Below are 57,671 nucleotides of genomic sequence, written 5' to 3' on the forward strand. Positions count from 1 at the left end.
CGTCCAGCTGCCCAATGGGTAGGAGGTTAAGGGCGGTGAAGAAGAGCGCCAGAAACCCCGCAAACAGGTAGGGGTAATGGATGATCTCGTAGCGGTTGGGCAACAGGGCCGGGTCGGCGACTAATTGCTCAAAGATCCAGAAGAGCAGGTTGCGGCCCAAGGAAAGGTCCCCGTTCCCCTGGTACACAAACTCCGCGTAGCGGCTGCCCAGCAATTGGTATTCGGGGTGAATCTGGTAAATGTACTCCGGGGGCGGCAAATGGGTGAAGCCGTACCACAGCAGCGGCAACGCCACAGCAAACCCGGCAAAGGGCCCGGCTATACCTATATCAAAGAACTCCTTGCGGGAGAAGATGCGCTCCTTGATCCTGATAAACGCGCCCATGGTACCTATGCTGGACGTAAACCCCAGCCACATGGGTATGTAGTACGGCAGCGTGACCCTTACCTTGTAATAGCGGGCCGTGAAATAATGCCCGAACTCATGCACCGTGAGCACCCCCAGAAAAGCCAGCGAGAAAGGCAGCCCCTGCAGAATCTCTTCCCAGGAAAGCGAGCCTGCCCATGTGAACCCATGCTGGTCAAAGAAGTACGATTTCCCCAGGCGCCACTCTGCCCCGGCCAGCGTGGTAGTGACCAGCGTGACCAGAAAAAGCAGCGCGTGCAACAAGTGCCTAGGCTTCATTGGCCGGCAGCGCCTCTTTGAGCGCCTGGTTGATAGTAAGCGGCGGCGCCAGGTGCAGGGTCTGCAAGCCTACCTCCCTGGCCCCCACAATGTGCTGGATGCTGTCATCAATGAACAAAGTCTCTTCGCGGTTCAGGCCGTTCTCTTCCAGAATATGTTCAAACACGGCACTGTCTGGCTTGCGCTTGCCCACCAAATGGGAATAATAGGCTTTCTCAAAGAGGCTGTCTAGGCTGGGGATATGGAAACTGGTGGCCACAATCTCATTAAAGGCCAGCATGTGAATGGCATTGGTGTTACTGAGCAAAAACAACCGGTAGTGCTTGCTCAAAGCCCGCAGCAATTCAATCCGCTCTGCGGGAATATCCAGAAGCATGGCATTCCAGGCCTCGTCAATCTGAGCGTCGGTGGCGGTGATGCCGAAGTCTTTCCGGAGCCCTTCGCGGAAGTCCTCTGAGGAGATATCGCCGCGCTCATAGAGGTCAAACAGTTCTGACTGAGCTTTTTGGCTGAAATCAACGGACGTGTCTACCGGTGCGAAGGTGCGGAGGGCGTCTGTACTTTTGGCGTAGTCTATGTTGATGATCACGCCGCCTAAATCAAAGATGATATTCTTAATGGAAGAAAAATTCACAGATAGATGGGGTTTTGTTTTGTGTTTTGCGCTGCAAATTTGTAAAATTGCACTCCCAAATCAAAGATTTGGCCGGGCCTATAGCTCATTCGGTTAGAGCAACTGACTCATAATCAGTAGGTGCTTGGTTCGATTCCAAGTGGGCCCACGTTGACGCTGAAGCACTTATCTCCAAAAGAGGTAAGTGCTTTTTTGTTTTCCGCCCCGGTGCCTCCCTCCTTCTCCTAGAAAGTAATATACCCTCCTGACCAATTCCAGTAAAGCAAAGCGTTTTTAGACGGGTTACCTTACCCAAAAGCCGCTCCCCCAATGACCTCGTTGTGTCTGAAAGACCTGCAAGCGTCTGCGCAAATGGCCATTGCCCCCGCCATATCTTTTTGTACAAGTTACGCCTCAGAACCACGTTGTGTAGGGACAGGGCTTGACCTGTCCGCGGCGGCTCAATTGGTAGCGCAGTTTTTCTTTTGATTACTCGTTTCAAGCCGCAGGCGTTTTGAGGGCGTTTTGGAGGAGCGCGGCAAAACGGTTTAATGGCCTAATAGCACGTGCTCCAAAGACCTCGTAGTGTCTATAAGACCTACGAGTGTCTGTGCTCAGGACACATCAAATTTAATATTACCCTTTTGATGAAGGTTAGGGAGTGTTTCAACTGCAGAAGAGGGCAATACGTGCGGACAGGTCGCGACCTGTCCCTACCCTCTTACTTGGGTTGTATTTCCTTCCCAGTACCTATCTCAGACTAAAATAAAGAAACTAACCAGCGGAGCGAGGCACAGGAAAATGTGCGGGAGCCTAGAATACATAACAGCACGATAGACCGCACCCTAGGTTCATACTTACGCTGTAACAGCAGCAGGCTCCGCTTTAAAGTGGATAGTGAACGTGCTACCCTGTTCTAATTCGCTATCTACCATCATATTTCCACCCGTAGCATCTACTATCTTTTTTGCCAGGAACAAACCAATCCCTTGGCCTTCGGCGTCCTTGTTAATGCGGCCATATTTTTTGAATATCTGCTCCTGGTCCCGTTTCGTCATTCCTATACCGTTATCCTGCACTGAAAGAATGATGGTATCGCCTTCCTGCCTGGTTTGAACATGAATGACCGGGGCTTGAGGGCTTTTGAATTTAATCGCGTTAGAAATAAGGTTATAGACAATACTCCGCAGGTTTCTTTTAGAGAACAGGATATGGTTTACGCCCAAATCACGGTGTATTAACGCCCCAGAGGCCTTAATCTTATCTTCTAAACTCCATTCAATGTTATCTATGATTTCTGAAATATCAACGTTCTCCAGGATGACCATATCGCTTTCCAGTTTGGCAACGGTAGCAATATCGGTGATCAGGGTCTTAAATTTCCGGATAGATAAATTGATTATTTCCAGAAACTCATTCAGTTGGGGATCAGCGATGGAGAGCATGTTCATTAACCCGATGCTCCCTTCAATGTGGTTCAGGGGGGCTAACATATCATGGGAGGCGGTATAGACAAAGTTGTCCAGGTCAGCATTAATGCGTAACAGGCTTTTGTTCTTTTTGTCCAGCTCCAGTTGGGTGCTTTTTAATTCAGTGATATCACTGAACGTTATGATAGCGCCGCTGATTTTATTGTCTGGATGCTGTAAGTAAGGCATGGTCATGGCCTGGTACCAATGCCCATTATTTGATTCTATCTCCTTGGTAATAAGGCTGCCTTTCTCCAACACCTGCTTAATATCCTCTATAAAGGTTTCAAATTTTATATTGGTAGAGATGTTACTTAAAGGCCGACCAATATCGGTGGCCACAAGATTAATGTGCTTGACCGTGCCCGGCGAAAACTTCATTAACAGAAAATCATTGTTGACAAATAACTGCCCGTTGACATTGCTCCTGAAGTAGTTGTTCAGGTCATCATTCAACTCCAGCAATTCTCTATTCTTCAGCTGATAATCTGCGTTAATGGTATGCAGTTCCTCGTTCACCGACTGCATCTCTTCATTGGTGCTCTGCATTTCCTCATTAGCCGAGAGCAGCTCTTCATTAAAGGATTGCATATTCTCATTAGACGCGTCTAGTTGCAGATAGATAGACCGCAGCTTGTCTTTGAGCTCCTTTACTTCGGTTTCCAGGTTTAAGGTATACCGGTCATGGTATATTTTTTCATCAAAAACCAGGGCCTCCGGGCTGGCCGGTGCTTCCAGATTATCTTCTTTAAAGGTTACCAGGAATAGTTTTTGCGAATCTTTCTTTATATCTAAACGGCTCACCGACATACGGACACTAACTGCCGTATCCTGTTGCTTTATTTTGACACCCGTGATGGAAACTTTTGGGTCACCCTTCAAAATATTGGCAAACAAGGTATTAAAAGCTATGGCCAACGGGGGCGGCAAAAGCTCAGTTAAAGTAGAGTTGAAGTTTTTCTGCAGTAAAAATTTAGAGGTGTCACCGTAGGCTTTAATGACCTGGTGTTTTTCATCAATGCAAATGGCCAGGTACTCTAAATCGCTTACCAGGGCAGCGTTTACGGCTTCAGGTAAGTGGTGCAGTAGGCTTTGTGAACTATCCTCTGGCAAGGCAATGTGAGCTTTCTGTTTCTGGCCCGGCAATGAAAAGGCATCAAAGCGCACGGCCCGGTTATTTTTCAGGTTCCTGTAAATCTTAGATTTTTTATCAATGACTTCCAGGTCCTCTATAATGGGTAAAGGGCTTTCGCTGGAACCTAAAAACAAGTAGCCATCTTTTTTAAGCCCGAACAGCAGCATGGCGTATATCTTTTTCTGTAGGGCGGGAGTCAGGTAAATTAAAAGGTTGCGGCAACTGATCAAATGCATGTTGCAGTACGGTGGGTTCTTGACCAGGTCATGGTGAGCAAAAATTACCATTTTCCTGATATCAGGTTTTACCCGGTACTGGTTCTCCTCTTTTATAAAATGTTTTTCTAATCGTTCCTTTGATATATCCTTAGAAATATCAGCTGGATAAATGCCCACGCCCGCCTCTTTTAAAGCGCTGGCATCAATATCAGTGGCAAAGATCTTTACAACAATGTCTTTGTAGGCATCGGTTAGCTGTTCGCAAACAAGAATGGCCAGACTGTAGGCTTCCTCGCCGGTAGCGCAACCGGCTACCCACATTCTTAACTCCTCACCGGGAGCCAGCTTTGCCAATAAATCTGGAATGATTTTCCTTTGGATAAAATCAAAAGCCTCTTTATCCCGGAAAAAGGCGGTGACACTGATGAGGAAATCCTGGGCCAGGTTCTCTATTTCGGGGTGGTTTGTTTTAAGGAACTCTAGGTAATTGCCCAGGTTAGTAAAATTATTATAGGCTGCCCGGCGTTGCGTTCTTCTTAGTAAGGTGGTTTGCTTGTAATCTGAAAAATCCATGGGCGAGTTGGCCTTGATCAAAGCCACAATGGAGTTCAGATTTTTCATATTATCTGTATTATCGGCTAGAATTCCTGCCTCTTGTTGGGTATAGTCTTCTATAATTCCGGGCATTTGGGCAGGCTCCAGAATAAAGTCTACCATACCGCTGGCAATGGCGTTGGCAGGCATGCTGCTAAACTCACTGTTCTCCGGGTCACGCACAATGATCAGCCCACCGGCATGCTTAATCGCTTTTATGCCTTCAGTGCCATCTGCCCCCCAAACCCGATAGAATAACCCCAATGGCTTTTTGTCCGCAATCGGCGGCCAATGAATTAAAAAAGGCGTTAATGGTAAGGTGGGGACCGGGAACATTCTTTTTATTTGACAGATATAGTTTATTCCCCCTAATGGTCATGAATTTGTCATGCGGAATCAGGTAGACTTCGTTGCTTTTCACCCACATCCCGTTTTCTGCTTCCTGCACCACCAGCTTGCTGTGCCGCGCCAGCAACTTTACCATATGGCTTTTAAAATCTGGCGACAGGTGCTGGATGATGATGTAAGCCACCCCGTCTAAAGGAGTATGGTCAAAAAAGGAATTTATTTCCTCCATGCCTCCGGCCGAAGCGCCAATAGCAATAACATGATGCGGAACTGGCGTATACATAAATCAGAGACAGTTGTGGCCTAGGCCCTTCAGGAATAAAATCCTGAGGGTGTAAAAGCCTGTTTATTGACAGTATAACCAATATTTCTGATAATCAGTGCCTTATACTAGGATAAATTGTAGTTTCTTTTTACTAAAATCCAGAGCAATACGCATTTGCCTTTAAAACCTAATCAAATGGATACCCCTAAATTTGTTATTGTCGTTGGTGCTTCAGCGGGTGGATTAAGTGCTTTGTCAGAATTTGTGGGGCAGTTACCCGCAAACCTGGATGCAGCGGTCTTTATTGTCATGCATTTATCCCACACCAGTATCAGTGATTTTTTAACAAGGCACCTGAAACAGCATACCACTTTGCCTTGTGCGTTAGGTAGTGAAGGCGCCCCCATTCAAAAAGGCCATATTTACATTGCCTCGCCCAACCTTCACTTACTGGTAAAAAAAGGAAAGATCATCTTGGGCCACGGGCCCGAAGAGAACCGGTGGCGCCCTTCTATTGACGTGTTATTCCGGTCAGCGGCGGCGGCGTATAGCACCCGGGCCATTGGAGTAGTGTTAACCGGTTTGCTAGACGACGGCACCACCGGCATGCTCGCCATTAAAAGAAGTGGTGGTACGTGTATTGTACAGGACCCCAATGAAGCCGAACACCCAGATATGCCCTTGTCTGTGCTGAACAGTATGGAAGTGAATTACTGTATTTCCTTAGCCGATATGGGCGAGATCCTGTTAGCCATTACCCAAACCGACCCCGAGGAAATACCTGCTCCCGAGGACGTGATCATAGAATCTGAAATTGCCGAACGGGTAGTGGTAGATTATGACAACGTCAAAAAAATAGGCGAGAAAAGCATTTATGCCTGCCCCGATTGCGGTGGAGGCCTCTGGAGTATTAACGACGAAGGCAAGGCCAAAAGTGACAGGTACCGTTGCCACATTGGTCATTCTTACTCTGAAAAAGATCTGGTGATTAAACAATATGAGATTTTTGAGTCTACCCTTTGGACCGCCCTGCGCATTATGGAAGAACGGCGCAACCTGTTTCTGAAGATGGAAAAAGACCACGCCCGGAAAGGACTATCTACCTTAGCCAAGAGCTACCATGAAAAAGCAGAAGCCATTCAGGTTCACGTAGATAAAATGAAGGAAGTACTGTATGCTTCCCAGAAATCTGTTAACTAAAATCCCTGACAAATAGACTTTTCTACTTCAATACCAGGTATTTAGCAAGTGGAGAAGCTTGCGCTCAATGTGCCTCTTTCCCTAGCCTAAGCCTACTATAGCCGTGCCACAAAAACCAGGTTTATTGCGCGTGCCCAAACTCTTTGATGACCTAAAGGCCGTTCCTCAAAAGTCCTCGTAGCGTGCGCAGCTCCTGCGAGCGTCTGCGCCAACAGCCAGCACAAACCGCAGACTTCCCTTTGTAGGAGCAGGAGGATGTTTACCCCCGCAGAAGAAACCAATACAATTCGGACAGGTTGCGGCGAAAGCGTACCCTCTGGATTGCTACCCCCTCAACTTAACCTTCTCCCGCAGGGAGAAGGGACTGCGCTTTCCTGTTTTGGGGCTATTTTCCTGAAAACGTGCTTAAAACAGATACCTCCTCAAATCTCTGCGAAAAAGGAACTGCCTTCATTTTAGTAGAAAGGTAGATGCGCCTTTCATTGGCATAAGTAAAGGTAATTCTCCAACTTGCCCCCACCAAAAATGAGGTTATGAAAATATTCACCACCTTAGTCCTGCTACTAGCCATCTCGCCGGCCTTCGCTCAAACTGACTCTACCCGGCAAATCACCCTAAGCGGTTTTTTAGATGCGTACTATTCCTATGACTTCCACAATCCGGCATTGCATGAACGGCCCGCTTTCCTTTACAACCACAACCGCCATAATGAGTTTAACATCAACCTGGCCTTCCTGAAGGCCGCCTATGCCACAGACAAGGTGCGCGGTAACTTAGCCCTCATGTCTGGCACTTATGCCCAATACAACCTGGCAGTTGAGCATGAATTGCTGCGGCACTTGTTTGAGGCCAATGTGGGAGTACGGCTGCTGCCCAGGGTTTGGCTGGACGCAGGGGTTTTCCCTTCTCATATTGGGGCAGAGTCTGCCATTTCCCGTGATAACCTGACCCTCTCCCGTTCGTTGGGCGCCGAGAACACGCCCTACTATGAGACCGGGGCTAAACTCACGTTTGCCGTCTCAGAAAAACTTTCGCTCACCGGGCTGGTACTCAATGGCTGGCAGAACATTCATGAGGCCGAAGGGAACCAGAACAAGGCGCTTGGTACGCAGATTACCTATAAACCTTCCGCTAAAGTGACCCTCAACTCCAGCACGTTTTTCGGGAATGAAAAGCCAGACAACGCCAGGCAGCGACGCTATTTCCATAATTTTTACGCCTCACTCGCGCCTACCACCCAATGGAGCCTCATAGCGTCTTTTGATTACGGTTTGGAGCAAAAGCCATACGGGGAAAGAGGCTACAACCGGTGGTGGAACCCAACCCTGGCCCTAAAATACCAGGCACTGCCTAAACTTGGGATAGCGGCCCGCGCCGAATACTACCATGACCGCCACGGCGTGATCATAGGCACGGCAACCGCCAATGGCTTTCAGACGGCGGGGTATTCCCTTAACCTAGACTATGCCCCCGCGCAGCAAGTGCTATGGCGCGTGGAAGCCAGGCTGCTGGACTCCAAAGATGCTATTTTCACCAAAGAAAGTGGGAGCGCCACCCACAAGAACACGGCCCTTTCCACGTCCCTCTCGTTTTCTTTCTAATTACACAATCAGCAAAAGGAAAGAGCAAACTATAGAGGCTCTCCGTTTATTTGAATGCTTCAGGCATCCCAAAGCCTCGCTACAGCCAGTTCTTCTTCCGGAACCACAGGTAGATGGCAAGGGCCACCACCCCCATGGCCAACAGCGCGCCGGGGTACCCGTAGGTTTTCCTGAGTTCGGGCATGAACTCGAAGTTCATCCCGTAGATGCCGGCAATGAAGGTGAGGGGCAGGAAGAAGGCGGAGAAAAGGGTCAGCACCCGCATCACCTCGTTGGTTTTCTGGGAGGAGAGCGAGAGGTAGGTGTTGATGAGGTTGTTGGTGCCTTCGTTCACCTCCTCGAGCTGCGTCTGCAGGTGGATGTACAAATCCCTGAGGTCCTGCACGGCGGTGGCCTGGAAGCCGGCCTGCCCCATGCTGTCGATGACCACCTCGGACAGGCGCAGCACGCGGCGGCACACCGTGGCCTTCCGCTTGAGGTGGTAGAGCCCCTTGATGAGCGGGGGCATCTTCTGGTTCAGGAAGGTTTTGGCCTCGTAGAAGTCCAGTTCCTCGGCCAATTTATGGGCCGGGGACTCATAGGTTTTGAAGATGGCCTTGACCAGCTTCAGCAGCAACTCAGAGGTGGAATTCACGAGCCCGGTGGCCACGTATTTCTCCTGTATGTCCTGGATCAGCAGGGAGGAGCCCCGGTGGATGGTGATGATATAGCCCTCGGCGTAGAAGATGCCCACCTTGTTGGTGAGTTCCTGGATGGTGTCCGCCTCCCGGTCGGCCCCGCTGTCGAATACCCGCGTAATCATGAAGGCCGTTGCCCCGATGGCCTCATACTTAGGTAAATGCTCTGGCTGGAGGGAATCCACCACGGAGGTGCGGTGCAGCCCGAACTCAGCCGCCACCGCCAGGAGTTCGGCCTCTGAGGGGTTCTCCAGGTCTATCCACTGCCAGGCGGAGGCTCCCCCGGATACCAGTACTTTCTTCATGATCGACTAAACGTTGGCGTTAAGGGATGGCAATGTTACGCAATCCGGGGATAATAAAGCAACCGAAGGGCCCTGCGTTTTTGGGCCTTCCATTCCTCCCCAGCTTGCGGGGTGATAAGGAAGAATTGAATACCGGTTCCCCTCCGCCAAGACCCTGCCCGATAACTTGCCTAAACAAAACTGGGAATATGCAGTACATTGCACCTGAATCACGGTAAAAACTATTAAGGGTCCTATGGAAAAACAATCTGCCCACGCCCACAGCCGCCTCACCACGGGCGGGCTTCTCATCGCCCTTGGCATCATCTACGGTGACATCGGGACCTCGCCCCTGTACGTGATGAAGGCCATCATCCTGAGCGGGGGGAGCGTGGTGAACATGGACCTGGTCTACGGCGGCGTCTCCTGCGTCTTCTGGACCCTTACCCTGCAGACCACGGTCAAGTACGTGCTGCTCACCCTGCAGGCCGACAACAACGGCGAGGGGGGTATCTTCTCGCTCTACACCCTGGTGCGCAAGAAGGCCAGGTGGCTCATAGTCCCGGCGGTCATTGGGGGCAGCGCCCTGCTGGCGGACGGCATCATCACCCCGCCCATCTCCGTCTCCTCGGCCATCGAGGGGCTGCGCATCATCAACCCGGGAATCCCCACCGTGCCCATCGTGCTGGCCATCCTGACGGTCCTTTTCGTGGCCCAGAGTTTCGGGACCCAGATAGTGGGCAAGGCCTTCGGGCCCATCATGTTCGTCTGGTTCGCCATGCTGGCCATACTGGGCATGCACAGCATTTTCCTCCACCCGGAGGTCCTTCAGGCAGCCAACCCCGCGTATGCCTACCGGCTTCTGGTGGAGTATCCCCAGGGCTTCTGGCTGCTGGGCGCCGTCTTCCTCTGCACCACCGGGGCCGAGGCCCTCTACTCCGACCTGGGCCACTGTGGCCGGGACAACATCAGGGTCAGTTGGCTGTTTGTGAAGCTGTGCCTGCTGCTCAACTATTTCGGCCAGGCCGCCTGGCTTACCCAGCACACGGGCGAGTCGCTCTCCGATAAGGTCAACCCCTTCTATGGGGTGATGCCGGGCTGGTTCCTGCCCATCGGGATCGCCATCGCCACGCTGGCCGCCATTATCGCCAGCCAGGCCCTCATCACCGGCTCCTTCACCCTCATCGGGGAGGCCATCCGCCTGAACCTTTGGCCCAAGGTCCGCCTCCGCTACCCCACCAACGTGAAGGGCCAGCTGTTCGTGCCGAGCGTGAACTGGCTGCTCTGGGCCGGCTGCGTGGCCGTGGTCCTCTACTTTAGGGAGTCAGAGAACATGGAGGCCGCCTACGGGCTGGCCATCACCGTGACCATGCTGGCCACCACCGTGCTCATGGCCTATTACCTCCACCTCCGGAAGGTGTCCAAAATCCTCATCGGGTTGTTCGTGGGGGTGTACATGGCCATCGAGCTGTCCTTCCTGGTGGCCAACCTCATCAAGTTCCCGCACGGCGGCTGGGTGTCGGTGGCCATCGGGGCGGCGCTCATCACGGTGATGTACGTGATGCTGCAGGCCTTCTACATCAAGCGCCGCCTGACCGAGGAGGTGCGGCTGGACAAGTACGTGGAGGGGCTCAAGGAGCTGAGCGAGGACGAGTCCGTCCCCAAGTACTCCACGCACCTGGTGTTCATGACCGGCGCCGACCGCAAGAACTACATTGAGTCCAAGATCATCTACTCCATCTTCCAGAAAAGGCCCAAGCGGGCCGACATCTATTGGTTTCTGCACGTGTACACCACCGACGAGCCCTACACCATGGATTACACGGTGCATCACATCGTCCCCAACGACGTCATCCGGGTGGACTTCCGCCTGGGCTTCCGGGTGGAGCAGCGCATCAACCTGTACTTCCGGAAGGTGGTGGAGAACCTGGTGGAGAACGGGGAAGTGGACATCACCAGCCGCTACGAGTCGCTCAGCCGGCAGAACGTGATAGGTGATTTCCGGTTTGTGGTGCTGGAGAAATACATGTCGGTGGAGAACGACCTGCCCTGGAAGGAGAACCTGGTGATGAAGGCCTACTACATCCTTAAGGACTTCATCGCTTCGGAGGACAAGTGGTTCGGCCTGGACACCAGCTCGGTCAAGATAGAGAAGGTTCCCCTGCTCATTAATCCGGTGCAGGACGTGGAACTGACCCGCATAGGGTAAACCAAGCACCATTAGAACCTTGTTAGCGGTTTTTAGAGGCCAATTGTGGGGTGTTAACGTGCTCTTGTTCCTTTCATTAAAGGAGCAAGAGCACGTTTAATGCGTATTTTTAGGAAAACAAGCATTAAACGCAGCCCCCCAGGTTGAGCTGTATTTCCATGGTTCTATGAAACTGGAATGCCTTGTAAAGGAGAGACCTTTCCTTGCAGCAAGGGCGGTCATTACTGACGTAAGGCTTTATTGCGGCGTATAACCAGAGCGTTTCAGGGCAGCGCTGCTACAGGTCTGATAAGTTTTAACGGGTAGCAGTTTCTATTCCTGCCTACCCAAAAAGATCGGTACTCAAATACCGGTCTCCCCTATCGCAGACAATAAACACGATCACGCCTGACTCCAACTCCTGAGCCAGTTGAACCGCCGCGTGCAGGGCGCCGCCACTGCTCATGCCGCCCATAATGCCTTCTTCTTTGGCCAGCCTTCGGGTCATGGACGTGGCCTGCTGCTCACTCACATCCATAATCCGGTCTACCCGTTCCTTTTCATAGATCTTGGGCAGAAACTCGGGAGACCAGCGCCGGATGCCCGGGATAGAAGACCCTTCTGAGGGTTGGGTGCCTACAATCTGCACGGCCGGATTCTGCTCTTTCAAATACCTGGACACGCCCATAATGGTACCCGTGGTCCCCATCGCTGACACAAAATGGGTAATGGCGCCCTGGGTATCTCGCCAAAGTTCTGGGCCGGTGGTGCGGTAATGGGCCAGGTAATTGTCTTGGTTCGCGAACTGGTTTAACAGGTAGTAGCCCTGTTTTTCGGCCATTTCATCGGCTAGTTCGCGGGAATATTCAATGGTTTTGGCCGCCGGGGTCAGGATTACCTCGGCGCCGTAGGCTTCCATGGCTTTCACCCGTTCTATGGAGGAATTATCTGGCATGATGAGGGTCATCTGCACGCCCAGGGCCTGGGCTACCATAGCCAGGGCAATGCCGGTGTTTCCACTGGTAGCCTCTACCAAGCGGTCTCCCTGCTTAATTTCTCCCCGGTCAAAAGCGCTTTTGATCATGTGGTAGGCGGCCCGGTCTTTCACGCTCCCTGCGGGGTTCTGCCCTTCCAGCTTGCCAAACAGCTTCACGTTCGGGTTTGGGTTGATGTTCTTAATCTCTACCAGGGGCGTATTGCCTATCAGTTCAAATAAGGTCATTCTACGTTTTGTCTATAGTTGTTGAAACATGCTAGCCATCCTCTTTAAAGAGGCAGGGTTTATCTTTTGGTTACATCTCTGTAAGCGCCTTTGTCATTCGGACTCAAAACTTAGGCAGACGGCAGAGCAGGCTTAGTTTTCGCTTCTGTTATTTGCAAAAGCCAATTAACAAAAATATGGCCTCTCTGTACTAACGGAAAACAAGCCTCACCGGCCAAGCAAAAAAACCTTTCAATGACGCTCTGCAACACCACCATCTGTAGAGTAAAGCTCCCTTCAGACCCGGCTGCCGCATGGGTGACAGCTCCCACCCTTCCTACTGGCGCCTTTTCATTTAATGGCTGGCACCTTGTACAGTACCTGGTTTCAATACTTTCCTTCTCAAGAAGGTCTAAAGTCAAATACCTAACCCACCCCTAAGGCGCAAGTGATTTTTTGGTCACCCACCAGAGCCACAGCCGTTTAAGGAAGAGTCCCCTATTTGGTTTCCCAAACGGCCTTGCCTCATGAAAGGACCATCAAAATCTTTCCTGCATTTGCTAGCGCTTTTGTCTTTAAAGGTAATGGTGGTTAGTCTGCTCTTTTTAATTTGCCTGTTTACCTTCAATAAAATAAGGGTGGATGTTCTAATAGACCGGGATACCAATTTTGATGTCATGATTTTTACATGGGTAGACCAATTCACTACTCCTGAAATGACGCGCTTCATGCGGATGGTCACCTTTTTTGGCTCGTCTGAATATTTCATGGTGGTCCCGCCCCTACTGGCCATCGTCTTTTTCTTTTACAGCAGTATGCGGTGGCATGCCTTTAGAGTATTGGTTATTACCACTAGTACTTCCCTTCTGCACATGATCCTGAAACTTAACTTCCAGCGCGTGCGCCCCCCGCAAGCCCTATTGGTCTATTCTGGCTATGGGTTTCCCAGTGGCCATGCCATGATCTCAGGGGCCTTTTACGGGTTACTTATTTACCTGGTGTGGGTCACGGGCACTGGCAGAAAATGGCGCTGGTTTTTTACCTGCTTTTTCACCCTGCTGGTACTGGTTATAGGGCTGAGCAGAATCTATTTAAAAGTGCATTATGCCACAGATGTGGTAGCCGGCTTTGCCGTGGGGCTGCTTTGGCTATTACTTGCCATTTATATTTTGAAAAAGATGGAGAAACTTTACCAGAAAGCAACCAATGGAAAATAACCCGAATAAACGCATATCTAAGGCCTGCTTCTGCAACGGTGAATTGCTTTCAGAATTTTTTAGGCGCCGGAAGGGTTGGCCCTTCCGTTTTACCCTGTTTTCCAGATTTCAGGCCTAAAACAGAAAACCCGCCATTGCTGGCGGGTTCCTTTGCAGCATGAGAGACTAGGTCATGCGCAAAGTGATAACCCATCTTTTTCTTCTCACCAATCCAGACGGGCCATCTTTTCTTTCTCTGCTTAATACACAGTATTTTTAGGGTCAAAATTAGCCCAGCCCTCGGTCCAGTCCTGGCCGTTGGCGAAGGCCCCTATGTAAGTACCGTTGGTAAAGAAACTGTTAAGCCCGGTGAACGAAGCCCCGGTCTGCAGTTGGGTTCCAATGGAGAAGTTGGGGCGGGTGGTTTGGTTGAAAGAACCCGAAATACCCAGGCTGCCGTTATCAGCCACCAACAGATTGTTTTTGCCAGAGGCATTGAACCAGCCAGCTACGTCATACGTGCTTCCAGATTCCACCGTCAGGGCGCTGGCTGTGCCAGAGATAACCGTGTTCTGAATTTTAAGGGAACCGGAAGTGGCGTTGGCTTGAGATTTTGCCCCATCTAAAAGCAAGCCTATGGGCCAGCCCGCAAACAGCGAGTTATAAACAGAAATGCTGCTGTTTCTTCTAATGTGCATGGCTCTTTTGAAGTTACCGTTCACCGAGGTGCTGCCCGTGGCCTTCGGGCCAAACAAGCTAACGTTTGAAAACACAGCCGCCGTTTTAGGCGTGTTATCACTGCCCTGGGCATCCCCGTCAGACTCAAACCCGTTGGAACCAGAGGCATCGGCCACGGCCGGATCTGCAATCCCCAGCACATACTGCATGTTACCAGCATAGCCGTTGTCGGTGTCAAACATGTCATCTACCGTTTTGTAGGCAATGAGGTATTTGGCATTCACGGTGCCGCCAAACATCTCAAAGGAATCATCTCCGGAGAAGGAAATCTGCACGTGGTCAATGGTGGTTCCACTGCCTACCCCGCCCAGGGTAAGGCCATTAATCTCATTGTCCGGCTGAAAGGCAACCCCCGGGAACTCAATGCGCACGTAGCTCAGCACCCCCGAATTATCTGCGGCATTGGTACCCCCGTAAGGCCGGTCCACACCACCTTCAATCTTCGCGTTATCACTGGGTAAGTTGGTGGGGGCTGCACCCAGAAGGATAATACCGCCCCAGTCTCCGGCGCCTCTGCTGCCCACGGCCTGGTTAGAGGTAAAAACAATAGGTTTCTGGGCGGTGCCTTTGGCCATGATCTTACCGCCGCGCTCTACAATAAGGGTACCCATAGAGGCCTTGTCTCCTTTGATAATGGTACCAGGCTCAATGGTAAGCGTAGCACCAGACTTCACATACACAAAGCCTTTCAAGAGGTATTTCTTATTGGCGAAAAAGGTCACGTTAGATTCCGTGGAGCCTTCCACGGTCATCACGCCGTTAGACTCAGAGGTAGTGAACTGAACCTGGGGGTCAACGTTTCCGCCGTCGTCTTCATTGCTACAGGCAAACGTGGCAAACAGCAGAGAAAGCAATAAGGCAAACTGTGGTAATTTTTTCATGGTTTTTAAGTTAAAGGATGATGGCGTTGGGTGGATTAAAACTTGTAAGTAAGACCGAGCGAAGAGTAAGCTCCTTTCTGGTAATCCTGGATGGTCTCGTCTGCCCCTGAAATGCGGGCATCATCATTGGAATCCTGGATCAGGCGTACTTTCTGGTTGAGGAGGTCCTGGACACCGCCTTTCAGTTCAAAGTGGCGGCCCAGCCCCTTGGTAAAGGAAAGGTCCAGCACATGGCGGGGCATCTCATATACCATTGGGTTGGCGTAGGAGCCAACGGCCCAGATGCGGCTTCCCACTACGTTGTAGAGCAGGTTTACCTGCACCTGGCGGTCACTGTCCTGGAAATAAAGGCCGGTGTTCACCACATAAGGCGATTGCCCCATCATGGCGCGGGACGTGTAGGTGAGGCCCGCGGCGGCATCACCGGTCAGTTCCACTTTGCTCTTGATCAAGGAGGCGTTAAGCAAGACCGTTACCTTGTCCAGAAGGTGGGAGCCAGTCAGGCCGGTAAGGGATTTCCTTACCTCGGCTTCCACGCCGTAGGTAGTGGCCGAAGGGGTATTGGTGTAGGTAAGGGAGTTACCGATGTTGGTGATCTCAAAGTATTTCTCAATGGGGTCTACAAAATATTTCCCGAACACGCCCACTGACAGCACCTCGGTAGGCGACGGGTAAAACTCATACCTCAGGTCAGCATTATAAATGGTAGCCGTTTTAAGCGGGGCGCCTTTCTCCTCAAACAACGTGAGGAAGTTGTAGTAACTGAACGGGGCAATCTCTCTGAACTGCGGACGGTTCAGGCTAATGCTGGCCCCGGCCCGGAGCATGGACTTCAGGTTAAAGGCATAGGTAAGGTTCAGGGCGGGCAACACCCGCACTACTTTGTCATCAAAGGTGTAGGCCCTGCCCAGGGAGTTGGTGCTCTTCAGGTTCTGATGGTTGAATTCTACCCGGGCGCCACCTGACAAAGAAAACTCTGGGGTGACAGGCATGGTCCCGCCCACGTAACCCGCCACCAGGGTGTTGAAGGCGGTATAAGAATCTGTTGGGTTAGTGCCTTCCACAATCTCCCAACCCGTGGTATTATTGATGTTCTGAGCGGCAAAAACCTGGTTCAGGGGAAGTAACGGCAGGCTGTTATCAAAAGAACCTGGGTTGGCCGGACGGTAAGACAGGAACCGGGCCCCAAAGTCTCTATTCTTCCTTTCGGCGTAGAACCCTACCCGCAGTTTGGGGGCGTTCTCTGACAAAGAATCTGCCGGGTTGAATTTATGCTCCACCTGTCCTGCGGCGGTATACACGTGCTCATTCAGGTCTGAGTAAAAGCGGCCGGCATCATTCAGGGAAGGCGTGAATTTATAGGCCACCGCAAAAGGATCACTGGAGCCTATCTCGCGCTGGGTTCTTACCCGGCGGTAATCTGGTTCATTGCGGTTGGTGTAGGAGTAGCCGCCGGTCCAGGTAGCCGAGGTGTGCATGTCGTTGAAATCATGCGTGCCCTGCAATTGCCCTGTGTAGATGGTGCGGCTCTCATAACGCAAGGCGTAGTTCTGCTGCTCCAGCCCATTGAAGTTCTCGGTGCCCTTCCGGAAGAGAATAGAATTGGAGCCCGACTGGTTAAACAGATTACTGAACTCTATTTTGCTACGGTTGTTGAACCGGGCGGTCCAGTTATGCAGTATTCCCAGGCGGGAGTTCTGGCTGGAGGTTTCATCCTGGTAATTATAATCCTGGGGACTGTAGCCCAGGGTAGAGTCAAATTCCTGGTACTTGAGGCGGCGCCCCCTGGTGAACAGGCGGGTGTTGCTGTAAGAAATGGCGGTCACGTTACTTAACCTAATGTCTTTCACGTCTACCAACCGGGTCATGCCCAGGGAGAAGCGCAGGTCTGGGGCGGCCTGGGTGCGGTTACCGGTCCATGTATTGGAAAGTTCGCGGCCCAGTGAGGTCAGTTCATTGCTGTTGCTTACCTGCCGAAGGTCCCCCGGAAAACTGCCGGGCAAGCTGCGGGTACCGTTGTCAAAGCCCAGGAAATCTGTTTTTCCGGCCGGCGGCGCTAGGAAGTTGCCAAACGTAGTGTTGCCCCGGTAAGCGGCTGAAACGCCAATAGAGGTAGTGTTTTCATCAGCGAAGTTCTTGGTGAAGACCTTGATCACGCCGCCGGCAAAATCTCCTGGCAGTTCCGGGGAGCCGTTCTTGTAGATAAGAATGCGGTCAATGACGCTGGTGGGCAGAATATCAAAGGAGAAGGCGCGGCTGTCGGGCTCGGTGCTGGGGGTAAGGGCGTCATTGAGCATCACAGAGTTATAGCGCTCATTCATGCCCCTAATCACAATGTACTTGTCATTCATGATAGTCACGCCCGGAATACGCTTCACGGTTTCGGCGGCATCACGGTCCAGTGATTTGGTGATCTGTTCCCCAGAAACCCCGCTCACCACAACTTCGCTCTGCTTCAGTTCACTGATCAGAGACATGTCTGTGCCGGTCTGGCGCGTACCTACTATAGTGACGGCGTTCAAAGAGGTACTGGAGGTCTCCTCTATCTCAAAATCAACCTGCGTGGTGCGGCCCGCCTCTACCTTTATATTATCATAGGTGGCTTGTTTATAGGACACGTAAGACACCACTATTTTATAGATGCCCGGCTGGATTTTTAGCTCGTAGGCACCGTCAATGTCAGTAGAGGCGGCGGTGCCCGAGCCGGTAATGAAGACCACGGCGCCAATCACGGGCTCCTGGGTCTTTTTGTCCTTTACTTTTCCGGAGAGGGTGCCTTGCTGGGCATAGCCGAAACTGGCGGTAAGCAGGAGAAAGAAGGTGAGTAGTAACGTTTTCATGGGGTAATGATTAGTCTCGCTGCAAAAGTAGAGACCTCCTTTAACCCCATTATTAAGCAGGTATTACCGTTCTATTACGGTTGGGAATGGTATGTTACCAGAAGGTTAATGACATTAAAATCAAGGCCTGCGTTGATTAAAGACAATAAAAAAAGGAGAGCTAAAAGCTCCCCTTTTCTGCTACGCTAAAACAACTGGTAGATTGGCATACTGACACTCGCTACCTTTTTACAAACCTGAACACCTGGTGTACCCCCGCACCTTCCACCCGGAGGAAGTAGGTTCCCGCTGATAAGCGCCCTGGAACCAGGTCTAACTCCAGGTGAGTTCCCTCAAGGGTTTGGGTGGAAGTCAAGTGAACTTTGCCCAGCAAATCTACCACAGACACCGTTATGGTTTCCTGGTATCTGGCATTACCAAAATCGAGGTGCAGTTTGTCTTTGACAGGGTTAGGATAGAGTGTAACGCCCTTGTTAAAGCTATTGCCCATGCTAACACTACTCATTGCGGTAGCAGACGCCAGCGGTGTGTAAAGGGCAGATATTTCACTGGCGCTTAAGGCCCCGTGGTAGAGGCGCACCTCGTCCAGCCCCCCCTTCCAGCGCCAGGAGCCCAGCAGGGAGCCCAGGTACAGGCCGGAGGCGTTGGCCTTGATGGAGGTGGCGCTGTAGGTGGCCGAGGCGTCCTCCACCCCGTTGATGTAGATTCGGGAGGTGGTGCCGTTGAAGGTGGCGGCTATGTGCATCCAGGTGGCCCCGTCGGTGGGGTGGCCGGTCTTGGACAGGAGCCGGTAGGCGTCCCCGCCGGAGTCCCTGTTGAAGCGGAACATCACCTTCCCCCCGTAGATGGCCAGCTCGTAGCCGTCGGTGCCGGCCTTGCTCAGCACGGAGCGCCCGCTTGCGTCGATGGGCCTGATCCAGGCGGCGACCGTGAGCGCGTCGGTGATGTTGAGCGAGGCGTGGTTAGGCGCGATGGCGTACCGTTCCAACGTGCCGGGGAGGCTGAGGGCCAGGCCTTCCTTGCCCGTCACCCACTGCACATCGGTGGTCTTTTGCAGCGTGGCGTGGTTTCCGGTGCCGGAGGCATCCTGCAAGGTGGCCCCGCTGCCCTCGTTCAGTTTCCAGTGCCCTACCAGCGTGCCGCTAACAGTTCCTGTTTCTGTAGTAAAGCTCCAGACAGAAGACCACGCACTGCTGCCGGCAGTGTTAGTTGCCTTCACGCGCCAGTAATACGTCTGGTTATAAAGCAATCCGTTTACCGCCAGGGAAGTATTCTGGACATTATCTGCATTAATTACCGTAGAGGCAAAGGTGGAGATAGTAGAGACCTGCACACTGTAACTCGTGGCGTTAGTAACGGTATTCCATTGCAAGGTTGGGTTTACCCCTACCCCGCTGGCGGCATTGGCCGGTGCACTCAAGGTCACCGTGCCTGGCACAGTGGCCCCACCAGTGGTAAAGATCCAGGTGGCTGACCAGTTGCTGCCCCCGCTGCTTTGCGTAGCCATTACCCGCCAATAATAGGTGGTGCCAGCCGCCAAATTGTTTACTGACACTGAGGTACCAGTAACGCCGCTCTGATCAAAGACCGCAGCCGCGAAATCAGACACAGTAGCCACCTGCACCCGGTAACTGGTAGCATCAGTCAAGGCATTCCAGCTGAGGGTGGCAGTAGGTTGTGAAACATTGGTTGCGCCGTTGGCCGGCGATGCCAATGTTACCGCAACCCCAGTAGAAGCCCCAAAGACCGCTTTGATAATTATCCCAGCAGTAGGGTTCACAGAGATTTGTTCCCCGTTCACCGTTTGGCCGTTCACCAGCCAATGTTGGAACACGTACCCCGTATTCGGTAACGCTTTCAGGGTGATGGGTACTCCCTCAAAGTAAATCCCCTTCCAGGGAAAAGGCTGTGCTGAGTTCACCCCAACCGCAGAGCTATTGAGCACCAGTGAGTTCAGTTTCACACTACCGTGGGCTTTATCGCTTACCTCCAGGGTTACTTCTACATTACTGACCAGATTGAAGTGCTCCCGCAGGTGCTGGCGCAAGTAATTGGGCCGAAGGGATCCGAAATTTTTCAAGTCTGCTACATAGCCCTGCCAGTTACTCACAGAGCTGGGAACATTCCACCGTTTGGTATGTTCGTCTACCTCCGGCTGGATGATGGTGGCAATGCTGTCTATAACGGCGTGCACCCTGGTGGTGGTAAAGGCAGTGTTCAGGTGGTCTGCAATCCGGTTGATAAAGGTGGTTTTGTAGGCCTGGTTTTTCAATAGGTTCCTCAGGATGAGGTTAGGCCATTCCTCATTAATATCCTGGTTTACCTGATCTGTCACCCAACTAATGGAGTTGAACTCAGGATAATCAAAGCCCAGATCTGTGTCATGCAGAATCCAGCGCCATAGCCCATCCTGCCCTTTAGGAGCATTTGGGTTATAGGGTACCCGGGCCCGCCAGAACTCAATGTTACTATGTGGCCAGTCCAGGTTGGCATAGTAAATCTCGGCACTGAAATAGTTGGTGAAATTATCTACATCCATGCGGGTCTTAAGGCCGGCAAACTTTGTATCATCTGCCATGTCATTGTTCTGGATATAGGCCAGCATCTCTTTGTAATTCTCTGCATCTCCCTCATCAATGTCATATTGGTGGGTAAGGTAGTCTATATTGTCTGGGTCAACGCCATACAGCCGGGCCACATAAAACTTGTCGGCGCGTTCTCTCAACCCATGGAAACCCCAGTATTCACCATTTATATATACTATGGTAGGCCTGAACTTCTGCGTGGTGGTGAAATGGCTGGCCAGCATCTGGGAGGCTGCGTCTTTAAACAGGGTGTGCCCCCAGTCATTGCCCGAATTGTGGAGGATAAGCCGTTTGAAGCTGGAGTAAGGGTAGTTTTGGAACATCTGGTAATCGAAGCTGCTTTTACCGTACTCACTTCGGGCTAGCAGCCTAAGTGATTTCTGCGGGAACCGCCGGGTAAAATCCCCATTGATCCGGATGCCTATGTCCTGTTGGAATTTGAAATCAGGGCCATAATACTCAAAGGAGGCAGGCCTTTCCCACTCATCGCCGCGCATTTCATAGTTGCCAGATTCATCGTTGCCTTCCACATAGTTCACGCCCGGCACATAAATGCCTTGGTAAAAATCAAACAGGTTGGCGTGGGGCGTGACGATAGACACCACGGGCACGGTATATTTCCTACCCGGCAACACTAAATATGTACCAGTGGCAGTAGATGAGCTGGGAGTATTGGTTTTAAAGGCTTTGGCGCGCACAATAGTCCCCTTCCGCACTAAACCATTGGGCTCCGTCCAGGCTCTTGACCCGCTTGAAATGTTGTTGGTGGGTATCATGGAGTGGGCATTTGGTTCCCCTGAGCGGTCGGCAATGGTTAGAGGGTTCTGGTACAGCGCAGAAGCTTCCGTAGGGTCAGACCCATCCAGGGTATATCTTATCTGCACACCAGTCATAGGGTGCGATAACGTCAAATTTACGTTGTCTGAATACACGCCTGGGGCCACTGAGAAAACAACTTTGGAAAGCGGCTGGCTGGTACCCGAAGAAGCGTTGGAGACACCAGGGGTAGGAGAATTGAAGAAGCCAAAAGTACCAGTACCATCTGGGGTACGCCCATAAGACACATCTAAGGTCATGGCGGTTGGCGCCATTTCATCTATCCTTACTCCGCCTGGGGCGGTCATCAACACTTCTTCGCCAGAGGCGCCAATGGCAAAATTGGTGTGTAAGGCTTTGGTGGGGTCTACGCGGTTTTTACTGGAGGCCCACACCAGCAGAAACTCCCCTGGTTTGAGAATTTTAGCCGGGAAAACCCACTTGAAAGGCAGATCATAATCATCAGATAAGCCCAAACCCTCTAGGTTGATATCTGCCTGGCCGTAATTCATCACCTCTACCCAATCTGAGAAAGCCCCGTCTTCGTCTGCTACCGTAAGGCTGTTAGAGGCCATCACTTCATTAATAGCCAGGGAATAGGTTACCGCCGCGGCAACTGTCTTGAAAGATTTCACCTCAGACCAGGGCCCGTCTCCGGCGGAATTCCCAGCCCGCACACGCCAGAAATAACTGGTGTTTGCCGCCAGGGCCGTTTCCAGTTTATAAGAGGTTAGGTTGTTAACCGTTTTTTCAACGGTTAGCGGAGCCGTAAAGGCATTGTCTGTGTCTACCTGCACCAGGTAGCTGGTGGCATTAGTTGCAGCCTGCCAGGTTAATTCTGGCAGAAGAGGAACGTCTTGCTGGCTATTGGGTGGCGACAAGGTTACTACTTGGCCCGGCAGCTGAAGTGTGGTAAATGACCATACCTGAGACCAGTCACTGTCGCCGCCTTCGTTGGAGGCATGTACTCGCCAAAAATACTGTTTCCCGGCCACTAGTCCAGTTCCTTGGGCGGAAGTGGTGGTTAGGTTACTTTGGGTAAAAGCCAGGGAAGAGAAATCCTGTACCTCAGATACCTGAATGCTATAGCTGGTGGCACCGGTCACACTGTTCCAGGTAAACGAAGGAGCCAGGGGCACGTCTATAGCTACGTTGGCCGGCGAGACCAGCGAGGGGGCACTGGGCGGAGTTGGGGGCGGGGTTGAAGAAAGAAGCAGTTTAATTTCATCTATGGTCAAGGCCCCGTGGTAAAGGCGCACCTCGTCCATTCCCCCCTTCCAGCGCCAGGAGCCCAGCAGGGAGCCCAGGTACAGGCCGGAGGCGTTGGCCTTGATGGAGGTGGCGCTGTAGGTGGCCGAGGCGTCCTCCACCCCGTTGATGTAGATTCGGGAGGTGGTGCCGTTGAAGGTGGCGGCTATGTGCATCCAGGTGGCCCCGTCGGTGGGGTGGCCGGTCTTGGACAGGAGCCGGTAGGCGTCCCCGCCGGAGTCCCTGTTGAAGCGGAACATCACCTTCCCCCCGTAGATGGCCAGCTCGTAGCCGTCGGTGCCGGCCTTGCTCAGCACGGAGCGCCCGCTTGCGTCGATGGGCCTGATCCAGGCGGCGACCGTGAGCGCGTCGGTGATGTTGAGCGAGGCGTGGTTAGGCGCGATGGCGTATCTGTTGGTGGTTCCTGGCAGATTAAGAGCTAAACCTTCTTTTCCCGTTACCCAGGTAATCCCACCTGTTTTCTGCAATTTGGCATGGTTTCCGGTGCCGGAGGCATCCTGCAAAGTGGCTCCGCTGCCCTCTTCCATTTTCCAGTGCCCCACCAGGGTGCTGTTAGACTCTGCAAAAAACTGCAGGGATTTTTCCGGCGCTTCTTTTTTAAGGTAGGGTGCGGGAGTTAGGTCTAAATCAGAACGGCCGGGTAAAAACCTACTGGTTAAGTGAGTATCTGTTTCCTGGTTGCTCCTACTCAAGGCCGTTAGGTGCAGGAAAGCATGATCCGTCTTTGCCCTTACCAGATGGTCGTTAACCATTGATTCTAAGGAACTGAAGTAAGCGGCTTTTCCGTCCCCAAAAGATTGGATACTAATGAGTAAAAGGAGGAAGAACGAGGCTAACTTCTTTGAAAGCTGAGAAAGAGTAGAGTGGTCCATATTCAATTTTCAGTTAATAGAAAAAGGGTAGTAATCCATCTGGTTTTATTAATCCATCTACTGGGGGACTAAATTCGGCGTGGAGACAAAACCGAACGCACAAAACCTGCGGTAGAGAACTGGCAGGTAAACGAGGGGCAGGCATTCAAAGGATAGGGATACGCGAGGTGCTTATCTATATTAATTCCATTTTATATACAATTTTTTAATATTATATTTATATTTTAACTTGTACGTAACTTGTTCTTTAACAAATAAATTTTCCCTTATTATTTTTCAAGTTTTTTCTAGGACAGAGGAATGAAACTTTCGCTCGTCGGAAGAAGAAGATAGATTCATCCCTTCACGAGTAAGCATCTGTTTTGGGCCTGATTTCAGGAAAACGAGCCCAAAACGATAACAGGTGGTATAAAGAAGTGAGGTGCCTGGAAGAGGCTTAGGGCCAGGGTGATTTTGCAGAAGGCTCTGGCTTTTAAAGGATATTGCGTTTTGGGGCTACTTTGGCTAAAACAGGCCCAAAACGCAATATTCTTTAAAAGCTTTTTTTCCCTGCTTCTCTTTTAATTGAAGTAAGTCCAAGGGACTATCAGAACGTAAGCCTCTTTTTATCAAGGTAATGACTGGTCTTTTACACGGGTTATTGGAAACTCCCTGTTACTCCTGATAAAGACTATTCCACTTTATCGCCTATTCTTCTAGTTCTCAAACTCTGTGTTTGCGTTTTGAGGCCGTTTTTCTAAAAATAGGCCTAAAGCATATGGGTTAACCAGAGAGAGCAAACTGCGGGTTCTGCTCTTCCGGCAAGAGAACTTCTTCCTAACACCCCAAGTCCTTTCATAACAATTCCTTAACACGCCCTTAACCTTGGGGCAATAGTGTCGCCTTACTTTTGTATCGTGCTAATGAAGGAAAACATTCCCTGTAGACTGCAGGTAAAAGTGTTTAGGTAAAAGACCATAAAAACCTGAACCGCAAAGCTTTCTCCCCCCCTCTGGCAGCACCTGAGCCTGACTCCCTCAGAAAAACTTCATCCTTTAATTTTTGCTTATGTTCTCACCCATAAACAAAAGATCAGGTTGGCATTTACTGGTGCCTGCGGTTCTTCTTTCCTGCCTATCAGGGCTTCCTTTTCAAACCAGTGCCCAGGTGCAGGTACCTAAAGACACTGTGGTCTCCACTTCCATTGTTGAGCCGGTAAAAAAAGCCTGGTATGATAAAATCTCCTTGCGGGGCTATGTGCAGATCAGGTACAACCGTTTTTTGGAAACAAATTCCAGCCTTAGGACTGACTATGACAAATCTGTGGGCGACAAAGGCGGGTTCCTGATCCGGAGGGCTCGTTTGGTGTTCAGCGGGAATGTGCACGAGCGGGTCTACATCTACATTCAACCAGACCTGGCCTCTACGCCTGCCGGAAGTTCCACCATCCATTTCGCGCAGATCAGAGACGCCTATATGGATCTGGCTCTGGACAAAAAGAAAGAATACCGCCTCCGGATTGGCCAGAGCAAAATCCCCTACGGGTTTGAAAACCTGCAATCCAGCCAGAACCGCCTTACTCTTGACCGGAATGACGCCTTTAACAGTGCCATACCTAATGAGCGGGATCTGGGGGTTATGTTTTACTGGGCACCAGACCATATCAGAAAAAGATTCAGTGAACTGGCCAATGGTCAACTGAAAGGTTCCGGCGATTACGGGGTATTTGGGCTGGGGGTTTACAACGGGCAAACCGCCAACCGCCAAGAGGCCAATAACAACCAGCATGTGGTGGCCCGGGTTTCCTACCCCATTGCCTTTGCCAATGGCCAGATAGTGGAGCCAGGTGTACAAGGCTATACCGGTTTATACACGGTTACCTCAGACCAGTTAAGCAGTAGTGCTATTAAAGGTGGCGACTTCAGGGACCAGCGGGCAGCCGCCAGCATTGTATTATACCCGCAGCCTTTCGGCTTCCAGGCCGAATACAACATAGGGAAAGGGCCTGAATTTGACCCCGCCAGCGGGACTATAAAAACAAAATCTCTCAAAGGGGGGTATGCACAAGCTATGTACCACTGGAAACTTGGCAATCAGCACCTTATCCCTTTTGTGAAGGCCCAGTATTATGAGGGTGGTAAGAAAACAGAGACTGACGCCCGTTTCAACAGAGTATATGAGACAGAGGTTGGCCTGGAATGGCAGCCTATCCCCAACTTTGAGCTCCTTACCCAATACACCATCACAGATAGAACCCTGCGGGAAGGCAAAGCGCTCAATAACCGCCAGAATGGTCAACTTTTAAGGCTACAGGCCCAACTCAACTTCTAACCACTACTTCTATGAAAACCACCATGATCAAAGCCATCAAATTTCAGCTAAGCACTTTTCTGGCGGCCAGCCTTCTACTAAGTGCCTGCGGAAAAGGCGACCAGGCCAATCAGGAAACCACCCACGAGGGGACTGGCAACGCTTCAACCGCCTCGTCTATTACCATTAAGGGAAGCGACACCGTGCTTCCGCTTGCCCAGCAGGAAGCTGAAAAATACATGGCCAAACACAAAGACGCTTCTATCACGGTAGTGGGTGGTGGTACCGGCGTGGGTCTTTCTGCCTTGCAGGAAGGCACCACAGACATTGCCATGGCTTCCCGGGGACTTAAAACCGAGGAAAAACTAAAGCTGAAAGGCGCCAAAAAAGACGTTAAGGAAGCCCTTATTGCCTATGATGCCCTTTCCGTAGTGGTACACCCCAGCAATCCGGTAAACCAATTAACCCGCGAACAGCTGGAAGGCATTTTCACCGGCAAGATCTCTAACTGGAAAGAAGTAGGCGGCAAAGACGAGAAAATAGTGGCCTACTCGCGTGAAACCAGCTCCGGTACGTATGAGTTCTTCAAAGAACACGTGATGGATAAAAAGAACTACGCCAACGGAATTCTTATGATGCCCGCCACTGGTTCCATTGTACAATCTGTGAGCCAGACTACCGGCGCCATTGGCTACATTGGCCTGGCCTATGAAACCAAAGAGGTGAAGGCCTTGAAGGTATCTTATGATCAGGGCAAAACCTTTGTGGCCCCCAGCACCCAATCGGCTAAAGACAAGACCTACCCTATCTCCCGCCCGCTGTTTTTCTTCTATGAGACTTCAGTAGAAAGCAAGATTAAGCCTTTCCTGGACTATGTGCTCTCTGAAGAAGGTCAGAAGATAGTGCAGGAAATTGGCTATATTCCGTTGAGTAAATAAGTAACAAAACTTAACCCCTGCCCCTGTGAATAGGTTTTTTCAAAACCCAGGCGAAAAAATAATTGAAGCTCTTATTACTATCAGTGGCACCGTTACCAGTTTAACGGTGCTACTGATCGTATTTTTCCTGTTCAAGGAAGGATTGGGGATTTTCAGCCAGACCCCGGTGGCCGAAGGGTCTGTGATTGCGGTCCACCCTCAAAATCCGGTCAAAGAGCTATCTGCCAAAGAGGTAAAAGAGATCTTTGACCAGGAAATCACCAACTGGAACCAGGTGGGCGGCGCCAATGCCCCTATCAAGATCTTTGCCCTGGACGACATCACCGATTATTACACCGAGGAGCAGATAGGCGCCAACTTTGAGTACCTGCCCCAACGCATTAATGAGATAGTCGCCAAGGACCCCAACATTCTGGCCTATTTCCCAGATGAGTACCTGTCCAAAGACTTTTCTGGCCGGCGACTCAAATTGGCCAAGATCACAGTTCTAGGCTTTATAACAGGTACCCAGTGGTACCCTACCATAGAACCGGCCGTTCAAATGGGCGTGCTCTCCCTTATTCTAGGCACGTTGCTGGTAAGTTTTGGGGCTATTCTATTTGCTTTGCCCTTAGGTCTGGCCACCTCTATTTACCTCGCTGAGATCGCTTCCCCCAAATTGAGGGGCATTCTCAAGCCCGTTATTGAATTGCTGGCCGGCATCCCATCGGTGGTGTATGGTTTCTTTGGGCTGGTGGTGATTGTACCACTCATCCAGGATATTTTTGGGTTGCCCGTGGGCGAAACCGCGCTAGCGGGTAGCCTTGTGCTGGGCATAATGGCACTGCCCACTATTATTTCAGTGTCTGAAGATGCGCTCCGCACCACGCCCCGGGCCATGAAGGAAGCCAGCCTTGCCTTAGGCGCCTCTAAGTGGCAGACCATCTATAAAGTCATGATCCCCTACTCCATCTCCGGTATCTCTACGGCCGCCATCCTGGGCATAGGTCGCGCCATTGGCGAAACCATGGCCGTGCTCATGGTTACCGGGAACGCCTCCGTAATCCCTACCACCTTTCTGGAACCGGTACGTACCATACCCGCCACCATTGCCGCTGAGTTGGGCGAGGCCCCGCAGGGCGGTATCCATTACCAGGCGCTGTTTGCGCTGGGCTGCATTTTATTCCTCATGACGCTGGCCATCAACCTCACGGTAGACATGGTATCGGCTAAAAAGAAAGAAAACAGATAAGCCATGGCCTTACAAAGCAATACACACACCCAAGCAGGTAAACGCAGGGCACAGGCCGCGGCCTTCTGGATCTTCCGGCTGCTCAGCTTTCTGGTGGTGGCCATTCTGGTGGTGATCCTGGGCTTTATCGTTGTGCGCGGCATCTCCGTGATCAGTTGGGACTTCCTGACCCAGATGCCCCGCGAGGGCATGACCGAAGGTGGCATCTTCCCGGCCATTGTGGGTACCTTTTGCCTGGTGCTGGGCAGTATGCTTTTCGCCTTCCCCATTGGCATTCTGTCTGGTATCTATATCAATGAATACGCCAAAGACAGCTGGTTTAAGCGGTTTGTGAAGCTTATGACCAATAACCTGGCCGGTATCCCGTCCATTGTGTTCGGGTTGTTTGGCATGGCCCTGTTCGTGAACTACTTTAAGTTTGGCGACTCCATTCTGGCCGGCTCCCTTACTTTGGGTTTACTGGCTTTGCCCGTGGTGATACGGGTAACAGAGGAAGCCTTGAAATCTATTGATGATTCCTTCCGGATTGGTAGCCTGGCACTGGGAGCCACCAAATGGCAAACCACCAGCCGGGTGGTACTGCCCATGGCCTTCCCCAATATCATTACCGGCCTGATTCTGTCTATTGGACGGGTGTCCGGAGAGACGGCGCCTATCCTGTTCACGGTGGCGGCCTACTTCCTGCCCAAATTACCCAACAGCATCTTTGACCAGGTCATGGCTTTGCCGTACCATTTGTACGTCATCTCTACCAGCGGTACCAACATTGAGGCTTCCAGGGCTATGGCCTACGGCACGGCCTTTGTGCTGATCATGATCATCCTTATTGTGAACCTGCTGGCCAACTGGCTGCGCCGATATTTCAGCAAAAAAGTAAAAATGAATTAACCCGTTTAAAGCCTGTTTTCTGAAAAACGGACCTAAAACGCAAACTACCTTCGCTGCCTTCTACTTGCAATTATGAATAGTGTAGAATCAAAAGACCTTCACCTGTACTATGGCGATTTTCATGCCCTCAAAGGCATTTCCATGGCCATGCGGAAAAACCACGTCACAGCCTTGATCGGGCCTTCGGGTTGCGGAAAGTCCACCTACCTTAGGTGCTTCAACCGCATGAACGACCTCATTGACGGCGTCCGGATTGAGGGCCAGATCTTGATTGACGGCATAGACATCTATGAGAAAAACATACAGGTAGATGACCTGCGCAAGCACGTGGGCATGGTGTTCCAGAAACCCAACCCGTTCCCCAAGTCCATCTATGAAAATGTGGCCTACGGGTTGCGGGTAAATGGCACCAAAGACAAACAGTTTATTGAAGAGCGCGTGGAACGTTCTTTAAAGCAGGCCAACCTGTGGGAAGAGGTGAAAGACAAGCTCAAAAAATCGGCGTTTGAATTATCGGGTGGGCAGCAGCAACGCCTCTGCATTGCCCGGGCGCTGGCCATTGAACCTTCGGTGCTCTTGATGGATGAACCCACCTCGGCCCTTGACCCGCTTTCTACCGCCAAAACCGAGGAGCTGATCCATGAGCTGAAGGAACTGTACACCATCGTGATCGTGACCCACAACATGCAGCAGGCCGGTCGGGTAAGTGACCATACCGCCTTCTTCTACCTGGGCGAACTGGTGGAATACGCCAAGACCAAAACCATCTTCACCAATCCCAAGGACCCGCGTACCCAGAACTACATTACCGGGCGGTTTGGTTGAGTTGTAAAGAGGGAAAGCCGTTTTGGGCCTGTTTTCCGTAAAACGGCTTAAAAACGTATCTTTCAGAAGATTCCTCCTTTAAAGCAATTTTACCCCGTAGTAGCCCAGACATAGATTGATTCCAAAAGAAACCCAGAGATGAACCAATTAGATAAAGAATTGTCCCAAATAAAAACCAAGCTGGAGGAGATGTGGGCCCTGGTGGAGTTTCAGATGCTGGGCTGCAAAGAAGCGCTCCTTACCTCTAATCTGGACCTGGCCAAAAAGGTAATTAAAAAGGGGAAGAAGGTGAACGCCTATGACATTAAGATAGACCGCATGTGCGAAAACTTTTTCGCGCTCTACAACCCCGTGGCCGTGGATTTACGCTGGGTACTGGCTATCCTTAAGATCAACTCCAACCTGGAACGCATAGGCGATTACGCTGAAAGCGTGGCCCGCATGATCAAAGAAGCAAAGACGCCCATTGAGCCCACGCTCCTGGAGAAAAGCCGGCTGCTGGATATGTTTGAGGGCACGGAAACCATGTTGGCCAACGTGCGCAAGGCCTTTCTAGCCGAAGACACCAACCTGGCCCGAGAGGTCTTGAACCAGGATAAAGTCCTGAACAAGATCAATATGAAAACCGACAAGGTGCTGCTGGACTATTTCAAATCACACCCAGACAATATCCCTCAGAGCCTGAAGGTTTCTGGCATCATCCGGAAACTGGAACGCGTTGGCGACCAAACCACCAACATTGCCGAGGAAATTGTTTTCTACGTAGACGCCAAGGTCTTAAAGCACAAAGACAAATTCGCCAAAAAGAAAGGTGATAAGGATAACAACCCAGAGGACGAAAAGAAAGCCTAACTTTTGGCTGTAGCAAATAACAAGGCATTAATAAGCCAGCAATTTTATTCTAAAACAAGAAGGCCTCTCCAGTGAGAGGCCTTCTTGTTTTATATTTAAACGAGTTGGATAACTAGCACTTTGCCATACATCCATTAAAAGAATGACGATATCTGATTGTTCCCTTTGAAGGGGGTAGGAGGATGAAATCTCCTACTGATGAGGCATATCCCGAAAATAAATTTTGCCACACCTGAAGATGATATTTGTAGGTTCTTCAAAAGGCCTTTGCTATCCCCCTACCACCTTCAAATGGGGACGAAATTCGCATGAATTCCTTTACTGAGGAACGTTCTTCAGGCCATGTTTTGGGCCTGTTTTCTCCAAAACACCTCTAAAACAGCTTTGGGCTTATTGTGCCTCGTTATAGGCCAGCATGCCGCCTTCTACGTTGCGCACGTTTTTGAAACCTTGCTGTTGCATGATGGCCTGCGCGGTGGCAGAACGTTTGCCGGAGCGGCAATGCACCAATATCTCCTGGTCCTTGAATTCCTCCAGTTCATGTATGCGCTCTGGCAAAGAACCCAGCGGAATCAGTTTACTGCCGGCAATGTTTTGCTCCTCGTGCTCCCAGGGCTCGCGCACGTCAAGGATGATGGGCGTTTCATGGTTGGCAAGACGTTGCTTTAATTCGGCGGCGGTGATGTTAGACGTGATCATTTTGCAAGGATTAGTTTTAAGGTTATACGTTGGCTTCCGGTAAAGGCTTTTACGAAATAAATGCCCGGAGAGAGAGACTCTGCCAAGGGCAGGTGCTGCCGGGCCTGGGTTTTGCCCCACGTCTGCACCAATTGCCCGGTAACGGTATAAAGTTGGGCCTGGTCAACTGCCTGGGTCAGGTAAAAGCCGGTCTCTGTGACGGGGTTAGGGTACAGCCGGATCTGGTGGGAGGTCAATTCTTCGGGGGAAGCAGTGAGTGTTCCTGCCATTACGGGCCTGATCAGCAGGGCGCCCTCCAGGTTGGGAACCACGTCCCAGGCGGTGGCCCCGTTCATGGCGAAAAGTTTGCCGGGGGCACTTTCATTCAGGTCATACCCCACATTCACGAAGATAGAACCCGTAGGCTGTCGGTACCCCACGTAAAAGCGACCTGCTACCGGAATTTGCTGGTCCAGGGGAATATCCAGCCAGTTGTTGAGGCCAGCGGTGGCGGGCACGGCAAAGCGCTGCTCATACAAGGGCTGGTCGGCGGGTTTGCCGTTGTTATCTGCCCAGATGCGCAGGTAAAGTTCGGTGCCCGGAGTGTTGGTAGCGGTGAAGAAGATACGCACCATTTTCAGCCGGTCGGGCTGGCTCAGGTCAAACTGGTAGGCCAACTGCACGGCCGTACTGGACGGGTAGCTGAAGCCAGACTCGGCGGTTCCGTCATCATAGGCGTAGTAATCCAGGAGATCGGTCTGGCGCTGCAGGGTGTCATTGTAGCGGGTGTAGAAGTTTGGCTCTTTGGTGTTCAGGAAAAGAACTGTCTGCAACGAAAAGGGCTGTTGTTGGCTGCTTAGAAATTCTCTGGAAGGAGTTGCGGCAATGGTGGTTCTGGAACCCGCGTTCACTGGGGCACTCCCGCGCAGAAACGTGTCTACTGCCCCTGTGCTTAGGTTTCTGGTCAAGGCCCGCCAACTGATGGCTGCCGGTGCATTACTCAAATTCACCATCTCTGAGCCTACCTGGAGCCTGATTTCCCCAGCAGGGTTCACCAGGAATTGCCAGATCGGCATGGCCGTATACCGTTGCAGCAAAGAAGGCAACCGTTGGGTAAGAGCCACATCTGCGGTTTGCAGTTGGTTCAGGCGGCGGTTGCGGTCCAGGTACACATAGTCTAGGTGCCAGACATCGCGCAGGCCGTTCTGGCTGCCGCCGCTCACCCACCGGAACTGGAACCCGTTGTAGAGGTACTTGCTTTCTTTGAGCGCTACCATCACCGCCGCAAAATCGGTACTTCGGCCGGTGCCCTTCTGGGTCCAGACCGAAGTCCAGGTGCCGTTAGCTTCTTTGAATTGCAGTTGCAGGTAAAACTGGGTAGAACTGGAGAAATTGGGGGCATCCATCTTGCCACCAGCCTGCCAGTAGAAACTAAGGTACACAGAATCCTGGGGTTGGGCGGCGGCCAGGTTCAGGGGCTTGGAGGTAAGCGTATCTGTAGGGCCTACGGCATTGGCGGCGCCATACGGCTGCCCGTCGGCGTTAAGTCCGTCAAAGGACGCGGCAAATACCGTGGGGGGCGCAGACGCATAGCGGTCGGTGATAGAAACACCTCCTCTTCTTAGCCAGCGACTGGGATCTGGAGCTCCTTCGCCCTTGGCAAAATCCTCAAAAAACGGCAGGGAAAGCGTGTCACCGGGGCCCAGGGGTTGCGGGGTGATGATAGGTTTGCCAACTACCATTGCGGCCGGGGCCGGAATCTGTTGCAGCGGGCTAATAACCTGCGCGTTGGCTGACCATCCAACGGAGAAAAATATCAGAATGATGGTCAGCCAATGCCGCATAGGTTAATCTCTGATGGGGGCTACCGGTTGAGGGCCGGCCACCCAAAGGTCTATTAATTCACCGGTTCTGATCATGGCGCCTTCGCCTGCCACCGGACGTTGTTTCAATACGGTACCGTCGGCCTCGCCGTTGGGCGCCGCCATGTAAATAACGGTTCCAATCTGCAGGCCTTGCCCGGTCACTACCATGGTAGCCTCATCTACGGGCATTCCTACCAGGGCCGGCACTTCCAGTTCGGTGTTCCCCAGGCCGTCGCCTACCTCCAGATCCACTTTTGATCCTTTGGCTACCGGGTCGCCGGGTTTGATCTCGCGGCCGTTCACAAACTGCCGCAGCACCGAGTTTTGGGCCAGGTCTGGTACGTACTTGATCTCGCCCATGTTCAGGTCATAGCTCTTCAGGATCATCTCGGCGTTTTTCACCGAGCCGTCAATCAGCTTAGGCATCTTAATGAGTGGCGGGTTCTTCATGTTGATGCTCACGTAGATCTTACGCCCCTGCTTTACCTTTTCGCCGGCCTTAGGCTCCTGAGTAATGACCGTGAACGGTGCCATGCCCTGCTGATAAGTAGAGTCATTCACGTAATAGTTCAGGTCTTTGTCGCCCAGGAAATCTTCCAGTTCTTCCACACTCATGCCGGTGATCTTGGGCACCGTAATGGTCTCGCCGTGGTTGGTGGTGCTGGGCAGGTACACAAAGAAGAACACAAACAACAGCAGCAACACAATGGCCACCATGATTAAGATGTGCTTGAACAGGTCTCCCAGGGTCTGGGCTTTCAGAAAACGACTCATTACTTAAGAGATAACTTTTTTGGTGCGCTCCATGCCGAACTGCAGGATGCGGTCAATGAAATCATAGGGCTTGTAGCCGTTGATGGCGGTCTGGTGGAAGATACACGTGGCCGGGGTCATGCCGGGTAGGGAGTTCACCTCAATGATGATGGTCTCCACTTTGCCGTCTTCAAACACCCGCACAAAGGCATCAATCCGGGCGTAACCTTCAATGCGCAGAATCTCGGCTACCCGTTTCAAATCCTGCTTTACCAGGTCTGAGATGCGCTGGCGCTCTGCCGGGTCTTTGGCGTAACGGGCCGGGGTAATGTTCTGCCCCTCTCCTGCCAGAAACTTCTCTTCCAGGCTCAACACCTCTCCTTCGGCCAACGCCTCTGAGGCCTCAAATATTTCATACTGGGTGCGTCCGTCAGGGCCGTAGCTGGTGAGCAGACCGCCCGTGATTTCCAGGAAGTGCTTGGCGCCTTCTTTAGAGATCAAATTCTCAATCAGGAAATAGCCTTTCAAAGGCACCTCTTCCTTGAAGCTCAGTTTGAGTACCCGCGCCGGGTTCTCCGGTATCTCAATGGAATCCCGGAAAATCAGCTCGGCAAAAGCCTCCAGTTCCTCCCGGTTCTTGATTTTCTTCACCGCCGACGAACAGCCGTCATCTGCCGGCTTGGCAATGAACGGGTAGGTGAAGCTCTGCTCAATCTGCTGGAAGAAGGCCTGCGGGTTTTCCTGGTAGTCTTTCTTGAAGGCCAGCATGTGCTCGGCTACGTGCACGCCGTTCTCGCGCAAAATGCGGTTAGTCTCAAACTTATTAATGGTTACCTGGCTGGACTGGATGCCCGACCCGTTGTACGGGATATGGAATTTCTCCAGCTCAGTCTGTAATTCCCCGTCTTCGCCGGGGCGGCCATGCAATGCAATAAACACAGCGTCAACCAGGCTTCGTAGATGCTCATAAGTCAGGCGCTGCGGTTTTTGCAAGGTGTTGCCCGCGTATAGGCGCGTAATGCTGGAAGCGTCTTCCTTGATCTGGGCCAAAACCGGGTGCGAAGGTATGCCCGCCTCCGAGGCCTCTATCTTCTCGCGTATGTCATCGGCGTTGTCCTTCAACATAATGTTGATGGGAATCTGGTACAGTTGGTGCGACTCCTGGTCTCCTATCAAAAAGATGGGAATAGGCTCGTATTTGGTAGAAGAAGCTAATTTCTCATAAATGTTACGGCCGCTTTCCACGGAGATGTGGCGCTCAGAAGAGTACCCACCCATGATCACGCCCACCCGCAGTTTGTCCTGGCGGTGCGCGCGCTCATCGGCCATGGCCGCGTCCAGGGTTTTCATCAATTCCATGAGGTGCGCCGTGTTCTTGCCCGCTTTCACCCGCTCCGCCAATGACGTTCTAATGATGTATGTCAGGAACTGCGACGGGTTCAGGCCAATCTCAGCGGCCTGGTGGAAGAAGAACGATGACGGCAACATACCCGAGGTAGTGTTGGGGTCATTGAGGAAAATCTCTCCTGCCTCATTGATAAACCCGTCCAGACGCGCATACACGTTGAAGCCCAGGCTGGTGTACAGATGCTCGCACTGCTGCCGGATCTTTTGGATCAGCTCGGTTGGCAGGTCAATAGGCGTAATCTTGCGGCTCAGGCCGGGCAGGTATTTGGAGCGGTAGTCAAAGACCTCGCCGCCTTTTCTGATCTCGGTGGGCGGTAAGGCAATGGGATGCCCCTGCTGGTCCTGCACCACAATGCAGGAGAATTCGCGGCCATTGATAAAAGCTTCTATCAGGACCTGCGTCTCGCTCTCCACGTTGGTGAGGGTGATCGTTTCAGGGCCGTTTTGGCCAAAATAGGTAGAAAGCAGCGCCAGCAATTCCTCTGGGGCGTACACCAACTGGCCGTCCTGGGTCTGGACCGGCAGGCCTATGCCTTCGCGGATATCCGTCAGGGTTTTGATGAAGTTCAGTTGTTCCTCGGCGCTCTTGCTAGTCCAGTCGTTTTTCTGAATGGTGAGCGAGAACAGGCTGCGGGCCACCGCTTCTTCAAACAGTTGCAGGTTTTTCTCTTTGATAATAGACACACCAATTGAAGACCCTTGGTGCGGGGCCTTCAATACCAATGGCAAACCGAGGTCAGCCACCAGGCTGTCCAGCAACGCGGCGCGGTCCTGGGTGGCGTGCCAGTCTTGCAGGCTTAGAATGCGGTAATCTGGGGTGGCAAAGCCGTGCTGCTTGAGCAGAGCCTTCTGGGCAATCTTGTCAATACCCAGCGCCGAGGCCATGATCCCGGAACCCGAATACGGGATGCCATACCACTCCAGCAAACCCTGGATGCTGCCGTCTTCGCCGTACGGCCCGTGCAGGGTCAGGAACGCGAAGTCAAACAACTCCTTGAACTGGTGCGGATGGATGCGCTCCCCTACCCTGGAGGCGATGTCATTCAGCTCTTCCTCGGTGAGTTTGCCCAGACTCTCCAGGTACATCTGCAGGCCGTGCTCAGTGTGGGGCACCACGTCTACGGGCGGGTAGAAATCCCGGATGGTGCCTTTGTAGATGAAGTGCCAGTCCAGCAGAATGAAGTTCCCCAGGCTGTCGGCAAATACCGGTACGGCCTCAAACAGGGATTTATCTAAATTATCGAAGACGGTGCGACCGCCGGCGAAAGAGATTTCGCGCTCCCGGGACGGGCCACCAAAGATGATTCCAATTTTCATTACCGCAAAGATACTGGTTTTTGCGTGTTTGGCGCTAGTGGTAACCCGCTTGTTGTGGGGGCCAGTTGATTTCCTGGGTGTGAACCGAAGAACTGGTGGTAGAACGAAGCGTTTCAGGGCTGTTTTGGAGAAACCGACACGAAAAGGAAGTTCTTTATAATTAGGATACTATATAGTACATTCGGCAGTGCAGTTACGGCTATCTGTTAAAAGCGGCTGTAGACTGTAGGTTGGCATACGGTTTTAGGTGGTACATATATCCAGTGGGTTACCATAAATTGAATGAAAAGAGACTGGGAAGATATAAAATGGATTTTTGAACCTAGTGGTTCTTTGAGAGACATCTATGTCCAAGATGTTTCCCTTGCAGATTGGGAGAAGGTTGTTGACTTATTAAATGAGAATTACCCGTTGAAGTATGGAATTGCAGGTGAAGAAAAAAGTTTTAGCCAGATAGACAAGCAAGACATAATCAGCTACCTGACTGATGAAACAGGCGAAATGTATTGCAGGAGTGTTACTATTGACCTTGGTGGAGTACATGCTAATTGCCATTTCTTCTTATCGGAACAAATAGAGTTTGACATTAACCCAAAGGGAGTTACTTCATTTGAAGACTTTGAGAAGGTAGTAAAATTTATGCAGTCAATCAGTTGGACTTTAGAGCAACAAGTGACCTTGACGGATGAAAACACACCGGAATTCCCCTTGATAAAGGTTGATCTGAAAAGAAACATACATAAAGTTCTGACCCTGAAAGAAGCACTAGACTTACGGAGTAATCGAAACTCTCTTATAGCCAAAATAGCAGTCCTAAAGGTAAGTTTGGAAATGAAGCTGTTCCCAAAGGAGTTTAAAGATCAAATCCTTGAGAGTGCGAGTGAAACCTATAAGCCAGTAAAAAAGAGCAAAAACATATGGTAACCACACCTTTTTGGTAGCTACGCCACCTTATAGCCCCACCATTGCGCTTTAAGAATTACTCTCCTTGCCCCTTCCCTTATGTACCCAAAGACTATCAATATGAAAATCTGGTTTTGTTTGCTTGTAGTGCTCAGTTCTATAGGGAACGTAGCAGCCCAGATGGGTTCTTCCGTTTCTTTTGAGAAGGTGATTAGCCTGAAACAGGTGGGGAGTCCCCTTATCTCCCCCGATGGGAAAAGCATCGTGTACAGTGTAACCAGTACTGACTGGGCCTCTAACAACTATGACACAGAGCTCTGGCTGTCCCACAACGGTGCTGCTCCCCAGCCTTTAACCCGTACGGCAAAAGGCAGCAGTACCTCGGCCCGCATTACCCCAGACAGCAAGTTCGTGAGTTTTCTAGCCGACCGTGGAGAGAAAAACCAGTTGTATATCATTCCGGTGACGGGCGGAGAGGCGCTACAGGTGTCGAAAGACGAAGATGGGGTGGGTAGCTATGAATGGAGCCCCGATGGGAAACGTCTGGCCTACACCAAAGCCGAGGCGGACAGCAAAGTAGAGAAAACCACCAAGGACCGGTTTGGCGCCTTTTTTATTGAAGGAGAAGATTTTAAGCGAAGTCACCTTTGGTTGTTGAATTTTCACTATGACTCCATATCCCTAGCAGGACAGTTACCCTGTTATGCGGTTAAGAAAGACTCTCTCCCCTCCAGTTCTACTCCCGCGGTGCATCTCCAGGACTGCGTTAAATTGCCGATGGCCAGAAAAATAACTTCCGGAGATTTTACCGTTACAAATTTCCAGTGGAGCCCTGATGGCAAAACCATAGCCTTTAACCGGCAGCCCAATCCGCTCATCAACAGCAGCCTCCGGTCAGACATAGTTACCATCAACGTAGACACGAAAGAAATGAAAACCTTGGTGTCCAACCCTACCGGCGATTTTTTTACCAGGTGGAGCCCAGATGGCAAAGCGTTTGTGTACAGCAGCTCTCTGAATGATTCTACCACCTACTATTTCAAAAACAACCGCTTATTCATCTATGATACCCAAACCGCTAAAAGCAGAGAAATCTCTCAAGCCATAGATGAAAACAAGAATGTGCTGGATTGGAACAAAAACGGAATTTACCTGGTGGCCTTGGAGAAAACAAGGCAAATGGTATTTGAAGTAGACCCTAAAACGGGTAAGTCAAAAGCCCTTAATCTAGGCCTGGATCTGGTGGCCAACGTTGCTTTCAGTAAGAACACTGATCTGGTGGCTGTAAGCGGACGAAACCACGCTGATCTGGGAGAGATTTACACCGGTAAATTAAACAGATCGTTAAAGAAACTAACCAACACCACTGAGCAAATCAAAGGCTGGAATACTCCTACCAACGAGGTCATTACCTGGCAAAGCACTGATGGAGCCTCTATTGATGGGGTGCTTCTGAAACCCCGTAACTATGACGCCGCTAAAAAATACCCGCTGCTCATTGTCATTCACGGGGGGCCTACGGCCATTGACTTGCCTGATCCTACCCCCTCTTACGTGTATCCCATGCTGCAATGGGTGGAAAAAGGGGCATTGGTGTTGCGGGTAAATTACCGGGGTAGTGCCGGGTACGGCGAAAAATTTCGTTCCCTTAACGTGCGCAATTTAGGAGTGGGAGATATGTGGGATGTGATGAGCGGCGTGGAGTATCTGGCAAAGAAGAATATGATTGACACCACCAAAATGGGCTCAATGGGCTGGAGCCAGGGTGGCTATATCTCTGCTTTCTTAACCACCAATACCAACCGCTTCAAAGCCATTTCTGTGGGGGCCGGTATCTCCAATTGGGTAACTTATTACGTGAATACAGATGTCACGCCTTTTACCCGCCAGTACTTACAGGCCACCCCCTGGAGCGACATGGATATTTACTTGAAAACTTCGCCCATGACCAACATTAACAAAGCCAGCACCCCTACCCTCATTCAGCACGGTGAGTTTGACAAACGCGTTCCCCTCCCCAACGCTTATGAGTTGTACCGGGGTTTGCAAGACCGCGGAGTTCCTTCTAGGCTAATTATTTACAAAGGTTTTGGGCATGGCATCAACAAACCCAAAGAAAGGCTGGCCGCCACCTGGCACAACTGGCAATGGTTTAACCACTATGTTTTCGGTGAAAAAGAACCTACATTACCTATAGAATAGTTAAAAAAGAGGAACTTTTTTATTGCATAGCGACCTAGCCTCACCAGGTTTATTTCTGGGAGCTAGGTTCATTATTAACGGTACCTTTCAGTTTAAACCATGCTCTCTAACTTCTATCTGATTCAGAAAACAGGATCTGGTTTCTCTTTCCGCCTTACTTAGTTACGAACTGCTGCCAGTAGACGATTAGCATCCTTCTCCTCCGCTAGCAGGTAGCCGCAGCAAGAATAGCAGGTATTACCTTGTTTAGTGCGGAAGGCATGAGTGAGGTAACGTAAGTTGAAACCTGCTGCAGGCCCTACCACCAAAGCATTGTCTCCGCCCAGGATCCGAATTGCTGGTGTGTTTAGCGACTCTGCTTTTATATAAACAATATACCCAAACAATAGCTATTAAGCTTTCAATGCCTTTCATAGCAATACCATGACCACTGAATTTACCCAACTATTTTCCCGTGACTTGGACAGGCTTCAGGCGGAGATTCAGGCTTTTAGAAAAGAGAGCAACCTCTGGATGACGAAGGGAGACATTAAGAATTCGGCCGGTAATTTGTGCCTGCACCTCATGGGTAACCTAAGAACCTACATTGGCAGGAACATGGGTTCCTATGCATATGTAAGAGACCGTGACGCCGAGTTTGCCTTAAAGGATATTCCGGCTGAAATAGTATTGAACCAGATTAAGGAGACAAAAGCCCTGGTAGTAGCCACCCTCACCCAAATGGCGCCTGAAGATTTAGAGGCCCCTCATAAAGAAGAGGTATTTGGCTATGCTATGTCCAACAGGTATTTTCTACTTCATTTACTGGCCCACCTTTCCTACCATTTAGGGCAGATAAATTACCTACGGCGGGTGCTGGAAGAATAACCTAGGCTGCCTGTAATCTTTAAGGAAGGCCTTCCGCTCAAATTATTTTTTTAAAGAAGTAAAGTTAGACCTCTCAGGTATTTTTCAAATACCTGGAAAACCTATTACTTTGCAGCTCCCCCGCTCACTCTATTTGCACAAGAGAGACTAAACAAAAACCCATACCTACTAAACCCGATGAAAAAACTATTACTCCTTCCGGCTCTCCTTTTGGTAGCACTTACCACTTCCTTTGCCCAAACCACCACAGATTCTGCTGCCACCAGAGTCTACCGGCCCGTCCGGTTCCTGGTGAGTGGTGCCTTTGAGTTTGGCGGCGACAAAGTAGCCGAAACGCTGTTCACCAACGGCGAGACCCAAACCACCAGAGCCGGCCAAGGCGGCTCCATCCATGTGGGCGGTCAGTTTCAGTTCCCTAACCTGGAAAAGTTTCTGGTGCGCGCCACGGTGGGTTTCAAGTATGTGACCACCCAGGCGGAAAATGCGCACATCCGGCTCAGCCGCATTCCCTTGCACTTGACCGCCAATTACATGGCCACCGACAAAATTCGACTGAGCGCCGGATTGGCCTCACACCAAAGCGTCACGTTTAAGACCGACGGCATAGGCCAGGATTTTGATTTGAAAGGCGGCACCGGACCAATCTTTGAGGTAGCTTACGGCGTGGTGGGTCTTTCCTACACCATCATGAATTACCAGGATCAAAACAATACTACCTATTCGGCCAACGCCATCGGGGTTACCATTTCAGGGGTTTTCCCGAAGCGGTAACCTTTTCAGCAAAAAATTCAGCTGCCTTGGTTCTTACATAAGCAAGAGTCGAGGCAGCTGAATTTTCCTGTTAGAATAATCTTGTGAAAGGATTATGAAAACCCTGGCTCATTGGAGTCACCACTAACTGCTTAAATCTCTCTCTCTCAAAAAGAAAAGGTAAGATTAGTCTGACTATTACCTTAGGATATTTCTTACTTATGCTCGTCAGTTTCAGGCAGGGGGAAATTGTTTTTCCGAAGATTCATGCCGTAAGTATAGTTGGTAGATAAGATCACGTCATTGCAGTCAAAGTGTTTGATTACTCCATCTTTTTGCAGCGCAATTACCCAACAGGTATTTTGGTGCATGCCATAATCTATGATAAAAAGGGCCTGGCCTGTGCCTAAAGGGGTTTCTACCAGAATGGAGGGTTTCAACTGCAGAATTGACATACTTACATGGTTTTAATGGATTAGTGCGCCAGTTAAGCCTATTTATAAAAGCCCCCTGGCAGATGGTAAACCCAGTTTCAGGCCAATTGTTCTTTGTGCTCCTTAAGAAAATCAATTTCCGGTGGCCCATGCTTGCCGGGTGTAAATACAACCCTTCCCTGCGCATAACCCTTTCCTTACATTAGCCAAAAAACTAAATATAAGGGAGGCGTTTTACCCCGTTTTCTGTAAAACAGGGCTAAAACGCCTTTTCTGCATCTCAACACTTCCCCCCTGCCGTGGCACCCGGTATCTAAATAGAATTACTATATTTGCTTTGCACCCCTTTCTGGGCGAACACCGTAGCTAGTACCTAACATTTCAGACTATGATAACCATTGACCAATATGATTTCCAGGGCAAGCGCGCCCTGGTGCGCGTAGATTTTAACGTGCCCCTGAACAGCAAATTTGAAATCACAGATGATACCCGTATCAGGGCGGCCGTGCCTACCATCAAAAAGATTCTGAACGATGGTGGATCGGTGGTATTGATGTCGCACTTGGGAAGACCCAAGGGAGGCCCCGAGGAAAAATACTCGCTCAAGCATCTCATCAAGCCCTTGGAAGATATTTTCCTGACCAAGGTGAATTTCTCCCGCGACTGCGTAGGCGCCGAAGCCCTGGAACTAGCCAGTAGCCTGCAACCCGGTGAGATTCTCTTGCTGGAAAACCTACGGTTCCACGCCGAGGAAGAGCAAGGCAACCAGATCTTCGCCGAGAAACTGAGCCTTTTAGGCGATGTGTACGTGAATGACGCCTTCGGGACCGCTCACCGCGCCCACGCCTCCACAGCCATCGTGGCTGACTATTTCCCCCATGACAAGGTGTGTGGATCTGTGATGCAGGCCGAGTTGGAGAATGCCCAGAAAGTACTGAGCTACGCCGACCGCCCCTACACCGCCATCATGGGCGGCGCCAAGATCTCTGACAAGATCATGGTGATTGAGCAGCTCCTGGACCGCGTGGACAACCTGATCATTGGCGGCGGTATGAGCTATACCTTCGCCAAGGCCCAGGGCGGCACCATTGGTAACTCCCTCCTGGAAGCCGACAAACAGCAACTAACCCTGGACCTGCTGCGCAAAGCCGAAGAGAAAGGCGTGAAAATCTACTTGCCCACTGACTCGGTGATCGCCGATGCCTTTGACAATGACGCCAACACCGATGTGGTAGCCAGCGGCGCTATTCCCAACGGCTGGATGGGCCTGGACATAGGACCAGACACCCGTGCCACCTTCGCGGAGGTAGTGCGCAACTCAAAAACCATCCTCTGGAACGGACCCATGGGCGTTTTTGAATTCCCTAATTTCGCCATCGGTACCAAGACCATTGCCGAGGCCGTAGTGGAAGCCACTAAGAACGGTGCCTACTCGCTCATTGGGGGCGGCGACTCAGCCGCGGCGGTCACTCAAATGGGCCACAGTCATGATGTGTCCTACGTCTCTACCGGTGGCGGTGCCCTGCTAGAGTACATGGAAGGCAAAGAACTGCCCGGCGTAACGGCCTTACAATTTGAAGAGACTCCTTTAACCTAAAGGATTCGCTTGAATATCAAAACAGAAAGGGCAGCCATTAATGGTTGCCCTTTCTGTTTTGAGCCTGTTTTCCTAAAAAAAGGCTCAAAACGAATTCACAGTACACACCAGTTTAAGGGATAACCTTAAGCATTACTTAACATATTATAATAACCATTGACACTACAGGCCAATCCGTTCTAGGTTACCGTCTGGTGTGTACCGAAGTAGGTTGCTCTCCAGCATTTCCTGCAGCAGGTCACCCAGTAAATCTTGCTCCGAAGAACTGAAATGGATGGCGATGGACTTTGGGTGCAAAGGCGTTTCCTTTAGGTGGCTTAGCACGCGCGCTTCCAGGTGGAGTTTGTTCTCCTCCAGTTTCTTCTTTTTCTTCTGGGCCAGGCAATAGTCACAGATGCGGCAATTGGAGGTAGCTATCTCCCCAAAATAAGCCAGTATCTGATTGGTACGGCACTCTTTGGTATTGGTCATATACGCCACCACGCTCTGGGCCTTTTCCAGGGCCCGTTCCCTAAACTGCGTTAACCGCTTTTGGTCCAGAGGCAATGTAGCGGCATCAAACCGCGGCGTTAAAAATTGTACCTGCGGACCGTCATGCTGCGCCTCATAGACCAAGACCTTGCGCTGGTGCAGGTGCTGCAATTGCTGCTTTATGGTTTTCTCGTGCAGGTTCAGGTGTTTGGCCAGCCCCGCCTCTGCTATCTTCACGAAGTCCCGGAACATCTCGCCACCATACAGCCGCAGCAAGCCTTTGATCAAGGGTTCCAGGGTCTCATTCAGGAGTTGAAATTCATACAAGGCGGTGTTTCCTAGAAGGAAATTCACTTTGGATGGGCTATAGAAACCTTCGTTCATTTGCAGCAAACCTTCAGACTCCAGCTGCTTTAAAGAGTGATGCACCTCTACCGGGGCTAATTGATACGTGCGGCTGAAGTCAGCCAGGTCAAAGTCAAAGGACTGGAAGGCGCCGCTCCCGGTGGCCAGCTGGTAGTAATTGGCTAGCGCCTGATACACCCGTTTAATGGTCTCTATAGGTGGGTACGCTTCCTTTGTTTTCTTAAGCAGCAAGGAAGTATCTTCGGGGCCCAGCAGCACCGTGGCATAGCTGTATTTCCCGTCGCGGCCCGCCCGGCCGGCCTCCTGGTAATAGGCCTCCAGGGAATCGGGCAGGTCCAGGTGCACCACCAGCCGCACGTCTGGTTTGTCAATCCCCATCCCGAAGGCGTTGGTAGCCACAATAACCCGCACGCGGTCCTGTAGCCAATCGGTTTGGGCAGCGGTTCGGGTTTGGTGCGGGAGTCCGGCGTGGTAGGCTGCGGCTTTTATGTTCTGTTTTTTGAGCCAGTCGGCCAGTTCCTGGGTGCGGCGGCGGTTGCGTACGTACACAATGGCCGTACCCGGCATTTTCTGCAGGATCTCCCCCAACCGTCCTTCCTTGTCTTCGGTGGCAAGAACAGAATAAGACAAGTTCTTCCGAGCGAAGCTCTGCTGAAACACCTGCGGCTTTTTGAATTGTAGCTTCTCCTGGATATCGGCTTTCACCACCTCGGTGGCCGAGGCCGTGAGCGCCAACACCGGTACTTTTGGCAGCACCTCGCGCAGCTTGGCAATCTCTAAATACGGCGGCCGAAAATCATAGCCCCACTGGGAGATACAGTGCGCCTCATCCACAGCCAGCAGGCACACGTTCATTCGCTTTACGCGCTCCAGGAAAAGCTCGGTCTGCAACCGCTCCGGCGACACGTACAGAAAGCTGGTCCCGCCAAAAACGCAGTTATCCAGGATTAGGTCCCGCTCCCGCTCGGGTTGCCCCGAATGTAAAGCCGCCGCAGAAATACCCCGTTTCCGAAGATTCTCCACCTGATCTTTCATAAGCGCAATCAAAGGGCTCACCACCACGCAAACGCCCCCTAAGGCCAACGCCGGCACCTGAAAACAGATAGATTTCCCGCCGCCAGTAGGCAGAATAGCTAAAGTATCTTCCCCAGCCAAAACCGCCTTAATGATATCCTCCTGCCCCGGCCTGAATGCCTCGTGGCCCCAATATTGCGTTAGTATCTCGTGAATGTCTGCCATAGCCACGCCAAAAGTACGAAAATGTTGGATGGTGGGTAAGGGTGTATTACTAGCCGAGGCTTTTTAGATGTAGTTTGCTTTTGACTTAGGGGCGGCTTTTTGATAAAGAATTTGCTTGTGCCTTGGAAGGGCGGCTTGTCTATGGCCTCATGAGTTTTGTTGTTTCATCTTTTCGCTCCGAGCGCTCATGGCCGCGGGGCCCCGCCTTCCGCCCTCGCGCTGTACCCTCTCGCCTGGCGCTTTAGCACCTGCCGCATCCGCGGCACCGGGTCGAGTGCTAGGCGCTCAGACGAAAGGCTGGAATCGGGTTAGGCGCGGAATGCGTTTTGGGTTGAGGTGTTTTGAGGGTATTTTAAGAAAAACAGGCTTAAAACGTAATTCTGCTTAAAAACTGCAATACCGCTTACAAAGCGCAGACTCCCCCCTTGAGGGGGGGTAAAGGGGGGCGTTTACACCAGCAGATGACTCTTTCCCTAAACGCCAATCGTTAAATTGGCTGTCCACCCAGTGCTTAGAGCCTTACCGCTAACTCTATGCACAACAATCAAATTAAAATTGCCCTCTTCCTCGTCCCCCTTTGAAGGGGGTAGGGGATTGACCCACTCCTGTAGAAAAAACCATGTTTCCAGCCCATTTTCCCCAAAACAGCCCTAAAACAAAAAACCCGACCAAAGGTCGGGCTTCTGTACATTCACTATTCCGTTTATAAAAACTTAGGCAGCGGCGGCTTGTTCCTGCTCGCGGTCCTCAATCACCTTTTTCAACTTCTGGATAGACTGCTTGGCGCGTTCTTCGTCCAGTTTGTTGATGTTCAGGAGCATTTTGGTTTTCTCCTGACGGGTGATCACCGGGTTGTTAAGCAGGCGGATGATTTCCTCCTTCTGCTTGGCCGTTGCGTACTTCACGTTCGCTTCTTCCTGGCCAGGTTCTGCACTAGGAACAGCGGCTGCTACGGGAGCAGGAGCTGTCTCTGGCGCATTGTCTGCCGGAACCGCTTTCATGGTCTTCGCCGTGGCAGTTGCTGGCTTCACAACGTGGTCCGCTTTTTGGTCGGTCACATTGCCCTGGTAATCCATTTCCTCAGCGGGCGTAGGCTCATAACCGGCGGCTCTTATGATCCAGGCCAGGGCGTTACGGTAAGCTTTACCAATTGCACGGGTTTGGGCCATAGACGCAATCGCGTATTCCTGGTAGTATTTGCGGCCCTGTTCTTTGTTAGAACAGATGGCAAAACCGGCACCTACAATCTGCTCCGTGCGCAGGTTCAGCAAGTTTACCTTCGCCAGGTACTTGATCTCTGTGCTGTCGCTCATGTTGGTCAGCGCATCTACCACCGGAAGAATACCCAGTCTTGAACCGGCATACTGCCAGCCCTCCACATTCACGTACTCTTTACCTTGTATGTTCTGGAACAGACGATTCTCCTTGATGAACTTGGCCAAATCAACAGCCAGGTGCATGGTTTCGTCTGAGCGGGAGATGTCAAAACTCTCGATTTTGCTTTTCTTCACCACTTTATCCTCGTTATTCATTTGATTCACCTTCGTCTGCATATATCTTCTAGTTTCAGTTCAGGATAATAACAGACCTAGGTTTGTAATAGTGCCATCTAGCGCTATTTTAACACTAATTAATCTACTTGATTATCAACTAGTTACAAGCATTTGCTAAATTATTTTTAGCAAACTCCAACACACTATAAATCAACGCTTTAAACAAAGAAATTAATAGGAGAATTTGATCCCTTAAATGGTAAGCATGAACGTCTGCTTCCTACAACATCTTTAAATTATTAATTGATAAAAAGGCATGGTTTTTCCAGGGAATCTTCAGATGAAAGCAAGGGACCTAAGGCGTGGATACAAAATAAAATCTCAGGATCATTGCAAGGAACAGGCCCCTAGCAACTGGAGACACGGACAGGTCAAGCACTGTCCCTACACCAACGCGGCCTACTTTCTTGCTGCGGGGCAAGGTCATTGGTACAGACGCTCGCAGGAGCGCGTATTTCGAGGTTTTTGGAGCTAAGGCTTTTCTGCAAACAAGCGGCCTTTCCCTCCGCCCGCCGGGCGATGCAGGCATCGCAACGGACCGAGCAGCAATAAACTCACCTGCCCTATACCTTGCGGAGGGCCGCCACGCGTAGCCCGAAGCATGGGCAGGGGCAAGCAGCGGCTATCCAAACAGCAACGGCGTAAGCTCCCTACGCAGCAGAGGACGGTTGCCCGGTGGTACTGAAATGAGGCCCCGCCTGTTTGAGCGGCAGCGAGTTCGGGGCTTCTTGATTCTTTTGGTTACTTTTCTCATCAAGGAGAAAAGTGACAAACGGCAGCCGGGCGAAGGGAATGATAAAGTTGAAGGAAGAGAATAGGAAGTAAAGGCGCAATGGCAGATGGAGAAGCAGTCTGGGTCGTTGGTGAGAACACCAACAACGGCGAGATGGCTCAATCGCAAATAAGAAAGTCACGGAAGTAAAACCACGCCTTAGTCAAAGACTACCTAGAACGGCATCAAACGTCAATTTTAAAACTTAAAAAGAAGGAAAAGCCTATTCCTACACCACTTCCTCCGGCTGCAGCAAATACCCATCTTTCATGGTAAGCTTCCGGTCCGCCATATCTGCGAGGGCAGGATTATGGGTCACAATCACAAACGTCTGGCCCAGGTCTTTGCGGAGGTTAAAGAAGATCTGGTGCAGTTCATCGGCGTTCTTGGAGTCCAGGTTACCGGATGGTTCATCGGCGAAGATGAGTTTGGGGGAATTGATGAGGGCTCGGGCGACGGCGGTGCGTTGCTGCTCGCCACCGCTCATCTGGGAGGGTTTGTGGTCCAGGCGGTCGGCGAGGCCCAGCATGGTGAGCAGTTCTTTGGCGCGGGTCTCCACTTCCTTTTCGTCGCGGTCGGCCAGGAAGCCGGGGAGACAGACGTTTTCCAAGGCGGTGAACTCGGGAAGCAGGTTATGAAACTGGAAGATGAAGCCAATGTTGCGGTTCCTGAAACGGGCCACCTCTTTGTTGCTCATACTTGATATCTTCTGGCCGTGCAGGTACACCTCGCCGGCGTCAGGCGCATCTAAGGTGCCCAGCAAATGCAGGAGCGTGCTTTTCCCGGCACCGGAAGCGCCCACAATGGCCACCACTTCGGCTTCGCCAATGGAGAGGTCAATGCCTTTCAGGACTGGTAACTTGCCGTAAGATTTAAACAGCCCGCGGGCCTCCAACAAAACTGGTTTCTCTGCGCTCATGTACTACAAAACAATAAGGAAGGGAGGTCATTTGCAACCTGCCTGTGAAATTAACCCCTCCCCCCTCAACGGCCGGGCTGCTTTTAAAGTTATTTCCGGCGCTAGCCTATCTCCCTAGCCAAGGAACTCAAAAGCTGTTTTAGGGCCGTTTTCGGGAAAACAGGCCTAAAACAGCCCTACTCCTTTTCTGGCTGAAAACCGGCAAAACCCGTATCTTTCTGGATATAACTAAGTGCCTATGAAGTCTTTCCTGTGGTTGATATACGCGTGCCTGATGCTGCAACTGGTGGCCTGCCAGTCGGCGCCCTCGCAGCCTATGCCTGGCATGCCGCTGTTACGGGGTGTGAACTGGGTGGCCGCCGATACGGTGACGCTGGAGCAGTTGCAAAACTTGAAAGACCATGGGGTGGAATGGATAGCGCAGACGCCGTTTGGCTGGCAGAAGGCCCATGATCAACCCGACCTCGCCTTCAGCAGCAAGCGCGGGTACTGGGGCGAGCGGGACGCCGGACTCATCCAGACCACCTTGCTAGCCCGCTCATTGGGCATCAAAACGCTACTGAAACCGCACATCTGGCTTAGGAGCAACCAAAGCGGCGCCTGGGTGGGCACCATCAAAATGAATTCAGAAGCAGACTGGCAGGCGTGGTTCAAGAATTACCGCACCATGCTGCTCCACTACGCGCGGCTCGCTGATTCCCTGCAGATAGAAGGCCTCTGCATTGGAACCGAATTGCACCTCACCGTCACCGAGAAACCGGAGGAATGGCGCAAACTGATCAAAGACGTACGGCAGGTGTACCGCGGCCAGCTTACCTACGCCGCCAACTGGAACGAGGAATACGAAGACGTGCCTTTCTGGGATGAGCTGGATTTTATTGGCGTGCAGGCCTATTTCCCGCTCAGCAAAGCAACTGCCCCTCCCCTGGCCACGTTGCTGGACTCTTGGAAACCCCACGTGCGGGCCCTGGAAAAGCTGCAGCGCAAGTTCAATAAACCCGTGGTGTTCACCGAGGTAGGCTACCGCAACATTCCGCACGCGGCCGCCGAGCCCTGGACCTGGCCCGCGCGCGGCGAGCAGACCGAGCCCGAAGACCCTGCCACGCAGGAACGGCTCTATGAGGCCATGTACCGCACCTTCTGGCATAAACCCTGGTTCAGGGGCACGTTCATCTGGAAATGGTACCCGGCGGTACGCACCTCGGGCCGCGCCCGTCGCGATTTTACGCCCCAGGGCCTGCCGGCAGCCAGGGTGATGGCCCGGTATTACCAGCAAGGCAATTAAACATATCTGGGGCAACTTTGAAAAGTAAGCCGTAAACCTTACTTTCGTGCACCTAAAATCATCAACCTAACCTCATGAATATACACGAGTACCAGGCGAAAGACATTCTGAAACGCTACGGCGTAAGAATTCAGGAAGGCATAGTAGCGGAAACCCCTGAAGAGGCGGTAGCGGCTGCCAAGCGTTTAACCGAGGAAACCGGCACTGGCTGGCACGTGATCAAAGCCCAGATTCATGCGGGCGGTCGCGGTAAAGGCGGCGGGGTGAAACTGGCCAAGAACCTGGAGCAGGTGAAAGAAATTGCCGGCCAGATCTTAGGCATGCAGTTGATTACGCACCAAACCGGCCCCGAGGGCAAAAAAGTAAATAAGGTATTGGTAGCCCAGGACGTGTACTACCCTGGTGACTCTGAGCCGAAAGAATATTACGTATCTATCTTGTTAGATAGAGCCAAAGGCCAAAACGTGATCATGGCGTCTACTGAAGGCGGTATGGACATTGAAGAAGTAGCGGAGCATACACCGGAGAAAATCTTCAAGGAGTGGATTGACCCAGCAGTTGGTCTTCGTCCGTTCCAGGCCAACAAGATTGCCTTTGCTTTTGGTTTGCAGGGCGAGGCGTTCAAGGAGTTTGTAAAGTTCCTGAACAGCCTGTACAACGCGTATGTAGACACAGACGCTTCTATGTTTGAGATCAACCCGGTGTTGAAGACCTCAGACAACAAGATTCTGGCGGTAGACGGCAAGGTAGACTTAGACGACAACGCTCTGTTCCGTCACAAAGACCTGGCTGACCTGCGCGACTTAGCCGAGGAAGATCCTTTGGAAGTAGAGGCGAGCAAAAGCAACCTGAACTATGTGAAGCTGGACGGTAACGTGGGCTGTATGGTGAACGGTGCTGGTCTGGCCATGGCCACCATGGACATTATCAAGCTTTCTGGCGGTGAGCCGGCTAACTTCCTGGACGTAGGGGGTGGGGCCAACGCGCAGACCGTAGAAGCCGGTTTCCGTTTGATCCTGCAGGACCCTAACGTGAAAGCCATCCTGATCAACATCTTCGGGGGTATTGTGCGTTGCGACCGTGTAGCCAATGGTGTGGTAGAGGCTTACAAGAACATTGGGACTATCAACGTTCCTATCATTGTTCGTCTGCAAGGAACCAACGCCGAGGAAGGTGCCCGTATCATTGACGAGTCTGGCCTGAAAGTTTACTCTGCCGTGTTGCTGAAAGACGCTGCGCAGAAAGTGAAAGACGTATTGGCAGAAATGGCATAAGCTATCCTGTTTAAGATACTTAAAAAGGCTTCCTGGCAACGGGAAGTCTTTTTTTGTGAGGTACATGCAACCTTCAGGCCTTAGAGAGAGTCGTTTCAGAAAACCTATCTACTATGAAAAAGCAAACCCTTCTCATGTTCTGTCTGGCTTCTGTTTTAAGTGTAGGCTTCTCCCCTACCTTGCAGGCCCAGGACGCAATGCCCTACCTGAAAGTTATCTCCTTTGACCGCGCCCCCCAGCTGAAGCCCGTGTACCAGAAAAGCGCCCCGGACAATGCCTACCTTACCCAGCTCCGGAACACCTATCAGTTAGACAAAATCATTGCCGGTAAAAAAACCGATTTTGATAAGGTGAAAGCCATCTGCGGATGGGCCAGGCAGCGGTGGGAACACAACGGCGTGAACACGCCCCTCAAAAATGATCCTATCTCTATTCTGGAGGAAGCCGCCACTGGCAAGAGTTTCAGGTGCGTAGAATACGGCATTGTGGTGAGCGGCGCTTTAAATGCCGTGGGCATACCGGCCAGAACGTTGGCCCTGAAGATGGAGCACGCCGATACGGTGTCCTTCGGGGCGGGGCACGTGGTGGCCGAAGCTTATTTGCGCGACCAGAAAAAGTGGGTGATGGTAGACGGTCAGTTTAACGTCATTCCTATGCTCAAAGACACTCCCTTGAATGCCGTAGAGTTACAGCAGGCCCTGGCCACCGGGGCACCAGACCTGAAGGTGGTCTCGTTCTCTGGCACCAAAGCCGCCGATTACTTCCCCTGGATTGCGCCTTACCTGTTTTACTTCAATACCCGCCTGGACAACCGCTTTGGCGTGGAGCGAGGGCCAAACAGCATCATGCTGGTACCCAAAGGCGCCAAGAACCTTACGGTCTTCCAGAAAACCTTGCCCATCCAGGACATGGCCTACACGCACTCTCTGGCAGACTTCTACCCAGCCATGAAGTAAACCAAAAAGGAAGACTACCCAATGAAATCGCTTGGCAAGCAAGTCTGCTCTTAAAAAGTAACTTCATCCAGATAAATCTGACCCAGTTCTAAAAAGAAAAAACGGGAGCCCCTTTTCAGGGAGCTCCCGTTTTTGTTGCCTTTTGGCTAAAACAGGCCCAAAACGGCAAGTCTAGTTCAACACGTTTAGTTGCACGTCTATGTTGCCGCGAGTACCCACAGAATATGGGCACACCTGGTGGGCCTGCTCTACCAGTTCCATGGCTTTCTCTTTGTCTACGCCGTCAATCTTCACGTCTAACTGCACAGACAGGCCGTAGCCGGCGTTTTCAAACTGGTCAAGGCCTACGTGGGCGGTTACGGTAGACTTTTCATCCAGGCGTATTTTTTGCTTGCTGGCCACCAGCATTAAGGCGCTCTGGAAACAGGCGGCGTACCCTGCCGCAAATAATTGCTCTGGGTTGGTGGCGCCGCCGTTTCCGCCCAGGCCTTCAGGTAAACGGACCGGCATGTCTAAGATGCCATCATTTGATTTTACATGGCCGGTGCGGCCTCCGGTTGCGGTTACCTCCGCGGTATACACTCTCTTCATAGTCTTGCGCTTTAAGAATTGAAAACTCGTTCTCTTCTAAACTGATTTACCTTTAAATTGTTCTTAGGTCTATCTACCGGCGCACTCGTTTTAGAGGTGTTTTTGGGAAAACAGGCAAAAAACGCCAAATGCCCCTTTCAAACTACCCTGGCATTTCCTACATTTGCACTCGCAATACCAGGCCGCGTAGTACAACGGATAGTATTGGAGTTTCCGAAGCTCTCGATCCAGGTTCGATTCCTGGCGCGGCCACCAAGCTTGAAAAGCCCTCTCCGCTGGATGCTGAGAGGGCTTTTTGTTTTAGAAGGTTCGGAAATACCTTGGACACCGTTCTATAATAAACGGCCACGTATCAGGGTTCTCTTCCCCCTTGCAAGCCTTCTATGCCAGCTCTTTCCACAGGCAATCCTTATTGGACTTGGAGGAGCTAATGCATCCCTTCAATCCTCCTTGCTTAATTAGTTTTATAATTAAATGAGTATTTTTTCATTTCTTGCGTACTAATACTACTACTCCCCGCCAACTCTATGGCGGGCTTTACACTTTGCCTCTTTTGGTCCGCGCTTTCTATAATAAAGCACCCATAAGAAGAGGCTTGGGAGTCAGAGGTTATCCCTTCGGCCCATTTCCTTTCCTCCCTTCAACCTTACCAATGATAAAATTAGATTTGATCATGGTCGTAGAAGACGACCCTTCCGCCATTTTCCTTGCCCACCGCGTCCTCACGAAAAGTGTAATTGCTGAAAAGTTCTGTACCGCCCGAAACGGGATACAGGCGCTGAGTTGCCTCCAGAGTCACTGCGGCGCTCCAGATTATCATCATGAGTTACCTTCTCTTATTCTCCTGGACATCAACATGCCCTACATGGATGGATTTGAATTCCTACTTGAGCTTGACCTTCTAAAGCTCAACACAAGGCCTCTGGTGGTCATGTTATCCTCCTCCCAAAAAAAAGAGGACGAACACAAAGCCCTCCAACTCAAAGCAGATGCCTACCTTAGAAAACCGCTCAAAATAGAGGAGCTTAATGAGTTCCTCTCCAAGACGCTTTAACACCCATTGGATTTGGATTTTACCTCAGGCTTCAGTCTCTATTGACCTGAATAGTTTTGCTTGGGGCTGCTTTTAGGACAAATTGAGGCATTGCCCCATCATGATGTCAAAAGATAAAGAGTCTCTGCCAGAGAAAATTTCAATAAGAATGTTCTAGGTATAGAAGCGGTAATTTAAGAGTAGAAAATCCTTCCTGACCATGGCCAGGAAGGATTTTTGTTTTGGTGATCACCTAAGTCTACTGCTTTTCCCCTATCTTGTTAAGGAATTATCTTTAACGGTCATCAGCCTTACAACGCTCCTTGCACCTGGCATAAGAAAAGTTCTTAGCACCAATAACCAAAGCACCCATGTCAGAGAAGGAGAACGGGAAGGAGAAGCTGCGGCTGCTCCTGGAGGAATTTAATTTGCTGCAGGAAGATGAGAAAGTGAGCATGCCCGTTCTGCTGCAGAAAGTAGAAAGCGTGTTGCAGGTGCTCCGGTCCCTGGGCACAGACGGGTATACCGAAGACCAGACCCATCACATTGTCAATTACTGCAAGCTCAAGATGAAGTACGCCCGCAAACAGATTGAAAACGGCGACGTGGAAGAAGGGCTGCAGTTCGCAAAGTCGGTGATCAGTTATTACTTGAAAGAGGCCAGCGCCCCGGAAACCACTCTGGAGAATTAGCGCACCCTCCCAGAAGCCAGAAAAATAGAACCTTAATCACCCTGGCCACCCCATTCCTTTTAAGCGGAAAGATAACGGCAGCCAGCGTTCTGGGCCCGGGGTCACCTTCACCGTCTATTTTCCTTGCTTACCCTCTCCCCTGCCCAAGCATTTGTATAAACTGGTGGGCCATTTTTCCTCTACCCTATTGTCACCCTGGTTGCTTTAAAAAGTATACGCTTTTTAATATATTGTTGGGAATTTACGGGCCCTTATGCTGGCTTTACCTTGAACCAACCATTAAAAACAACCTACCCTTTATGAAAAAAGTAGTACTCCTTTGCTTCGTCTTACTCAGCTTTACCCAGGTATTTGCGCAGAGCCGCCCAGATTCCATTGAGGTCCGGAAAGGCTTCTCCACGGTATACAGGCAGCACGGCCAGAACCTCACGCCCAAGCAATTACTGGCGGCCACGCAATCAAACCCAGAGGCCTACAAGCAAATGAAAATAGCCAAAGGCAAAGCCGATGTAAGTTCGGTGCTGGGTTTTGCCGGCGGTATGCTGGTAGGCTGGCCGTTAGGGTCGGCTATTGGCGGCGGCGAACCTAACTGGACCCTGGCGGGTGTGGGCGCCGGCCTGATTGCGGTGGGCATTCCGTTCTCCGTTTCTTATGCCAAACACACCAACAACGCCATTAGTATCTACAACCAGAGTGCCCCGCAGGCGCTTATTCCCTCGCATGAAATCAAGTTCGGGTTCACCGGAAACGGCGTAGGCATGCATCTTAAATTCTAAGATCTGGTTTACAAACACCAACAGATTTTCTGGGATAAACCTAAAAGCCGTCCGTTACAGCAAAGCGCTCATAACGGACGGCTTTCACATATTGTATTTCTTCCCAGGGAAGCAGCTACTAGGAAGTAATCCGAAGACAATAAACCCCAAACCTTCCCGTATAAAGTTTATCAGCCCCAGGCCTTGGGTCAGCCCCTGAAAGCGTTACTACCTGAATACCTTTTCATGATTTAAGCTGGAGACCGCATAAGGTAGACTACCTTCAGACATTTTACCAACACGCTTAATACCATCTATTGCACTATCAGGTACTATGAGCGGCTCAAAATGCTTTCTGTGATCTGGAAAGGAATGGCCACCAAGGAAAACATCAAAGAGGTAAAGAGCGCAGTAATGGAAATGATCGGGCAGACCCACTGCCGGTTTATCCTGAACGATATGGAGCGCTTTTTTTGCCAGCTCTTCTGAGGTATTGGTAGATCTGGCCATGACCGAGTGGGACCCCGAGGGCCTGCACTCTGGGGTGCAGGTGATTGTACACATTATAAAACCCGAAACAGATTTACCCCCCCTGCAAACCTCCTGTGCCCATCCGTTTACGATCAAGTTCTTTGACGACAAAGTAGATGCCATCACCTGGATCACCGAGGAACTGGAAACCAACCCTTCCGCCTAAACCTTCCGGCATAAATATCAGGTCAACCGCTAAAAGCCGTTTTGGGCCTGTTTTCAGAAAAACAGGCCCAAAACGGCTTTTAGCGGTTGACCATCAAGCGTTCCTTTTAAAGCCAGGTCATTTCAATGCCCAGTCAAAATAAATGGCCTGAGCAATGCCCATCTACCGCGGCGCCCGTTTAACTAAATAAGAGCGGATTGTTCTTCACCAAAACCTCAGCAGCCATGAACCTACTTACCCTAAACCTGGCAGATAACATCAAGATAGAGGTAGACAATACCTACAGCGGCGTGGAAACCATCAAATACAACGGCGAAGTAGTGTCTGAGAAAAGATCGCTCTCCGGCGAAAACCACCAATTTGAGCGGGAAGAAAACGGCAAAAAGGTAAAATACGAGGTAAAGATCAGCATCAAAGGCCTCTCCCGGATAGGCATAGACATCTACCGGAATGACAAGGTAATCCTGATCAGTTAATTCTCCTTTTGAGTTGGGATTCTTGAAGAATAGTTATTGGCATTCATTGACTGAATCAATGGCCTTTCTGTTTTGGGCATGTTTTCCGGAAAACGGCTCTAAAACAGAGATGCCCAATTGCTAGGATTTCTCTAACTAACCTGCCCAACAAACCAGAAGCCCCAGCTGAAAAACAGCTGGGGCTTCTGGTTTTAAAAGAAGGTTATTCTTCTGGCAGGTTTAGATGGAATCTGTAACCACTAATAGGGCATAGATTACTCCTGGCAAAAAGAATAAGAGCGTAAGCAAGATACTGACCCAGAAACGGGTGCCTATGCCTTCATGCAGGTACACGGCCAAAGGCGGCAACAGAATAGCTAATACCAGTTTCAGGCCCAGGCTCACATCGCTCTGCTGAATGTTCTTTTTCATTTCTCTGGTCAGGTTCTTTTTCTCTTCTTTAGACAGGGAATTGAATTTTTCACGGGCGCTTTCCAGGGCTGCCTTGTCTGCCGCCACCAAACTGGCCGCGTTGGCTGGCGCAACGGCTACCGCAGGTGCCTTGGTTTCAAACAGAACGGGTTGGGGGGCCGCGGCGCTGGCTTCTAAGGGGCTTTCCTGGGGCGCTACCGCTGCCGGCTCCGGCGCTACCGCGGTTTCTATTGAAGAAGCAGTATTGCCAGGCACTACGGCGGCGGGCTCGGCTTTGGCTACTGATTTTGTGTAGGGCTCTGGCTTTACGGCGGAGAATCTATAATACTCTGCAGTACTACAGGCCAACAGGAGCTGACCTAAAACCAGCACCATAACCAATTGGAGTAAATGTTTCAACTGCATAACGTTACGTATTTAAGTAAAAAGAAAAAACTTGAGAAAAATCCTACCTTCTTATGCCTGGGGCACCGGCATATCCAGAGTTTGTGTATAAGGTTTTTACTAGTTATCTCTCTACTTTGTTCTATATTTTAACGCTAAAATACAGTATACATCAAATATTTAAGGGTTGCTTCCCAGAAATAACCTGGTTTGTTTTAGGCTAGTTTTCCTGAAAACAGGCCTAAAACGGGTTCTCTTAGTTTTTTAGTTTTTAGGGATTTCCACGTAAAAGGAAGATCCTTTGCCTTCTTCGCTCTCAAACCAGA

44 protein-coding genes and 2 tRNA genes (2 of these 46 cut by a window edge) are annotated in these 57,671 nt (G+C 51.1%); 25 read left to right on the forward strand and 21 right to left on the reverse strand.

Annotation, left to right across the window (positions count from 1 at the left end):
* Window positions 1-685, reverse strand: partial view of a site-2 protease family protein gene (locus TH63_RS10120; protein WP_048920849.1) — the 5' portion only. 440 nt of this gene lie to the left of the window's left edge; the window shows 685 of its 1,125 coding nt (coding positions 1-685); it begins with the start codon at window positions 683-685; the stop codon falls past the left edge of the window.
* Window positions 675-1,319, reverse strand: a complete 645-nt coding sequence (locus TH63_RS10125) for an HAD family hydrolase (RefSeq protein ID WP_048920850.1) — start codon at window positions 1,317-1,319, stop codon at window positions 675-677. The genes TH63_RS10120 and TH63_RS10125 overlap by 11 nt, the downstream gene beginning before the upstream one ends.
* 74 nt (window positions 1,320-1,393) lie before the next feature.
* Between TH63_RS10125 and TH63_RS10130 the strand changes: the two genes are divergently transcribed.
* Window positions 1,394-1,467 (forward strand) — tRNA-Ile (locus TH63_RS10130).
* 688 nt (window positions 1,468-2,155) lie between these two features.
* On the opposite strand, the gene TH63_RS10135 is transcribed toward TH63_RS10130, so the two are convergent.
* Together TH63_RS10135 and TH63_RS20700 are read right to left on the reverse strand one after the other, a co-directional pair.
* Window positions 2,156-4,978 (reverse strand): CheR family methyltransferase, encoded by a 2,823-nt coding sequence (locus TH63_RS10135; protein WP_231583455.1) that lies wholly within the window; start codon window positions 4,976-4,978, stop codon window positions 2,156-2,158.
* Window positions 4,938-5,345, reverse strand: coding sequence for a chemotaxis protein CheB (locus tag TH63_RS20700; RefSeq protein ID WP_231583456.1), 408 nt, complete (start codon window positions 5,343-5,345; stop codon window positions 4,938-4,940). Before TH63_RS20700 ends, TH63_RS10135 begins: the two co-directional genes overlap by 41 nt.
* Before the next feature lie 177 nt (window positions 5,346-5,522).
* Between TH63_RS20700 and TH63_RS10140 the strand changes: the two genes are divergently transcribed.
* Window positions 5,523-6,527 carry a chemotaxis protein CheB gene (locus tag TH63_RS10140; RefSeq protein WP_048920851.1) on the forward strand — a complete coding sequence of 335 codons (1,005 nt, stop codon included), beginning with the start codon at window positions 5,523-5,525 and terminating at the stop codon, window positions 6,525-6,527.
* Window positions 6,528-7,060: 533 nt separating this feature from the next.
* Window positions 7,061-8,128 carry a porin gene (locus TH63_RS10145; protein WP_048920852.1) on the forward strand — a complete coding sequence of 356 codons (1,068 nt, stop codon included), beginning with the start codon at window positions 7,061-7,063 and terminating at the stop codon, window positions 8,126-8,128.
* Between the two features lie 79 nt (window positions 8,129-8,207).
* Here the strand turns inward: TH63_RS10145 and TH63_RS10150 are convergent, their stop codons facing one another.
* Window positions 8,208-9,110 carry a magnesium transporter CorA family protein gene (locus TH63_RS10150; RefSeq protein WP_048920733.1) on the reverse strand — a complete coding sequence of 301 codons (903 nt, stop codon included), beginning with the start codon at window positions 9,108-9,110 and terminating at the stop codon, window positions 8,208-8,210.
* A 235-nt stretch (window positions 9,111-9,345) separates the two neighbouring features.
* Between TH63_RS10150 and TH63_RS10155 the strand changes: the two genes are divergently transcribed.
* The gene (locus TH63_RS10155) at window positions 9,346-11,298 is read left to right on the forward strand and encodes a KUP/HAK/KT family potassium transporter (protein ID WP_048920732.1); all 1,953 of its coding nucleotides are present in this window, start codon (window positions 9,346-9,348) and stop codon (window positions 11,296-11,298) included.
* A gap of 322 nt (window positions 11,299-11,620) precedes the next feature.
* Here the strand turns inward: TH63_RS10155 and cysM are convergent, their stop codons facing one another.
* Window positions 11,621-12,499: a cysteine synthase CysM gene (gene cysM, locus TH63_RS10160; RefSeq protein ID WP_048920853.1), complete on the reverse strand. Its 879-nt coding sequence runs from the start codon at window positions 12,497-12,499 to the stop codon at window positions 11,621-11,623.
* A gap of 506 nt (window positions 12,500-13,005) precedes the next feature.
* Between cysM and TH63_RS10170 the strand changes: the two genes are divergently transcribed.
* Window positions 13,006-13,695, forward strand: a complete 690-nt coding sequence (locus tag TH63_RS10170) for a phosphatase PAP2 family protein (RefSeq protein WP_082161623.1) — start codon at window positions 13,006-13,008, stop codon at window positions 13,693-13,695.
* 239 nt (window positions 13,696-13,934) lie between these two features.
* Here TH63_RS10170 and TH63_RS10175 read toward each other — a convergent pair whose 3' ends face one another.
* The 3 genes from TH63_RS10175 to TH63_RS10185 form a co-directional block, all read right to left on the reverse strand.
* On the reverse strand, window positions 13,935-15,293 hold the full coding sequence (locus TH63_RS10175; protein ID WP_048920856.1) for a hypothetical protein: 1,359 nt from the start codon (window positions 15,291-15,293) through the stop codon (window positions 13,935-13,937).
* Window positions 15,294-15,328: 35 nt separating this feature from the next.
* Window positions 15,329-18,133, reverse strand: a complete 2,805-nt coding sequence (locus tag TH63_RS10180; RefSeq protein WP_048920857.1) for a TonB-dependent receptor — start codon at window positions 18,131-18,133, stop codon at window positions 15,329-15,331.
* A gap of 220 nt (window positions 18,134-18,353) precedes the next feature.
* Complete coding sequence (locus TH63_RS10185) at window positions 18,354-23,555, reverse strand: LamG-like jellyroll fold domain-containing protein (RefSeq protein ID WP_197088536.1); 5,202 nt, start codon at window positions 23,553-23,555, stop codon at window positions 18,354-18,356.
* 1,167 nt (window positions 23,556-24,722) lie between these two features.
* Here TH63_RS10185 and TH63_RS10190 point away from each other — a divergent pair.
* From TH63_RS10190 to phoU, 6 genes are all read left to right on the forward strand, one after another.
* Window positions 24,723-25,985, forward strand: a complete 1,263-nt coding sequence (locus tag TH63_RS10190) for a porin (RefSeq protein ID WP_082161625.1) — start codon at window positions 24,723-24,725, stop codon at window positions 25,983-25,985.
* Between the two features lie 11 nt (window positions 25,986-25,996).
* Window positions 25,997-26,902: a phosphate ABC transporter substrate-binding protein gene (locus TH63_RS10195; RefSeq protein WP_082161628.1), complete on the forward strand. Its 906-nt coding sequence runs from the start codon at window positions 25,997-25,999 to the stop codon at window positions 26,900-26,902.
* 25 nt (window positions 26,903-26,927) lie between these two features.
* Entirely contained in the window at window positions 26,928-28,133 is a 1,206-nt protein-coding gene (gene pstC, locus TH63_RS10200; protein WP_048920860.1) for a phosphate ABC transporter permease subunit PstC, read from the forward strand.
* 3 nt (window positions 28,134-28,136) lie between these two features.
* Window positions 28,137-29,021, forward strand: coding sequence for a phosphate ABC transporter permease PstA (gene pstA, locus TH63_RS10205; RefSeq protein ID WP_048920861.1), 885 nt, complete (start codon window positions 28,137-28,139; stop codon window positions 29,019-29,021).
* Between the two features lie 72 nt (window positions 29,022-29,093).
* Window positions 29,094-29,846, forward strand: a complete 753-nt coding sequence (gene pstB / locus TH63_RS10210; protein WP_048920862.1) for a phosphate ABC transporter ATP-binding protein PstB — start codon at window positions 29,094-29,096, stop codon at window positions 29,844-29,846.
* Between the two features lie 138 nt (window positions 29,847-29,984).
* On the forward strand, window positions 29,985-30,698 hold the full coding sequence (gene phoU / locus TH63_RS10215; protein ID WP_048920863.1) for a phosphate signaling complex protein PhoU: 714 nt from the start codon (window positions 29,985-29,987) through the stop codon (window positions 30,696-30,698).
* 390 nt (window positions 30,699-31,088) lie between these two features.
* Here phoU and TH63_RS10220 read toward each other — a convergent pair whose 3' ends face one another.
* Genes TH63_RS10220 through TH63_RS10235 form a run of 4 tightly spaced genes read right to left on the reverse strand, consistent with a single transcriptional unit; the run spans window position 31,089 to window position 36,718 of the window.
* Entirely contained in the window at window positions 31,089-31,397 is a 309-nt protein-coding gene (locus TH63_RS10220) for a rhodanese-like domain-containing protein (protein WP_048920864.1), read from the reverse strand.
* Window positions 31,394-33,220: a T9SS type A sorting domain-containing protein gene (locus tag TH63_RS10225; RefSeq protein WP_048920865.1), complete on the reverse strand. Its 1,827-nt coding sequence runs from the start codon at window positions 33,218-33,220 to the stop codon at window positions 31,394-31,396. The genes TH63_RS10220 and TH63_RS10225 overlap by 4 nt, the downstream gene beginning before the upstream one ends.
* 3 nt (window positions 33,221-33,223) lie before the next feature.
* Window positions 33,224-34,015: a PASTA domain-containing protein gene (locus TH63_RS10230; RefSeq protein ID WP_048920866.1), complete on the reverse strand. Its 792-nt coding sequence runs from the start codon at window positions 34,013-34,015 to the stop codon at window positions 33,224-33,226.
* Between the two features lie 3 nt (window positions 34,016-34,018).
* Window positions 34,019-36,718 carry a D-alanine--D-alanine ligase family protein gene (locus TH63_RS10235; RefSeq protein ID WP_048920867.1) on the reverse strand — a complete coding sequence of 900 codons (2,700 nt, stop codon included), beginning with the start codon at window positions 36,716-36,718 and terminating at the stop codon, window positions 34,019-34,021.
* Window positions 36,719-37,000: 282 nt separating this feature from the next.
* Between TH63_RS10235 and TH63_RS10240 the strand changes: the two genes are divergently transcribed.
* From TH63_RS10240 to TH63_RS10255, 4 genes are all read left to right on the forward strand, one after another.
* On the forward strand, window positions 37,001-37,642 hold the full coding sequence (locus TH63_RS10240; RefSeq protein WP_048920868.1) for a hypothetical protein: 642 nt from the start codon (window positions 37,001-37,003) through the stop codon (window positions 37,640-37,642).
* A gap of 99 nt (window positions 37,643-37,741) precedes the next feature.
* The gene (locus TH63_RS10245; protein WP_048922732.1) at window positions 37,742-39,823 is read left to right on the forward strand and encodes a S9 family peptidase; all 2,082 of its coding nucleotides are present in this window, start codon (window positions 37,742-37,744) and stop codon (window positions 39,821-39,823) included.
* Window positions 39,824-40,246: 423 nt separating this feature from the next.
* Window positions 40,247-40,690, forward strand: a complete 444-nt coding sequence (locus tag TH63_RS10250) for a DinB family protein (RefSeq protein WP_048920869.1) — start codon at window positions 40,247-40,249, stop codon at window positions 40,688-40,690.
* Between the two features lie 177 nt (window positions 40,691-40,867).
* Complete coding sequence (locus tag TH63_RS10255) at window positions 40,868-41,461, forward strand: hypothetical protein (protein WP_076606459.1); 594 nt, start codon at window positions 40,868-40,870, stop codon at window positions 41,459-41,461.
* Window positions 41,462-41,655: 194 nt separating this feature from the next.
* Here the strand turns inward: TH63_RS10255 and TH63_RS10260 are convergent, their stop codons facing one another.
* Entirely contained in the window at window positions 41,656-41,895 is a 240-nt protein-coding gene (locus TH63_RS10260) for a hypothetical protein (RefSeq protein ID WP_048920870.1), read from the reverse strand.
* A gap of 367 nt (window positions 41,896-42,262) precedes the next feature.
* On the opposite strand from TH63_RS10260, the gene TH63_RS10265 reads away from it, so the two are divergent.
* On the forward strand, window positions 42,263-43,471 hold the full coding sequence (locus TH63_RS10265; protein ID WP_048920871.1) for a phosphoglycerate kinase: 1,209 nt from the start codon (window positions 42,263-42,265) through the stop codon (window positions 43,469-43,471).
* A gap of 162 nt (window positions 43,472-43,633) precedes the next feature.
* On the opposite strand, the gene TH63_RS10270 is transcribed toward TH63_RS10265, so the two are convergent.
* From TH63_RS10270 to TH63_RS10285, 3 genes are all read right to left on the reverse strand, one after another.
* Window positions 43,634-45,547 (reverse strand): RecQ family ATP-dependent DNA helicase, encoded by a 1,914-nt coding sequence (locus tag TH63_RS10270; RefSeq protein WP_048920872.1) that lies wholly within the window; start codon window positions 45,545-45,547, stop codon window positions 43,634-43,636.
* Between the two features lie 713 nt (window positions 45,548-46,260).
* Window positions 46,261-47,100 carry a hypothetical protein gene (locus tag TH63_RS10275; RefSeq protein WP_048920873.1) on the reverse strand — a complete coding sequence of 280 codons (840 nt, stop codon included), beginning with the start codon at window positions 47,098-47,100 and terminating at the stop codon, window positions 46,261-46,263.
* 1,001 nt (window positions 47,101-48,101) lie between these two features.
* Window positions 48,102-48,791: an ABC transporter ATP-binding protein gene (locus TH63_RS10285; protein WP_048920875.1), complete on the reverse strand. Its 690-nt coding sequence runs from the start codon at window positions 48,789-48,791 to the stop codon at window positions 48,102-48,104.
* A gap of 238 nt (window positions 48,792-49,029) precedes the next feature.
* On the opposite strand from TH63_RS10285, the gene TH63_RS10290 reads away from it, so the two are divergent.
* The 3 genes from TH63_RS10290 to TH63_RS10300 all read left to right on the forward strand — a co-directional run bounded on the left by TH63_RS10290 (window position 49,030) and on the right by TH63_RS10300 (window position 52,306).
* Window positions 49,030-50,076 (forward strand): glycoside hydrolase family 113, encoded by a 1,047-nt coding sequence (locus TH63_RS10290; RefSeq protein ID WP_048920876.1) that lies wholly within the window; start codon window positions 49,030-49,032, stop codon window positions 50,074-50,076.
* Between the two features lie 74 nt (window positions 50,077-50,150).
* Entirely contained in the window at window positions 50,151-51,350 is a 1,200-nt protein-coding gene (gene sucC / locus TH63_RS10295) for an ADP-forming succinate--CoA ligase subunit beta (protein ID WP_048920877.1), read from the forward strand.
* Window positions 51,351-51,463: 113 nt separating this feature from the next.
* Window positions 51,464-52,306, forward strand: coding sequence for a transglutaminase-like domain-containing protein (locus tag TH63_RS10300; RefSeq protein ID WP_048920878.1), 843 nt, complete (start codon window positions 51,464-51,466; stop codon window positions 52,304-52,306).
* Between the two features lie 171 nt (window positions 52,307-52,477).
* Here the strand turns inward: TH63_RS10300 and TH63_RS10305 are convergent, their stop codons facing one another.
* Window positions 52,478-52,897: an organic hydroperoxide resistance protein gene (locus TH63_RS10305; protein ID WP_048920879.1), complete on the reverse strand. Its 420-nt coding sequence runs from the start codon at window positions 52,895-52,897 to the stop codon at window positions 52,478-52,480.
* 180 nt (window positions 52,898-53,077) lie between these two features.
* Here TH63_RS10305 and TH63_RS10310 point away from each other — a divergent pair.
* The 4 genes from TH63_RS10310 (at window position 53,078) to TH63_RS10325 (ending at window position 55,398) form a co-directional block, all read left to right on the forward strand.
* Window positions 53,078-53,152 (forward strand) — tRNA-Arg (locus TH63_RS10310).
* Window positions 53,153-53,570: 418 nt separating this feature from the next.
* Complete coding sequence (locus tag TH63_RS10315; protein ID WP_197088537.1) at window positions 53,571-53,951, forward strand: response regulator; 381 nt, start codon at window positions 53,571-53,573, stop codon at window positions 53,949-53,951.
* 350 nt (window positions 53,952-54,301) lie between these two features.
* Window positions 54,302-54,622 (forward strand): hypothetical protein, encoded by a 321-nt coding sequence (locus TH63_RS10320; protein ID WP_048920881.1) that lies wholly within the window; start codon window positions 54,302-54,304, stop codon window positions 54,620-54,622.
* A gap of 299 nt (window positions 54,623-54,921) precedes the next feature.
* Window positions 54,922-55,398, forward strand: a complete 477-nt coding sequence (locus TH63_RS10325) for a hypothetical protein (RefSeq protein WP_156180525.1) — start codon at window positions 54,922-54,924, stop codon at window positions 55,396-55,398.
* Window positions 55,399-55,605: 207 nt separating this feature from the next.
* On the opposite strand, the gene TH63_RS20325 is transcribed toward TH63_RS10325, so the two are convergent.
* Window positions 55,606-55,887: a hypothetical protein gene (locus tag TH63_RS20325; protein WP_156180527.1), complete on the reverse strand. Its 282-nt coding sequence runs from the start codon at window positions 55,885-55,887 to the stop codon at window positions 55,606-55,608.
* On the opposite strand from TH63_RS20325, the gene TH63_RS10330 reads away from it, so the two are divergent.
* Both TH63_RS10330 and TH63_RS10335 read left to right on the forward strand, forming a co-directional pair.
* Window positions 55,886-56,074: a hypothetical protein gene (locus TH63_RS10330; protein WP_156180529.1), complete on the forward strand. Its 189-nt coding sequence runs from the start codon at window positions 55,886-55,888 to the stop codon at window positions 56,072-56,074. The two genes, TH63_RS20325 and TH63_RS10330, sit on opposite strands and share 2 nt — an antisense overlap.
* Before the next feature lie 224 nt (window positions 56,075-56,298).
* Complete coding sequence (locus tag TH63_RS10335) at window positions 56,299-56,550, forward strand: hypothetical protein (RefSeq protein ID WP_156180531.1); 252 nt, start codon at window positions 56,299-56,301, stop codon at window positions 56,548-56,550.
* A 219-nt stretch (window positions 56,551-56,769) separates the two neighbouring features.
* On the opposite strand, the gene TH63_RS20705 is transcribed toward TH63_RS10335, so the two are convergent.
* A complete protein-coding gene (locus tag TH63_RS20705; RefSeq protein WP_231583457.1) occupies window positions 56,770-57,366 on the reverse strand; it encodes a YqaE/Pmp3 family membrane protein in 597 nt (198 codons plus the stop codon).
* Between the two features lie 243 nt (window positions 57,367-57,609).
* A protein-coding gene (locus tag TH63_RS10345) for a PAS domain-containing sensor histidine kinase (protein WP_048920885.1) crosses the window boundary here: on the reverse strand, window positions 57,610-57,671 show its 3' portion. The gene runs 1,033 nt beyond the window's last position; only the last 62 of its 1,095 coding nucleotides appear in the window; its start codon lies beyond the right edge, outside the window; its stop codon occupies window positions 57,610-57,612.

It is taken from the genome of Rufibacter radiotolerans (genome assembly GCF_001078055.1).
In the GTDB taxonomy this organism is placed as follows: Bacteria; Bacteroidota; Bacteroidia; order Cytophagales; family Hymenobacteraceae; genus Nibribacter; species Nibribacter radiotolerans.

Excerpts from the sequence above, each read along its gene's own strand:
- TH63_RS20700 (WP_231583456.1), bottom strand. The coding sequence starts at position 5,345 with ATGTATACGCCAGTTCCGCATCATGTTATTGCTATTGGCGCTTCGGCC.
- TH63_RS10140 (WP_048920851.1), top strand. The coding sequence starts at position 5,523 with ATGGATACCCCTAAATTTGTTATTGTCGTTGGTGCTTCAGCGGGTGGA.
- TH63_RS10145 (WP_048920852.1), top strand. The coding sequence starts at position 7,061 with ATGAAAATATTCACCACCTTAGTCCTGCTACTAGCCATCTCGCCGGCC.
- TH63_RS10150 (WP_048920733.1), bottom strand. The coding sequence starts at position 9,110 with ATGAAGAAAGTACTGGTATCCGGGGGAGCCTCCGCCTGGCAGTGGATA.
- TH63_RS10155 (WP_048920732.1), top strand. The coding sequence starts at position 9,346 with ATGGAAAAACAATCTGCCCACGCCCACAGCCGCCTCACCACGGGCGGG.
- cysM (WP_048920853.1), bottom strand. The coding sequence starts at position 12,499 with ATGACCTTATTTGAACTGATAGGCAATACGCCCCTGGTAGAGATTAAG.
- TH63_RS10170 (WP_082161623.1), top strand. The coding sequence starts at position 13,006 with ATGAAAGGACCATCAAAATCTTTCCTGCATTTGCTAGCGCTTTTGTCT.
- TH63_RS10175 (WP_048920856.1), bottom strand. The coding sequence starts at position 15,293 with ATGAAAAAATTACCACAGTTTGCCTTATTGCTTTCTCTGCTGTTTGCC.
- TH63_RS10180 (WP_048920857.1), bottom strand. The coding sequence starts at position 18,133 with ATGAAAACGTTACTACTCACCTTCTTTCTCCTGCTTACCGCCAGTTTC.
- TH63_RS10185 (WP_197088536.1), bottom strand. The coding sequence starts at position 23,555 with ATGGTTAACGACCATCTGGTAAGGGCAAAGACGGATCATGCTTTCCTG.
- TH63_RS10190 (WP_082161625.1), top strand. The coding sequence starts at position 24,723 with ATGTTCTCACCCATAAACAAAAGATCAGGTTGGCATTTACTGGTGCCT.
- TH63_RS10195 (WP_082161628.1), top strand. The coding sequence starts at position 25,997 with ATGAAAACCACCATGATCAAAGCCATCAAATTTCAGCTAAGCACTTTT.
- pstA (WP_048920861.1), top strand. The coding sequence starts at position 28,137 with ATGGCCTTACAAAGCAATACACACACCCAAGCAGGTAAACGCAGGGCA.
- pstB (WP_048920862.1), top strand. The coding sequence starts at position 29,094 with ATGAATAGTGTAGAATCAAAAGACCTTCACCTGTACTATGGCGATTTT.
- phoU (WP_048920863.1), top strand. The coding sequence starts at position 29,985 with ATGAACCAATTAGATAAAGAATTGTCCCAAATAAAAACCAAGCTGGAG.
- TH63_RS10220 (WP_048920864.1), bottom strand. The coding sequence starts at position 31,397 with ATGATCACGTCTAACATCACCGCCGCCGAATTAAAGCAACGTCTTGCC.
- TH63_RS10225 (WP_048920865.1), bottom strand. The coding sequence starts at position 33,220 with ATGCGGCATTGGCTGACCATCATTCTGATATTTTTCTCCGTTGGATGG.
- TH63_RS10230 (WP_048920866.1), bottom strand. The coding sequence starts at position 34,015 with ATGAGTCGTTTTCTGAAAGCCCAGACCCTGGGAGACCTGTTCAAGCAC.
- TH63_RS10235 (WP_048920867.1), bottom strand. The coding sequence starts at position 36,718 with ATGAAAATTGGAATCATCTTTGGTGGCCCGTCCCGGGAGCGCGAAATC.
- TH63_RS10240 (WP_048920868.1), top strand. The coding sequence starts at position 37,001 with ATGAAAAGAGACTGGGAAGATATAAAATGGATTTTTGAACCTAGTGGT.
- TH63_RS10245 (WP_048922732.1), top strand. The coding sequence starts at position 37,742 with ATGAAAATCTGGTTTTGTTTGCTTGTAGTGCTCAGTTCTATAGGGAAC.
- TH63_RS10250 (WP_048920869.1), top strand. The coding sequence starts at position 40,247 with ATGACCACTGAATTTACCCAACTATTTTCCCGTGACTTGGACAGGCTT.
- TH63_RS10255 (WP_076606459.1), top strand. The coding sequence starts at position 40,868 with ATGAAAAAACTATTACTCCTTCCGGCTCTCCTTTTGGTAGCACTTACC.
- TH63_RS10260 (WP_048920870.1), bottom strand. The coding sequence starts at position 41,895 with ATGTCAATTCTGCAGTTGAAACCCTCCATTCTGGTAGAAACCCCTTTA.
- TH63_RS10265 (WP_048920871.1), top strand. The coding sequence starts at position 42,263 with ATGATAACCATTGACCAATATGATTTCCAGGGCAAGCGCGCCCTGGTG.
- TH63_RS10270 (WP_048920872.1), bottom strand. The coding sequence starts at position 45,547 with ATGGCAGACATTCACGAGATACTAACGCAATATTGGGGCCACGAGGCA.
- TH63_RS10275 (WP_048920873.1), bottom strand. The coding sequence starts at position 47,100 with ATGCAGACGAAGGTGAATCAAATGAATAACGAGGATAAAGTGGTGAAG.
- TH63_RS10285 (WP_048920875.1), bottom strand. The coding sequence starts at position 48,791 with ATGAGCGCAGAGAAACCAGTTTTGTTGGAGGCCCGCGGGCTGTTTAAA.
- TH63_RS10290 (WP_048920876.1), top strand. The coding sequence starts at position 49,030 with ATGAAGTCTTTCCTGTGGTTGATATACGCGTGCCTGATGCTGCAACTG.
- sucC (WP_048920877.1), top strand. The coding sequence starts at position 50,151 with ATGAATATACACGAGTACCAGGCGAAAGACATTCTGAAACGCTACGGC.
- TH63_RS10300 (WP_048920878.1), top strand. The coding sequence starts at position 51,464 with ATGAAAAAGCAAACCCTTCTCATGTTCTGTCTGGCTTCTGTTTTAAGT.
- TH63_RS10305 (WP_048920879.1), bottom strand. The coding sequence starts at position 52,897 with ATGAAGAGAGTGTATACCGCGGAGGTAACCGCAACCGGAGGCCGCACC.
- TH63_RS10315 (WP_197088537.1), top strand. The coding sequence starts at position 53,571 with ATGGTCGTAGAAGACGACCCTTCCGCCATTTTCCTTGCCCACCGCGTC.
- TH63_RS10320 (WP_048920881.1), top strand. The coding sequence starts at position 54,302 with ATGTCAGAGAAGGAGAACGGGAAGGAGAAGCTGCGGCTGCTCCTGGAG.
- TH63_RS10325 (WP_156180525.1), top strand. The coding sequence starts at position 54,922 with ATGAAAAAAGTAGTACTCCTTTGCTTCGTCTTACTCAGCTTTACCCAG.
- TH63_RS10330 (WP_156180529.1), top strand. The coding sequence starts at position 55,886 with ATGACCGAGTGGGACCCCGAGGGCCTGCACTCTGGGGTGCAGGTGATT.
- TH63_RS20325 (WP_156180527.1), bottom strand. The coding sequence starts at position 55,887 with ATGGCCAGATCTACCAATACCTCAGAAGAGCTGGCAAAAAAAGCGCTC.
- TH63_RS10335 (WP_156180531.1), top strand. The coding sequence starts at position 56,299 with ATGAACCTACTTACCCTAAACCTGGCAGATAACATCAAGATAGAGGTA.
- TH63_RS20705 (WP_231583457.1), bottom strand. The coding sequence starts at position 57,366 with ATGCAGTTGAAACATTTACTCCAATTGGTTATGGTGCTGGTTTTAGGT.